The 57,671-nt window shown below is 43.2% G+C and carries 43 protein-coding genes, 1 tRNA gene and 3 pseudogenes; 13 read left to right on the forward strand and 34 right to left on the reverse strand.

From position 1 onward, the window contains the following. From QL898_RS11355 to QL898_RS11365, 3 genes and pseudogenes are all read right to left on the reverse strand, one after another. Positions 1-150 (reverse strand): annotated as a pseudogene (locus QL898_RS11355) (IS3 family transposase); the annotation flags it as partial. 41 nt (positions 151-191) lie between these two features. Continuing rightward, positions 192-452: pseudogene (locus QL898_RS11360) on the reverse strand (transposase); the annotation flags it as partial. A gap of 52 nt (positions 453-504) precedes the next feature. After that, positions 505-1,152: an MBL fold metallo-hydrolase gene (locus QL898_RS11365; RefSeq protein WP_290176883.1), complete on the reverse strand. Its 648-nt coding sequence runs from the start codon at positions 1,150-1,152 to the stop codon at positions 505-507. Positions 1,153-1,299: 147 nt separating this feature from the next. Here QL898_RS11365 and QL898_RS11370 point away from each other — a divergent pair, with 147 nt between their 5' ends. Continuing rightward, positions 1,300-2,193, forward strand: coding sequence for a LysR family transcriptional regulator (locus QL898_RS11370; RefSeq protein ID WP_290176884.1), 894 nt, complete (start codon positions 1,300-1,302; stop codon positions 2,191-2,193). A gap of 253 nt (positions 2,194-2,446) precedes the next feature. Here QL898_RS11370 and QL898_RS11375 read toward each other — a convergent pair whose 3' ends face one another. Next, the gene (locus QL898_RS11375) at positions 2,447-3,595 is read right to left on the reverse strand and encodes a heparan-alpha-glucosaminide N-acetyltransferase domain-containing protein (RefSeq protein WP_290176885.1); all 1,149 of its coding nucleotides are present in this window, start codon (positions 3,593-3,595) and stop codon (positions 2,447-2,449) included. A gap of 179 nt (positions 3,596-3,774) precedes the next feature. After that, positions 3,775-4,041 (reverse strand): hypothetical protein, encoded by a 267-nt coding sequence (locus QL898_RS11380; protein ID WP_290176886.1) that lies wholly within the window; start codon positions 4,039-4,041, stop codon positions 3,775-3,777. 156 nt (positions 4,042-4,197) lie between these two features. Between QL898_RS11380 and QL898_RS11385 the strand changes: the two genes are divergently transcribed. Then, positions 4,198-5,118 (forward strand): LysR family transcriptional regulator, encoded by a 921-nt coding sequence (locus QL898_RS11385; protein ID WP_290176887.1) that lies wholly within the window; start codon positions 4,198-4,200, stop codon positions 5,116-5,118. 82 nt (positions 5,119-5,200) lie between these two features. Here the strand turns inward: QL898_RS11385 and QL898_RS11390 are convergent, their stop codons facing one another. The 6 genes from QL898_RS11390 to pqqA form a co-directional block, all read right to left on the reverse strand. Beyond that, the gene (locus tag QL898_RS11390; RefSeq protein WP_201547116.1) at positions 5,201-6,250 is read right to left on the reverse strand and encodes a dipeptidase; all 1,050 of its coding nucleotides are present in this window, start codon (positions 6,248-6,250) and stop codon (positions 5,201-5,203) included. Between the two features lie 2 nt (positions 6,251-6,252). Then, positions 6,253-7,410: a pyrroloquinoline quinone biosynthesis protein PqqE gene (gene pqqE, locus QL898_RS11395; protein ID WP_201547114.1), complete on the reverse strand. Its 1,158-nt coding sequence runs from the start codon at positions 7,408-7,410 to the stop codon at positions 6,253-6,255. Next, positions 7,407-7,703: a pyrroloquinoline quinone biosynthesis peptide chaperone PqqD gene (gene pqqD / locus QL898_RS11400; RefSeq protein ID WP_290176889.1), complete on the reverse strand. Its 297-nt coding sequence runs from the start codon at positions 7,701-7,703 to the stop codon at positions 7,407-7,409. The genes pqqE and pqqD overlap by 4 nt, the downstream gene beginning before the upstream one ends. Next, positions 7,700-8,458 (reverse strand): pyrroloquinoline-quinone synthase PqqC, encoded by a 759-nt coding sequence (gene pqqC / locus QL898_RS11405; RefSeq protein ID WP_290176890.1) that lies wholly within the window; start codon positions 8,456-8,458, stop codon positions 7,700-7,702. Before pqqC ends, pqqD begins: the two co-directional genes overlap by 4 nt. 42 nt (positions 8,459-8,500) lie before the next feature. Next, positions 8,501-9,412 (reverse strand): pyrroloquinoline quinone biosynthesis protein PqqB, encoded by a 912-nt coding sequence (gene pqqB, locus QL898_RS11410; RefSeq protein ID WP_290176891.1) that lies wholly within the window; start codon positions 9,410-9,412, stop codon positions 8,501-8,503. A 71-nt stretch (positions 9,413-9,483) separates the two neighbouring features. Further along, entirely contained in the window at positions 9,484-9,558 is a 75-nt protein-coding gene (gene pqqA, locus QL898_RS11415) for a pyrroloquinoline quinone precursor peptide PqqA (protein ID WP_082894360.1), read from the reverse strand. A 364-nt stretch (positions 9,559-9,922) separates the two neighbouring features. On the opposite strand from pqqA, the gene QL898_RS11420 reads away from it, so the two are divergent. Then, positions 9,923-10,174 (forward strand): hypothetical protein, encoded by a 252-nt coding sequence (locus QL898_RS11420; protein ID WP_290176893.1) that lies wholly within the window; start codon positions 9,923-9,925, stop codon positions 10,172-10,174. A 255-nt stretch (positions 10,175-10,429) separates the two neighbouring features. Beyond that, on the forward strand, positions 10,430-10,666 hold the full coding sequence (locus tag QL898_RS11425; RefSeq protein ID WP_290176894.1) for a hypothetical protein: 237 nt from the start codon (positions 10,430-10,432) through the stop codon (positions 10,664-10,666). Between the two features lie 164 nt (positions 10,667-10,830). On the opposite strand, the gene QL898_RS11430 is transcribed toward QL898_RS11425, so the two are convergent. Further along, a complete protein-coding gene (locus QL898_RS11430; protein ID WP_290176895.1) occupies positions 10,831-11,727 on the reverse strand; it encodes a 3-hydroxyacyl-CoA dehydrogenase in 897 nt (298 codons plus the stop codon). A gap of 536 nt (positions 11,728-12,263) precedes the next feature. Continuing rightward, positions 12,264-13,169 (reverse strand): LysR family transcriptional regulator, encoded by a 906-nt coding sequence (locus tag QL898_RS11435; protein WP_290176896.1) that lies wholly within the window; start codon positions 13,167-13,169, stop codon positions 12,264-12,266. Between the two features lie 272 nt (positions 13,170-13,441). Between QL898_RS11435 and dld the strand changes: the two genes are divergently transcribed. Both dld and QL898_RS11445 read left to right on the forward strand, forming a co-directional pair. Further along, the gene (gene dld, locus QL898_RS11440) at positions 13,442-15,244 is read left to right on the forward strand and encodes a D-lactate dehydrogenase (protein WP_290176897.1); all 1,803 of its coding nucleotides are present in this window, start codon (positions 13,442-13,444) and stop codon (positions 15,242-15,244) included. Between the two features lie 296 nt (positions 15,245-15,540). Next, positions 15,541-17,223 (forward strand): NAD-dependent malic enzyme, encoded by a 1,683-nt coding sequence (locus QL898_RS11445; protein ID WP_290176898.1) that lies wholly within the window; start codon positions 15,541-15,543, stop codon positions 17,221-17,223. A gap of 309 nt (positions 17,224-17,532) precedes the next feature. On the opposite strand, the gene QL898_RS11450 is transcribed toward QL898_RS11445, so the two are convergent. From QL898_RS11450 to QL898_RS11460, 3 genes are all read right to left on the reverse strand, one after another. Continuing rightward, a tRNA-Arg gene (locus QL898_RS11450) sits at positions 17,533-17,608 on the reverse strand. 73 nt (positions 17,609-17,681) lie between these two features. Then, positions 17,682-18,488 (reverse strand): hypothetical protein, encoded by an 807-nt coding sequence (locus QL898_RS11455; RefSeq protein ID WP_201547099.1) that lies wholly within the window; start codon positions 18,486-18,488, stop codon positions 17,682-17,684. 66 nt (positions 18,489-18,554) lie between these two features. Beyond that, positions 18,555-19,079, reverse strand: a complete 525-nt coding sequence (locus tag QL898_RS11460) for a hypothetical protein (RefSeq protein WP_201547098.1) — start codon at positions 19,077-19,079, stop codon at positions 18,555-18,557. Between the two features lie 439 nt (positions 19,080-19,518). On the opposite strand from QL898_RS11460, the gene QL898_RS11465 reads away from it, so the two are divergent. From QL898_RS11465 to recD, 3 genes are all read left to right on the forward strand, one after another. Beyond that, positions 19,519-24,042, forward strand: a complete 4,524-nt coding sequence (locus QL898_RS11465) for an exodeoxyribonuclease V subunit gamma (RefSeq protein ID WP_290176900.1) — start codon at positions 19,519-19,521, stop codon at positions 24,040-24,042. A 76-nt stretch (positions 24,043-24,118) separates the two neighbouring features. Beyond that, positions 24,119-28,642 carry a UvrD-helicase domain-containing protein gene (locus tag QL898_RS11470; RefSeq protein ID WP_290176902.1) on the forward strand — a complete coding sequence of 1,508 codons (4,524 nt, stop codon included), beginning with the start codon at positions 24,119-24,121 and terminating at the stop codon, positions 28,640-28,642. Positions 28,643-28,716: 74 nt separating this feature from the next. Then, positions 28,717-30,915: an exodeoxyribonuclease V subunit alpha gene (gene recD, locus QL898_RS11475; protein ID WP_290176903.1), complete on the forward strand. Its 2,199-nt coding sequence runs from the start codon at positions 28,717-28,719 to the stop codon at positions 30,913-30,915. A gap of 105 nt (positions 30,916-31,020) precedes the next feature. On the opposite strand, the gene QL898_RS11480 is transcribed toward recD, so the two are convergent. Continuing rightward, on the reverse strand, positions 31,021-31,584 hold the full coding sequence (locus tag QL898_RS11480) for a hypoxanthine-guanine phosphoribosyltransferase (protein WP_290176904.1): 564 nt from the start codon (positions 31,582-31,584) through the stop codon (positions 31,021-31,023). 92 nt (positions 31,585-31,676) lie between these two features. After that, positions 31,677-32,345, reverse strand: coding sequence for a hypothetical protein (locus QL898_RS11485; protein ID WP_290176905.1), 669 nt, complete (start codon positions 32,343-32,345; stop codon positions 31,677-31,679). Positions 32,346-32,647: 302 nt separating this feature from the next. Between QL898_RS11485 and QL898_RS11490 the strand changes: the two genes are divergently transcribed. From QL898_RS11490 to QL898_RS11500, 3 genes are all read left to right on the forward strand, one after another. Beyond that, the gene (locus tag QL898_RS11490; protein ID WP_290176907.1) at positions 32,648-34,330 is read left to right on the forward strand and encodes a carbon starvation protein A; all 1,683 of its coding nucleotides are present in this window, start codon (positions 32,648-32,650) and stop codon (positions 34,328-34,330) included. A gap of 115 nt (positions 34,331-34,445) precedes the next feature. Then, the gene (locus tag QL898_RS11495) at positions 34,446-34,757 is read left to right on the forward strand and encodes a cory-CC-star protein (RefSeq protein WP_201547091.1); all 312 of its coding nucleotides are present in this window, start codon (positions 34,446-34,448) and stop codon (positions 34,755-34,757) included. 73 nt (positions 34,758-34,830) lie between these two features. Then, complete coding sequence (locus tag QL898_RS11500) at positions 34,831-35,859, forward strand: ArsA family ATPase (RefSeq protein ID WP_290176908.1); 1,029 nt, start codon at positions 34,831-34,833, stop codon at positions 35,857-35,859. Positions 35,860-35,884: 25 nt separating this feature from the next. Here QL898_RS11500 and QL898_RS11505 read toward each other — a convergent pair whose 3' ends face one another. The 3 genes from QL898_RS11505 to QL898_RS11515 all read right to left on the reverse strand — a co-directional run bounded on the left by QL898_RS11505 (position 35,885) and on the right by QL898_RS11515 (position 40,382). Further along, positions 35,885-37,555 (reverse strand): DUF3482 domain-containing protein, encoded by a 1,671-nt coding sequence (locus QL898_RS11505; protein WP_290176909.1) that lies wholly within the window; start codon positions 37,553-37,555, stop codon positions 35,885-35,887. Between the two features lie 239 nt (positions 37,556-37,794). Then, positions 37,795-38,766: a sterol desaturase family protein gene (locus QL898_RS11510; protein ID WP_290176910.1), complete on the reverse strand. Its 972-nt coding sequence runs from the start codon at positions 38,764-38,766 to the stop codon at positions 37,795-37,797. A 200-nt stretch (positions 38,767-38,966) separates the two neighbouring features. Next, positions 38,967-40,382 carry a DUF2868 domain-containing protein gene (locus QL898_RS11515; RefSeq protein WP_290176911.1) on the reverse strand — a complete coding sequence of 472 codons (1,416 nt, stop codon included), beginning with the start codon at positions 40,380-40,382 and terminating at the stop codon, positions 38,967-38,969. 221 nt (positions 40,383-40,603) lie between these two features. Here QL898_RS11515 and QL898_RS11520 point away from each other — a divergent pair, with 221 nt between their 5' ends. Then, on the forward strand, positions 40,604-41,395 hold the full coding sequence (locus QL898_RS11520) for an SDR family oxidoreductase (RefSeq protein WP_290176912.1): 792 nt from the start codon (positions 40,604-40,606) through the stop codon (positions 41,393-41,395). Positions 41,396-41,448: 53 nt separating this feature from the next. Here QL898_RS11520 and QL898_RS11525 read toward each other — a convergent pair whose 3' ends face one another. From QL898_RS11525 to QL898_RS11585, 13 genes and pseudogenes are all read right to left on the reverse strand, one after another. Next, complete coding sequence (locus QL898_RS11525) at positions 41,449-43,002, reverse strand: bifunctional 2-methylcitrate dehydratase/aconitate hydratase (RefSeq protein WP_290176913.1); 1,554 nt, start codon at positions 43,000-43,002, stop codon at positions 41,449-41,451. A 144-nt stretch (positions 43,003-43,146) separates the two neighbouring features. Continuing rightward, on the reverse strand, positions 43,147-43,773 hold the full coding sequence (locus tag QL898_RS11530) for a GNAT family N-acetyltransferase (RefSeq protein WP_290176914.1): 627 nt from the start codon (positions 43,771-43,773) through the stop codon (positions 43,147-43,149). A 71-nt stretch (positions 43,774-43,844) separates the two neighbouring features. Then, positions 43,845-45,698, reverse strand: coding sequence for an ABC transporter ATP-binding protein (locus QL898_RS11535; RefSeq protein WP_290176915.1), 1,854 nt, complete (start codon positions 45,696-45,698; stop codon positions 43,845-43,847). Between the two features lie 22 nt (positions 45,699-45,720). Continuing rightward, entirely contained in the window at positions 45,721-46,659 is a 939-nt protein-coding gene (locus tag QL898_RS11540) for a 5'-nucleotidase (protein WP_356639206.1), read from the reverse strand. Between the two features lie 14 nt (positions 46,660-46,673). Then, on the reverse strand, positions 46,674-47,927 hold the full coding sequence (gene prpF / locus QL898_RS11545; RefSeq protein ID WP_290176916.1) for a 2-methylaconitate cis-trans isomerase PrpF: 1,254 nt from the start codon (positions 47,925-47,927) through the stop codon (positions 46,674-46,676). A gap of 80 nt (positions 47,928-48,007) precedes the next feature. Continuing rightward, positions 48,008-48,268: a Txe/YoeB family addiction module toxin gene (locus QL898_RS11550; RefSeq protein ID WP_149491611.1), complete on the reverse strand. Its 261-nt coding sequence runs from the start codon at positions 48,266-48,268 to the stop codon at positions 48,008-48,010. Between the two features lie 113 nt (positions 48,269-48,381). After that, positions 48,382-48,630: pseudogene (locus tag QL898_RS11555) on the reverse strand (type II toxin-antitoxin system prevent-host-death family antitoxin); the annotation flags it as partial. 228 nt (positions 48,631-48,858) lie between these two features. Beyond that, positions 48,859-51,492 carry a Fe/S-dependent 2-methylisocitrate dehydratase AcnD gene (gene acnD / locus QL898_RS11560; RefSeq protein WP_290176933.1) on the reverse strand — a complete coding sequence of 878 codons (2,634 nt, stop codon included), beginning with the start codon at positions 51,490-51,492 and terminating at the stop codon, positions 48,859-48,861. 310 nt (positions 51,493-51,802) lie between these two features. Continuing rightward, entirely contained in the window at positions 51,803-52,930 is a 1,128-nt protein-coding gene (gene prpC, locus QL898_RS11565; protein ID WP_290176918.1) for a 2-methylcitrate synthase, read from the reverse strand. Between the two features lie 108 nt (positions 52,931-53,038). Further along, complete coding sequence (locus QL898_RS11570; protein ID WP_201547079.1) at positions 53,039-53,698, reverse strand: DUF2059 domain-containing protein; 660 nt, start codon at positions 53,696-53,698, stop codon at positions 53,039-53,041. Positions 53,699-53,791: 93 nt separating this feature from the next. Beyond that, positions 53,792-54,685 (reverse strand): methylisocitrate lyase, encoded by an 894-nt coding sequence (gene prpB / locus QL898_RS11575; RefSeq protein WP_201547077.1) that lies wholly within the window; start codon positions 54,683-54,685, stop codon positions 53,792-53,794. A gap of 373 nt (positions 54,686-55,058) precedes the next feature. Then, entirely contained in the window at positions 55,059-56,246 is a 1,188-nt protein-coding gene (locus tag QL898_RS11580) for a divalent metal cation transporter (RefSeq protein ID WP_290176934.1), read from the reverse strand. A gap of 383 nt (positions 56,247-56,629) precedes the next feature. After that, positions 56,630-57,646: a LysR family transcriptional regulator gene (locus QL898_RS11585; RefSeq protein ID WP_201547075.1), complete on the reverse strand. Its 1,017-nt coding sequence runs from the start codon at positions 57,644-57,646 to the stop codon at positions 56,630-56,632. Between the last annotated feature and the right edge of the window lie 25 nt (positions 57,647-57,671).

Below are 57,671 nucleotides of genomic sequence, written 5' to 3' on the forward strand. Positions count from 1 at the left end.
CCAGTTGTAATAGCTTGATGGCTTGACATCTAATACGTGACACATACAGGTGATGCTAAATATCTTCTGATTATCCTTGATAAAGACGTACTTCATCAACTGTGTTTCGCGAAGTACGCCGTGGCCTCATTCGAGCATAGCTCTCATCTTGCGTCCGGGCGAAGCAGTGCTTCGCTTTATCCTTCCTCATTTAGAATATCTCTCTCTTCCTGAGCAACTTTTAGATCACGTTTAAGACGTTTATTCTCTTCTAGTATAGCCATGAGCTCAGGATCATATTCTTTAGTACCGATCAGCTTGCCTTTATCAGCTTTGTTTTGCCAGTTAGATAATGTCTGCATGGCGATGCCAAGCTGCTTTGCAGTCGCTGAAACATTGCCATTATTATCTGCTATCTTTTTAACAGCTTCAGCTTTGAATGCTGCACTATAGGTTCTGATTTTCTTAGTCATGATAAACTCCTCATTGAGTCGTTAGTTTACCAAGTTTGGTTCTACAGTTTTTTCAGCATAGCTCAAATTGCTTCATTTGTTCCAATGATTGCATCCACTCGCTACGAGCTTCTTTAGTTTGGGTATCAGCAGTCCACACGTGCATACCTGATGTTACCGACACACCGCCGAAAACGGTTTTTGACTCTGGTACCCACATATATGCTTGATGGGTTCCCATCTCCTTGATTTCAATTTTGTGACCTTCTAGGGTCAGTGTAGACTGATCAAGTGTTTGCGGTACTGTGATCTTGGTAGGCGCATGTTTACCAAGGATTGGACCCCAATGCTTTAATTTTGCATCTTTAGTCGCCTCAATGTGTTCAATAATAGAAGGGCTAGACATAACCTTTACATTAGGGAAGGCTTTGACTAAAGGCTGAAGACCAAAATAGTAATCTGGATCGCCTGCCGTGATATAAATCATTTTTAGGTCTTTATTACTTTTTTTGATCATATCAACCAATGCTTCACCATCTTTAACACTAAACTGTGCATCGAACAAAATAGCATCTTTCTCGCCACTTGCCAGCACAGAAACCACTGGGAAAATAGCATTTTGATCAGGTTTATATGCTTGTAGTTGTAGATCGGCTGCGTTTGTTTGGGTTGCAAGCAGTAGCACACTGGCCGCCATAGAAGCTGTCATTAATTTTTTCATAATCTACCTGTATTTTCATTTGGATAAATAGACCGCGTTAATGGCGGTATTCGTTGTTAGTAGCTATTCTATTCGATTGTATTTCGTTTAAATACGCTATAATTCGGTATTTACTGTTTCAGTTTTCGCGCAAATAAGGATGTAGAGATGGATAGGCTGACCGCGTTGCAGGTGTTTGTCACGATCGTCGAACAAGGTAGCTTGAGCCGTGCCGCGGACAATTTAGACATGTCTAGAGCTAAGGTGACGCGCTATCTGACAGAGCTTGAGAGCTGGATGGATATGCGCTTATTACATCGCACGACTCGAAGTCTGAGCCTTACTGCACCTGGTGAGCAGACTCTTGAGGTGGCGTACCAGTTGCTTGAATTGACTGACTCGTTGGATCAGATACGTAATCAAAACACTTTGGAGCTAAAAGGTCAGCTGCGAATAACTGCCAGCTTTTCGCTAATTGATAGCCTTTTGATGGATGTGGTTGGTCGCTTTGTTTCTCACTGGCCGCAAACAGCGATTGATATTCTTACCACTGATGACTCGGTCAATTTAGTTGATGCCCGTATTGACTTGGCGATTCGTATCACCAATGACTTGGAGCCAAATGTCGTTGCCAGACGTATCGGTGAGTGCCACTCTATCGTATGCGCGGCACCTGAGTATTTACAACGGCGTGGCAGACCTACAGATGTACAGTCGCTTGTACATCACAACTGTCTATCGTTTGCGTATTTTGGACGGTCTGCATGGGTGTTTGACGGGCCAAATGGTTTAGAATCTGTTCCTATCTCTGGCAATATCAGCGCCAATATCTCTGAAGTCTTGCTCTCTGCCACGTTGTGTGGACATGGGATTAGTTTACAGCCATCTGGCGCAGTCAAATCTTTGATTGCATCTGGACAACTTATTGAGTTATTGCCTGAATGGAAACCCAAAACCTTGGGTGTTTATGTGGTTTATGCTAATCGAAAGCAGGTGACACCACTACAAAGAAAATTTATTGACTTTCTCGCTGAAGAAATAAAGTGTTCGCCTTATTGGTAGCAAGTAATGGATGGATCGATCGGAATGTTTATTTATACTATTTTAAAAACAATACAATAGATCAATAAGAAATTTTATTAAAAAACGTCAGAAAATCTATAGCAGAAACTCAAACGGTCAATAGCAACGTTACAATGATGCTTATTGACCATCTGATAATGTCTAGACTTCTCTATATCCCATATAGGCTGGCCAAGCCTGCTTATAGAATTGTTGTTCTTTTATATAGTCGCTATATCGTTGGGAGCTATCGCTATAAATATTTGAGGATAGTAATGTGTTTGTTGCCATGTTTGAATTTGGCAAAAGCACGCATTAAGGGATACAGTAAAATGCTCAGTGCAATCGCAATGAACCAAAGTGTACTGACGTCATTTACACCAAAATATTCTCCATGCGTCATACCGAACTGTTGAACGGCAAATACATACAGCAGTTTCAATACATAGAGATGTATGATATAAAAAAACATTGGCACCGAACCGATGACGACCAGTGGTTTTATCCATGATTTGGTTTCAATCTTTTGGAGCATCACTAATAAAGCCAGTCCTATACCCACATTCCACAATATAAAGAGTAACGATGGTGGATATTTAGTGAGATTCATAAAGCTCATGAAGGTTTCACTCAGAGTCGGCATCATCAGCCATGCTTGATCACCGTATACATTGGCCAGTCGCAGTACCACAAATAACGCGATACTCACCATGCCGAATGTAAGTAACGTACGATTTCTCTTTCGCACAGACTTAGAGTCACCGAATACAGATGTACCGATACAATAGCCTAGTATGATAACGCCAATCCAAGGCAGTACAGGATAAGAGGTTCTGAAACGAATCACCTCACCAAACTCAATCCAGCCGCGTTCATGAAGTATCAGCCACAGTTGATGCATCATAGGAATGTCGGCAAAGGAGACGGTATCTAATAAATTGTGCCTAAATATAATCACTAAGCTCAGTAGCCACAGCCACTTCTTAGGCAGACCAATAACCGCTGAGAGCGCAATCATACTGAAGCCAATCGCCCATATCACTTGGAGGTAAACTACATCAGGTGGAAATTGTGCTGTCCAAGCAAAATTAATGACAATCAGCTCCAAAAACACCAAAAAAAGCCCGCGTTTGATTAAAAATTCGCGGGTCATTTGAATACTATTGTGTTTGTGTTGGTACAAATAAGCAGACAGTCCCGTCAGTAACACAAAAACAGGTGCACATAAATGGGCAATCATTCGGCTGAAAAACAGGGGTTCATCCGTTCCTGGTATTACCATTGGATCAGGAACTTGATGGTGTAAGTAAAAGGTCTCTCGAACATGATCCACCATCATGATGAGCATCACAAGCCCTCGAAGTGCGTCAATCGCTTGTAACCGTTGAAAAGGTGTCGCCATACAATAGCCTTTGTATAGTTAAAATGAAACATTATAACATATCAATTATTAGCTACTACTGATTTAAGTACGTATTTTCGCAGAGGTGCTCACTCATTTGGATGTTTATGCTTGTCTTAACCTTTTATGCTGTGTCTGACCTAACGATAGCGTACCGCTGTTAAAACGGCGCGAAATTATCAGGCTGACTGTGCGTAGCAGTCAGTCCAACGTTGAGTGGCATCAATACGACTATTAAGCCCAACTCCTCGTGGTACTTGCATATTATCGCCATACAGCCAAAGCACCATATTGGTACGTTTGCCACTAGTGATTGGATGTGCGGCGTGTGGCACCGAGCCTCTATGAATAATCGCCATGCCAGGTTTAAATATGGCGCGTTTGGTTTGCCCTAAGTATCCTGTGTGCTCGTAGGCCGTATTATAGTATCCATCGTGTATCTCCAAATGTGTGAGTAAACCTTATAGGTGCATGCTACTATAATTAATGATTTTGATAATCAGCAGGTTTAGAGAAACAGTTTCAATAATTTTTATATAATGATGAGGCTAGCAGCAGCAAGCGATGGTGGTTGCTAAGTTAGACGTTAATTGAGCGAAGGCATGACGATGAAAAATTTGCAGGATTTACGTATTTTTATTGAGACCGCTCGCTTAGGTAGCCTATCTGCCTGTGCTCGGCACTTAGATCTGTCGCCTGCAGTTGTGAGTGCAGCGGTCAAGCGATTAGAAGCGAAAATTGAGACGGTATTATTTGTTCGCTCTACTCGTAGGCTGCGTCTAACTAGCAAGGGGGAGCAATATTTAAAGCATTGCCGAGATGCGGTGGCTATTTTAGACAACGCTTATGCAGGACTACATGACAATGATGCTGAACTGACGGGTACCATTCGACTGTCGGCATCATCAGATTTGGGACGAAACTTAATTTTGCCGTGGTTGGACGATTTTATAGACATTCACCCAAAAGTGACGGTGCAGCTACATATGTCAGACAGCTATGTGGACTTGTACGGTCAGCAGATTGATTTGGCACTACGTTACGGCGCACCCAAAGATTCATCACTGGTCGCATTACCCATAGTGTTGAATAATCGCCCTATACTGTGTGCGTCAAAGGAGTATTTGAGCAAAGTTGATAAGGATATTGGTATCCCAAAAATGCCGGAAGATTTGTCGCAGCATAATTGCTTACGTTTGGGGCATGATGAAAAATATTTGAGCGAGTGGACTTTTGAGAAAGCGGGCAAGACTAAACGTGTGGCAGTGGATGGCAATCGCAGAAGTAAAGACGGTGACGTTGTACGCCGCTGGGCAGTGGCGGGTAAAGGCATCGCATTAAAGTCTCAGTTAGATATCGCCGGCGATTTAAAGGCAGGGAGACTGGTCGAGGTGGAGTTGGACGGCTGGCAAGTGGCCAACTATCCACTATATTTGATTTGTCCAGAGCGGCGCTTAATCGATCCATTATTTAATGCGGTCAAAGAATACTTGATTGAACGGGTAGAGCAGGTATTAAGGTAAAACGAAAACTAATTATTACCCTGTTTGAACAGACGAGCAAAACAGCAATTCCTAGACAGTAATTACTTGATGGGTATTATAATTATTGCCATACCTTATCAAGCACCGTAAACCAGTTTTTTGACGTTACCTTTTCAATAAGTTGGTTTGAGAAGTGACGTTGTTGCATTCGCTCAATCAGCATAGAGATTTGACTGATATCAGATAACTCATCAGGTAGTAAGCAACCATCGAAATCAGAGCCAAACCCAACATGATCTTCGCCTAGATGGTCGATCAGATAATCGAGATGGTCGACAATCACATCGAGTGATGTTTGCGTATTACGTTGCCCATCTGCACGAAGAAACGCCACATCGAAATTCACCCCAACCAAACCATCGCTTTGTTTAATAGCAGCCAGCTGTTGATCGGTCAAGTTCCGTGCTTGCTGACATAGAGCATGTGCATTGGAGTGTGTCGCCACAATAGGCTGGCAGGCAATCTCTAGCGTATCCCAAAAAGCACGCTCATTCATATGCGACACGTCGATCAGCATATGCTTGTCATGACAGGCCAAAACAAGCGCTTTGCCCTGAGCAGTCAGACCAGATCCAGTATCTGGAGAGTGTGGAAAGGATGCATTCAAGCCATCACCAAAGAGGCTCTTTCTATTCCATAGTGGGCCAATGCTTCTAAGCCCCGCCTCATAAAACACATCCAGCAGGTCAGGCTGTATGGCTAAAAACTCAGCACCTTCCAAATGCAAAACGATAGCTAATTGTTGATTCTGCTGACAGGCTTTGATTTGTTCTAGCGAGGTGCAAATTTGGATTTGACCATCAGATCTTGCCTGTAATTGCTGTGCAAACGCCAACTGAGCGCAGCAAATATCGACGATTTCTTGCGGAGTAAAGTCTGAGTTTGTAGGAGTAAATAGTTTTTCAGGATGGTTGTTTTTCACATAAGCATAGGGCGGCAAGAAGATAGAAAATAATCCGCCCATCCAATTCGCTTCTTTGCAACGTTGTAAATCCAAATGCCCCGGTAACGTACCATAAATGAAATCATGCACTGGATCGGCAGCTGAACTTAGCCATAGACGAGTTAATAGATCATTATGACCGTCAAAAATTATGGGCTGGTTATTCATCATTAATCCGTAACCGTACGCGTGGGAATCAGTTGCTCTTGACTCATACTTAATCGTTTAGAGTTTTTAGGATTGCGAAAGCGCAGTTCTTCAAAAGGTACAGGCGTCTCGCTGTTGATACGCGCCTCCTCAATCAGGTAGTGATAAGGCGACTTGCCACAGACAGGATCGGCATTTTTGGCGTCCCCAGTTAGCATAAAGGCTTGGCAACGGCAGCCACCATAATCGCGCTCTTTATCTGGGCAGCTTTGGCAGATGTCGGGCATCCAGTCGTCACCGCGAAACTGATTGAAGCTTGCAGATTCATACCAAATATCTGACAGTGGAGTATGTCGTACATTAGGAAACTGTATTGGCATTTGTCTGGCAGCATGACAAGGTAGGGCTGTACCGTCTGGTGCGACTGTTAAGAAAATCTTGCCCCAGCCATCCATACAAGGTTTCGGACGTTCTTCGTAATAGTCAGGCACCACGAAAATAAGTTTGCACTTAATACCACGTTCTTCAATCTGCTTGCGGTATTCATTGGTAATGCGTTCAGCTCGGACCACTTGCGCTTTGGTTGGCAATAGACCTTCTATGTTTTCAAACGCCCAACCATAAAACTGACAAATAGCCAGCTCGACCGTGTCGGCTTCTAGCTCTAAGCAGAGATCAATAATCTGGTCAATCTGATCGATGTTTTGCCGATGAATGACAAAGTTAAGTACCATCGGGTAATCGTACTGTTTGACCAGACGTGACATCTCATACTTTTGCTCAAAGGCATGTTTTGAACCTGCCAAGGCATTGTTCACCGTTGGATCGCTGGCTTGGAAGCTGATCTGGATATGCTGAAGACCTGCTTCTTTTAAACGCGCAATCCGAGCTTCGGTCAATCCCATACCTGATGTTATCAAGTTAGTATAAAAGCCTTGATTGTGCGCATAAGCGACCAGCTCTTCTAGGTCTTGGCGAACCAGTGGTTCACCGCCAGAAAAACCAAGCTGCACCGCGCCCATTTTACGCGCCTGATCAAACACATCAAACCACTCTTGCGTCGTTAGCTCATCTTTATACTGAGCATAATCAATAGGGTTTGAGCAATAAGGGCATTGTAAGGGGCAGCGATAGGTCAGCTCAGCAAGCAGCCATAGCGGTAGGCCGACTGGCGTATTCATACTAAATCAATCCAATGTTCACGCTGGGCGACCAGCATATATTCGATGATGTCTTGCTCGATTTCGGGAATATCGCCAAACATAGCTTGCACCTTTTGGATAATATCAGCAATGGACGCTTGACCATCAATATGTTGCCCAATGATGCTGGCACTGTCATTGAGCTTAATCATACCCTCAGGGTAGAGCAAGACATACGCGTTTTGCGCAGGCTCAAACTGAAAACGATAACCGGGACGCCATACCGGTACGATGGATTGATCCAGCTTAGGTAAACTAGCAGGTATACTCATTTGAACAATCCTTTATGCCAGACATTGTCAGTGGTAACGCTTTGATAAGGGGCTTGGTTATGCACATAGGCCAAGCTCAATGAATCCAAAATCGTCCATAAGATATCGAGTTTAAACTGTAGGATCTCAAGCATACGCTCTTGTTGCTCAGCCGTTTTGAATGAGTTGAGTGTGATGGTCAGACCATGCTCAACATCGCGGCGCGCTTGACTCAAACGCGAGCGAAAATAGGTATAGCCTTCTTCCTTAATCCAAGGATAATGCTTGGGCCAAGATTCTAGACGCGATTGGTGAATCTGCGGGGCAAACAGCTCGGTCAGTGAGCTACTAGCGGCTTCTCGCCATGACGTACGCCGTGCAAAGTTCACATAAGCATCGACAGCAAAACGCACACCTGGTAGCACCAGTTCTTCAGAAATCACCTGCTCACGGGTCAAACCAACTGCCTCTGCCAGACCCAACCATGCTTCACGACCGCCGCCGTCAGGATAGACGCCATCTTGATCAATCATGCGCTGAATCCATTCTTGACGCACGCGCTGATCAGGACAGTTCGCCATAATGGCCGCGTCTTTCAATGGGATATTGATTTGGTAATAAAATCGATTAGCGACCCACGCTTGGATCTGCTGCTGTGTCGCCTGTCCTTCATGCATCATGATATGAAAAGGATGGTAAATATGATAATACTGACCCTTAGCCATAATCGCTTGTTCAAACGCTTCTGGACTTAGCGCTGTGTTTTCTTCTTGCATTGTTCTCACCTTACGATTGCTATCTTTGCCTTACCGTTTGTCTTAAAGCTCAATCTGCATACCATCAAATGCTACTTCAACACCATGTTGTTTTAATGTCGCGGCCTGTTCAGACTGTTCATTTAATATTGGGTTGGTATTATTGATATGGATCAGCACCTTACGAGCGTTATCGAGCTGATCTAGATAATACAATGAGCCGTCTTCACCACTAATATGTAAATGCCCCATGTCTTGGCCAGTTTTGGTACCGACGCCGCACTCTTGCATTTCATTGTCTGTCCATAGGGTGCCGTCAATCATCACGCAATCAGAGGCTTTCATGATATGCATAACATCATCGTCAATTTTGCCCAAACCTGGCGCATAAAAGAGTTGTTTTTGTGTTTTTACATCTTTCACAATCAGCGCAATATTATCGCCATCATGTGGATCATTGCGATGCGGCGAATAAGGCGGTGCAGAGCTTCTAATCACTAAAGGCGTCAACTCTAAATTGTCAAATCCTTCAATCTTAAACGTCTTTTCTGGATTAATTTGATTATATTGCAAGCCGCCATTCCAGTGTTTCAACATGTTAAAGAGAGGAAATCCTGTCGTTAGATCTTGATAGACCATGTCAGTACACCAAACAGGCATCGGACAACCTTCACGCAGAGTCAATAGCCCCGTCGTATGGTCAAGCTGACTGTCCATCAAGACCACATTGGTGATGCCCGTATCTCTCAAATGACGTGCTGGCTGTGCTGCCTTGAACTCAAATAATTGTTGGCGGATATCAGGGGACGCGTTGAATAAGATCCAATCCACACCATTTTCTGATATGGCGATTGAGGATTGGGTACGAGTTTTTGCCTGAATCGTGCCTTGACGAACACCGTGGCAATTGTCGCAGTTACAGTTCCACTGCGGGAAACCACCACCAGCAGCTGAGCCTAAAACGTGAATATACATAAATCAATATTTCCAAAAAAATAAAAGCCCTAATCATCTAGGGCTTTTAATGGATTGAGTGCTAATGAGTTTTAGCGTGCTTCGAAATACATAGTAACTTCGAAACCGATACGAATGTCTTGAAAAGCTGGTTTGGTCCACTGCATGGGATTACTCCGGAACGATCTTACTATTTAAGAAGTAAGATTAATAAAGTGAATGAGTGATAAAGAGTAGTATAAGCGGCCCCCCGCTGTCAATTTCTTAGATGTTAGTAAAGCGTTAACGAGCATCGATTAAGCAGGCTTTTATAGCATAAATGAAAGCTGTTTTTTCGTGCTAAAAAGACAGTGTATCGAGCATAAGATTAAAAATATCTTTGAATAGATTGAGTATAAATTCTAACTATAAAAAATCTGCTTGAAGTGAGTCAGGCGTATTCCGAGAACTTATGAGTTATACAGATATATTGCAAAAACCGAATTTATCTATAAAGTAATAGTTTAACTTGATAGATATTGGAGGCTTAAGATGATTGCTGAATTACAAGGCAGTGAGTTAACCAAAGCCATCTTGGGAAATGTCAGCAACTATGTATGGTGTGCTGTCAGCAACGTTAGCGATGATTATGCTATCGCAACCATAGATAATGGTTACTACGAATTATTGGTTCCTATTGCAGCTTTCAATAACGATCAGTTCGTTTGTGATAAAGGTGATCTATGGGAGTATGCTGTCTCAGTAAAGAGAGTGGCGCTTACTCAAGATGATGTGGGGCTATAACTCATTATTAATATAATGACTGTTACGTTCTACATACAGATTAGTTTTACAGCCTATGCATGAAAATCTACCATCTGTCTACAACTTCTTGTTCTAGCTGACAATACATCTGTACTATCTATTTATAAGCTCATCTGTCTAACCACCAATATTTTTTAACGATAGATAAAACAGGTTCGAAGATGCTCAAGTAATTGCTGTTATTAAGCCACTTGTTTAGCTTACTAATCATTGTCATTGAATAGGAGTAACAACATGGATACAGTAATTGTTGGAAGCGAATTGACTCGTTCAATGCTTGAGGATGGTCATCAAAGTATATGGTGTGACGAGAGTGATGAAAATGCTCTAGAAGATCAGGTAGGTAATGACTTCACATCTCGCATTGTGGCTTTTGAAGATGGCCAGTTCTATTGTACGGGCGGTATGCCTTGGAAGTATGCAGTGCCAATTGAGATAGTGGCATTGACGAAATATGACTTTTCTCTTTAGTGAACAACATAACTTAGATAAGTTTGGATAGTTATCGCTGAAAGCAAACCCTAATATTAAGATATTTAGTTAGATAAAATGCGCGACTGACAAGGCCATTCAAGCGATGCAACATAAAGCTTGAATGGCCTTTTATGTTTTGGAGCCAGTTTGAAAGCTATCTATTATTTCAAAAAATCAGGCTGCATAAAGGCTGGGTTTGGATACGTATAAAATCCTTCACCAGTCGCGAATCCTAGTTTGTTTTGATCGATTAATTGCTCTTTTAAATATTGAGCAGCCTTGAATCTCACAGGGTTTTGAGTTTTTTCAGCAGATAGTTTTGTAATGTTGTAGGCAGTGTTGATACCGATAGTGTCCAATATGGCAAAGGGACCTGACGGCGCGCCAGTTACTATCATCCACGTTTTATCTATCGTATGTGGATCGGCAACTTCTTTTGCAACCAACTGCAAAGCTGCATCTATAAAAGGCGCCAACAAACTGTTCATGATATAGCCGGGTTGCTCCTTATCCAGCGGCATTGCCACCATACCGATGGCAGTAGCAAAAGCAACAACCTCATCAAATACTTTAGGATCTGTCCCAGGATGTCCCATGATTTCGGCGACATTATGCATCCAAATTTTATTGGCAAAATGTAGCGCTAAAAACTGAGCAGGTCGTCCCGTTGATTCTGCAAACTGGCTAGGCAGTAAGGTTGAGGTGTTGGTCGCAAAGATGGTTTTCTCTGGCGCTAATTTGGCAAGTTTTTCATAAAATTCGATTTTAATTTCAGGAATTTCGGGTATGGCCTCAATCATTAGGTCAGCATCTTTGACCGCTTCTGCTAAATCTGAGGTGTAGCTGAGATTATCAAAAGCCTTATCCAGTTGCTCTTGAGTTGCTCTCAAATCCTTTCTAAAGGCCTTGCACATCAATTGAAATTTTGACTTTGCTTTTTCTAAAACCTCATCATTGATGTCATAGACACTGACATTAAAACCATGAAATGCGGCCTGAAAAGCAATCTGATAGCCTAGGATGCCGCTTCCCGCGACAGTTACATTTTTATACGTCATTGTATTTATTTCCTAATAGTAGTGGATATAAGTTGCTAGATAAATGTCTAGAACTTATAGACCTATTATTAGATTGTTTTATCTTATTATTCAACCTTCATTTTTATAAAAACATTAAAGAAAACCCAAAAATATCGCTATGCAGGTATCAGATAATTTCACATCACTTGACTTATTATTTTATTAAACAATTCAAAAGTTTAATAATAATATTACTAACTTTACACCTGAGTATTTTATGATAATTGAAGGCTAGTTTCATATCAGAACGACATTTTTAATGACTGTTGATGTCAAAATCCTATCTACGTGAAGAATGACATAAGCAGTGATGTAGGAAGAAAATCGCATTTAACGTATTAAACATGCAAGGCAGGCTATTATCCCTATCATTATTCTTACGTATGAACCCGTTGACACATTCGAAGGTTTACACCTGTATCATGCGCCATTTTTCAACTATGCCATGCGCGTAAGGATTGCATTAGCGGAGAAGCAGCTAGAGTGGACAAGCCTATTGATCTGTCTAAAGGTTATTAGCAGTAGTAAGCCTGTTTTTGATGTAATGATTCTCGCAGATGCGCTACAAGCAGTTTCAATTTTTGGTCCGGTTGCCGTGCCTTGGGGTAAACCGCATACATGCCCATTTTCTTTCGTGTAAAGCGTTGCAAAATCTGAGTGAGCGTGTTTTGCTGCATCTCTTCATAAACAAGCGCTTGTGGTAAAAAGGCAATACCTAGGTCGCTGAGCGTGGCTTGTTTAATCGCATTAAGATGATTGCTATGAAACCGACCCTGTACAGGAAGCAGTTGCTCCGTGCCATCTATATATAGCGGCCATATACCATTCGCCGTATGATCAAACTTATAGACCAAACACTCATGACTCCGTAATTGTTCAGGGGTTTGAGGTGTACCGTGTCGCTCTAAATAGTCTGGTGTTGCACATATGACCCACTGGCTATCTATAAGACGTCTTGCAATGAGTGATGAGTCTTCAAGCTCTGCTGTCCTTATCGCCAGATCAAATCCTTCTTCTATCAAATCAACCAATCGATTGGTAATCTGTAAATCTACTGATATTTCTGGGTGTTGTTTACAGAATTCGGCAATGGATTCACTCAATATTAGATTTGCAGAGACTGCTGGCATGGTTATACGTATGTTACCTTTCATGTCCTCACCGTAGCCTGTCACAGCATTTTCAGCTTCCTGAAAGGCAAATTTAGCGATTTTAGCTTTGTCATAAAGCGTCCTTCCTGCATCGGTTAAGCTTAACTTTCTGGTTGTTCTATAAAGTAGCTGAGCATTTAAGCTCTCTTCTAATCTTGCAATGCGTTTGCTTACCACTGAATTCGTTAATGACAGCTTTTCAGCGACCCGAGAAAATGACCCTTCATCAACCACTTGGACGAATAAAACCATATCGTCAGCTTTGCCCATACTTGTTCCCCAATTGGTGTAATACGTTTTAGATTATAGCAAAAAAAGAAAATAACATTGTCCTTTGATGCAATATATCAATGTATTGACAAGGCGTAGAATATTTTAGGGAATTTTGAATATTTAATCGATACACTGATGAGCAATTACTGTGTAAGACGGTTCAAAAGGGTCTAATCACTATTTTTACCTACCGTCTATTATGTGTTGTTCTGCGGGATTATCGTCATGGCTGCCATTTATATTTTTGGTTTTCAAGGGCCTTTAGCGTCATGAGTGACACACAATCACTAAATAAAGAGCGTCATATGCCGTCATTAAATAGAGCTTCATCAAACCTTTTCTCATCAAATATAGCGCATCAAGACACACTCCATCCTGAGCAAGTGTTAGACAAGCTAACCCATTTACTGGGAGTCAGCAATGTACAGGCTGATCCAGAAAAAAATGAACACTATAGAGTGGGGTGGCGCTCTGGTGGCGGCAGCGCTTTGGCTGTTTTGTTTCCGCAAACGTTGCTGGAGATTTGGCGTAGTCTAGAAATATGTGTGGAAGGCGACTGCATTATCATCATGCAAGCGGCAAAAACAGGGCTGACTGAAGGCTCAACGCCGAGCGGTCATGACTACGATAGGCCAGTGGTGGTGATTAACACCCTTGCAATGAACCAGTTGTATTTGGTGAATGATAACGAGCAAGTGATTAGCTTACCTGGCGCCACGTTGCACCAGTTGCAAAGTCAGCTTAAAGCCGTAAATAGAGCACCTCACTCGGTCATCGGCTCATCGACGTTAGGTGCGTCTATTATTGGCGGTGTCTCTAATAATTCAGGTGGGGCACTGGTTAAAAGAGGCCCTGCCTATACCGAGCTTGCTTTGTTTGCCCAAATAGACAAGCACGGTCAGCTAGTGCTGGTTAATCACCTAGATGTGGAGTTGGGCGATACCCCAGAAGAAATACTTACTAACCTACAAACAGGTAATTTTGATAAAAGAGCATTACCTGACACTGGTAAGATGGCATCTGACAAAGAATATATCGCCAGAGTCAAAGACGTTAATGCAAGTACGCCAAGTCGTTTCAATGCAGATAAGCGAAGACTGTATGAAGCAAGCGGCTGCGCTGGTAAGCTAGCGGTATTTGCAGTGCGTCTTGATACCTATCCAACAGCTGTAAAAGAGAAAACCTTTTATATAGGTACCAACAGTGTGAGTGAGCTTGCACAGCTCAGAGGACAAATGTTATCGAGCTTCGATAATACCCCTGAAGTGGGTGAGTACATGCATCGTGATATATTCGATGTATCCGCTAAATACGGTAAAGACACGTTCTTAAGTATTAAGCATCTTGGTACCAATGCCTTACCTCGACTGTTTTCTATCAAAGGCGCTATGGATGCAAAATTCCATAAATGGTCATGGATGCCAAAGCATTTCACTGACAAAGTCATGCAGTTCATCGCCAATATATTTCCAAAGCATTTACCGAAGCGAATGCTAGAGTATCGCGACCAATATGAGCATCATCTCATCTTAAAAATGAGTGATGATGGCATAGCAGAAGCACAGGATTTTCTAAAGGTATTTTTCGACGCTTCAAATACGGGTAGCTATTTTGAATGTAGTCAAGAAGAGTCAGAAAGCGCCTTTTTACATCGCTTTGCCGCTGCAGGTGCCGCATTACGTTATGAAGTCATACATGAAAAAGACGTCGGCGACATATTGGCATTGGATATTGCTATACCACGTAACGAATTAGAATGGCTCGAAACGCTACCTGAAGACATTGAGCAACACTTAGAGAAGAAACTGTATTACGGGCACTTCTTTTGTTATGTATTTCATCAAGACTATATTTTGAAAAAGGGTAGTGATGCACCTCTTGTTAAAAAGATGATGTTAGCGCTACTGAGCGCACGCGGAGCCAAATATCCTGCTGAGCATAATGTCGGGCATCTATACGAAGCGGAACCTGATTTGCAGAACTTTTATGCAAGCTTGGACCCAACCAATACCTTTAATCCAGGTATTGGTAAAATGTCGAAAACCAAACGCAATTGCTCGTGTTGTTTATAACTGAACTCTAAAACTGGCCATGGGCTGATTCTTTATCAGTAGCTAAGTAGCTGAATATTTCAGTGTTTGTCTATTATAAATGTTCAATACACCCTCAGAAGCACTGCCGATTGGTAGTGCTTTCTTATTATTTCTAGGTAAATGCATCAGTGTCCTCGAGTTCAGAAGCATATTTGTTCAAAATGATTTTGTTATCTATTGTTAAATACCAGTCGATGCTATGTATAATGCAGCACTAGCATAGCTTTCACTTAGTATGGCTTTCACTCATATGCCTTTAATAAGAAGATTACATTATGTCAAACAAGCGTCCTTTATATATTCCTGTTGCTGGACCCGCTCTTTTAGAGACACCTTTACTGAATAAAGGTAGTGCTTTTTCATCAGAAGAACGTAGTAGCTTTAATTTAACGGGGCTATTACCTCATAATATTGAAACGATTGAGGAGCAATCATTACGTGCTTATCATCAACTGAGCTCATTCACTGACGCGATGGATAAGCATATTTACTTGCGTAACATCCAGGATACCAATGAAACCTTATTTTATCATCTGATTGAGCAGCATATCGAGGAAGTCATGCCGCTCATTTATACCCCAACCGTTGGTCAGGCGTGTGAAAAATTCTCGCAAATTTATCGTCGTAAACGGGGTTTGTTTATCTCATATCCTGAGCGTCACAAAATCGACGATATGCTACAAAATGCCACCAAACAAAACGTCAAAGTGATCGTTGTTACTGACGGTGAACGTATATTGGGTCTGGGGGATCAAGGTATTGGCGGTATGGGCATTCCAATCGGTAAGTTGTCTTTATACACGGCTTGTGGTGGTATTAGCCCCGCTTACTGTCTACCTATTTTGCTGGATGTCGGCACCAATAACCAACAGCTACTTGACGATCCTATGTATATGGGCTGGAGAAATCCGCGCATCTCTGGCGATGAATATAATGAATTTGTAGAATTGTTTATTCAAGCCGTTAAGCGCCGTTGGCCAGAAGTGTTATTGCAATTTGAAGATTTTGCTCAGGAAAACGCGACCCCGTTATTGAATAAATATCGTGATCAGCTATGCTGCTTCAATGATGATATTCAAGGGACTGCTGCGGTATCGGTTGGTACTCTAATTGCAGCGTGTCTAAATAAAGGTCAAAAACTTAGCCAACAGAATATCGCATTTTTAGGCGCAGGATCTGCGGGTTGCGGTATTGCTGAGCATATTATTCGCCAAATGCAGCGTGAAGGTTTGACTGAAGAGCAAGCTCGTAGTCAAGTATTCATGGTTGATCGCTATGGCTTATTGACAGATGGCATGACAGAGCTGCAAAAATTCCAAGAACCATTAGTACAAAAAGAATCAGCTATTGCAAGCTGGGACAAAAGTAAGAAACTCGGCTTAGCGCAAGTGGTTAAACAAGCAAAAATCACCGTATTATTTGGTGTTAGCGGACAAAAAGGTCTGTTCACCCAAGAAGTGATCGAATCGCTATGTGCTAATACTGAGCACCCAATTGTACTACCACTTTCAAATCCAACGTCTCGTGTGGAAGCAACGCCGCAAGAAGTCATGAATTGGAGTAAAGGTAAGGCAATTGTTGCAACGGGTAGTCCGTTTCCTCATACCACTTATAACGGTCAGACTTTTGAGGTTTCTCAGTGTAATAACAGCTATATTTTCCCCGGTATTGGTCTGGGTGTTTTAGCAGCCCGTGCGACAGGTATCAGCGATAATATGCTAACGGCGGCAAGCCAAGCCCTTGCAGATATATCCATGGAATACGAAAAAGCACCTGGTGCCATACTACCGCCGATCAGAGTTATCAGAGAGATCAGTGAAAAAATAGCGTATGCAGTGGCACTGCAAGCGGCTCAAGATAAACTAGCACTACCTATCACATCGGAAAATTTACAACGCCGATTAAAAGCGAACTTTTGGTTACCTGAATATCGTAACTATCGCCGTACTTCTTTCTAAGTTAGAGATTAGATAGTTAGCTATTATCAATATTGCAAACACCATAAAAAATCACCTTAACTTGAACAGTTAGGGTGATTTTTTTCTATGCATTAATATAAAACTATAAGGTCTGTATGGTCGCTTATTTTGGTGGTGAGTTAGTCAACGCCTTGATAATTTCAGATATTTTAAAGGTATTCTAAGAGGTGTTAGTCGATACCTCTATCGTTAAGGTATGGAAGGTCAGGGTGTATTATCGACACGCAATAAAAAACCCTTGTAGCATAAGGCTTACAAGGGTTTAATCGGTACTAATCATATCTTAATTGGTGCGCCCACCAAGACTCGAACTCGGATCGATCGCTTAGGAGGCAACTGCTCTATCCTGTTGAGCTATAGGCGCATTATGGAGTGACATTGTAGAAAAAAGCAGTCATAAAAGCAATCAACAAAAGATAAATAAAGAAAATTTATCCTTACTCACCATTGCTAAGCGCGTCAGTGACATCTACAGCGTGATCACCTGATGCACTTTTTGCCTGTGAGGTTGGTTTAAATAAGTCATTTACACTGTTCTTATAACCACTTATATTCTCATAATCATATTTTTTTAGTATATCTTGACCTGTGCTCGATAGTAAAAAATTACGGAAGCTAATAGCAGTTGTATCGTCTGTCAGGATGACACCTTCAAGCGCTTGTTCATCTTTTAGCGCATAGTTAAAGGGATTTAGAGTGTGTATCTTTTTATCTTTATTATGCATACGGGTATCATTATTCTTGTCAAAAGCATCATTTGTACCAACACCCTCAATGCTTTTTTGACTTTGACCATTTCTATCTTGTGCCTGTTGCAATTCTGACTGTAGGAGTGATACCCGTTCTGTAGATAGGCTATCGTCATTGGTAATAATCATATCTGTATCAAACACAAAGTCAGAGAGTTTGTCTTTGGTCGAACCACTACTTGGTACTGTGAGAAGGTCGTTAGAGGAGACATAGCTCGCTAGCACTTGCACGTGCGGATAACGAGATTCAAAGCTCACAATGATATCGTCCAAAGGTACCTGTAACTTCTCCTCTGCTCGAATATATAAAACACTGTCAGCAATCTCTCTTGAATCATCACCTTTCGTACTAGGGTCTGCTTCACTTTCACTTGCCATGATTGGCAATGGGTCTGTGTTTTTTCGATTACTGGTCCACAACCAAATAAAGACCGCGATAAAGATTGTGAGCAGCAGCAAGATTAGCCCAGCCAGCAGTAGTTTGTAGTCTTTCATATATTACTGCTCTTTTATTATTAGTTGATTCATAGCAAATTTTATATACAGGGTGGTATCTAGTTTTTAAAGCTTTTGTTCTAGTACTTCATCGGTCAATTCAGCCAACATGTCTGCAAAGATATCCGTGTCCGCAGAAGGGGTGGATACTTGTTCTTCATTAACTTCACTATTTTCATCAGTATGGTCATTGGTTTGGCGATTTATTAGAGAATCAGATCGGTCATTTAATACTTTGGCAGGCGTAGTAGTTTGATGCGCTGCTAACGGCGATTCACCGGTTAACAATCTGTCTTTTAACCATCTAAACCCATGTGCCTCCCACCATGCTTCGAAACGTGGCAACGTGCTACCACGTACCGCTACAGGGAGATCTAGCGTTCTCAATTTCTGCGCAAGTACAGGGTCGCTGATAGCTTGATGAATGCTCAAATAAAGTGAGCTACTATCATCCGTATAGGGTCGTCTGTTTTGCCATGATCTGTCATCGATTTTCATACGTGGCAGTTGCCACAACTCACCGCGATAATACACGACGTATAAGCGTTGTTTTGGATGGACAAAAATGGCATCAATGGGACGCAATGGCATAATATTAAGTAATCCCGTCAATAGAAAGTATTATTTAGATACAGGTTGTAAAGGCCAATTCAAAAACCACAATGAGATTATTTCATAGTAAATATGAATGATAGTATAAAACGACACTAAATGTCGCAAGATTATTATAATATCGGCATCTACACTAGTAAACGATAACCATCAATGGCACACTGATAGCAAATTTGGCAAGTCAACGTTATCAATGGATATGTAGAATTTGCTACTATGATTGTTTTTGTTTATGGCACTCATGCTAGCAGAAATGCATCATAGTAACGACCATCAAACATGGATTGATGAGTATCGATTTTTGTTTTGTCTGGACGTCTTATAGCGTTTTTGACATTGGATACAGACATCTCATCATAAATGAAGCCTTTTTTATTAATCCTAATATCTCACCTTTATTGCAATCAGATTATTGTCTATGTTCACTATTATTCAGTCGCACCGTACCGAAAACCTCGTTGATCAATTGCTTGTACAATACCAGTCCAAGGATCAGCCGGTTTTTGAACCCTTCATTGTCATTGTACCGTCAATGGTATTGGGTGATTGGTTGGACAAAACTATTGCTAGCCGTGCTGGTATTAGTACTTTGGTGCGTACTAAATTTTGGGGTCAGTATCAATGGACGCTGATGCAAGATGTATTGACCCGCCATAATGCATACTTACTGGCACAAAACCCTGAAGCGACAACTCTAAACGTGCCGGAAGTGGCGGTGTTATCACCGACAGTAATGCAGTGGCGATTGTTTGGATATTTGACTTATTATCAAGAGACAATCGTTGCAGATGAAAAGCATCCAGTTCATCCATTGTTAGCGTCTTTAATTGATGACCCACAGGCAAGCACTCAACAAGACAGTTTACAACAGGATAAGGCACAACAAGATGCCCGTATTTGGCAGCTGGCAAGCGATTTGGCTAGGGTGTTTAACCGCTATTTGACTCACCGTGAGGATTGGTTGGCGCTATGGTCGCAAAACAAGCCGTTGAGCGTAAGTGAGTTGATAGCAGATAAAGACGCCTTATCCCTTCGCTTTGATAAGTATGCGCGCGGCACGCCTGAGTGGTTGGTCGAGCATTATGTTGAGTTAGAAGTCGCCCAACGTTTTTTATGGTCGCATTTGTTTGCTGATGTTCATCTACACCGTGTGGCACTGGAGCGTACGTTTTGGTCGGCTTTAAAAGGTAATAAGGCGAACGAACGTGCTCAGTTGCCAACCATACTGCGTATTTTTACCATCCAGCAACTGCCACAGACCGAGCTCGACTTTCTACAGCGCTTGTCACAATACATGAATATCACGCTATTACATTACAATCCATCAAAGCTGTTTTGGGCAGATATCGTCGATAAATCATGGTTACAACGCCAGCAGATTATCAACCCTGAGAGTGTGTTCTTGCGTGATTATGGTCACAGTTTGCTGTCACGTCTCGGTAAGCAGTCGCGCGATGCGTTTGCGATGCTTGCCAACTTATCAGGTAATGAGCAATACGACGATGCGCTAGTCGAATGGCAAGATAACTTTGATAATGGTGTAGATGATGCGCTCGGTCATTACGAGTATGAAAGCATAGAGGATGCTGATAAAGCGGTCAGTACTCAAGATACGCAAGGTAACCTGAGCTTATTAAAACGTTTGCAAAATGATGTATTGATGCTTGATGAGCAATCTACTCAGCAGGCGATAGCCGCTACAGTCTCACAAGCGGTAAGTAAGCAACTAGAGTCAAGCTTTGATGAAGAAAAGCCAGAAATGGCTTGGTATGAAGATGAAGCGTTAGAGAATAAGCGCTTTGAGAAAGACCGTTTTTGGGCAATCTCTTCTCAAGATAATAGCCTAAGCATTCATTCGTGTCATAGTTTGCAGCGTCAGCTTGAAGTATTACGTATTATGATTGGTCGTTGGCTAAATGAACCTATCAAACTAGGTGAAAAGAAACGCCATATCTCCGACATTGTTGTGCTGCTACCTGATGTTGAACGTCATCATGCATTGATTGGGTCTATCTTCGTCAATGGTAAGGGTCAAGACGGCTTGACTTTGCCTGCTAAAGTGACTGGTGTTGTTGACGCCGATATTCGCCAGTTATGGGAAGCGATTATCGGTTTTTACAAACTATTGGGTAGCCATAGTGCCCGTTTTGAAGCAGCTGAAGTCTTAGACTGGTTGATGTTACCGCCCTTGTTTGAAAGCTTTGGACTGACTCATGAGCAGATGAGCCGTGGCTGTGATTTGTTGGTAGAGGCGGGCTTTATTCGCGGTTTTGACGAGCTGCATCTTAAACAAACGTTGGACAGTAATGACTATGACTATCGCTTTAGCTTTGCACAGGCGTTAGACAGATTGACCTTAGGTTTGGTCATGCCAGAGGCTGGGTTGAGCGACTGCTTATATGATCTAAATGACGATGAATGGCCAAGTACAGCTTTACCAGAAATGACCTTGCCGTTACCACAAGTGAGCCTAAATGATGCGTTGATTGTTGAAGCGCTTTGCCGCATTTATACTGGTTTGGTTGCACGACGTGAGGATCATACACAAAAAATGAAAGCGGAAGATTGGCTCGATCAGATTGAGACACAAGTTATCCATCGCTACTTTGGTGATGTGGATCAAACGCGTACCATGCGCGCCATCTACAACGCGATGAATGGCTTTAAATCAAGTCTGCGAGCCAATCGTCACTATAGGCAGTACGCTAGTGGTGATGTCGACAACAGAGAAGTGGAGCAAAGGCTGGCAGGTGTGGAGCAATTGCCGCTTAAGCTGAGCTTTATGCTAGACAGTATCGAAAACGAACTTGAAAGTCAGCAGGTCAGTGCCGAGCCAACTGGGGTGATTACTTTTGGTCGATTCGGTGCACTAAGAAACGTGCCATTTGAGCTGGTGGTTATGCTCAATATGGATCTCTCTGAGTTCCCAGGGCGTGATCGTGACAACCGCTATGATTTGATGAAAGCGACCAATGCCCGCCGTGGTGATAGAGTTAGTGAAGATGATGACAACGGTGCATTTTTAGATGCGCTACTGTGTGCGCGCAGTTCTTGCTGGATGTTCTATAACGGTCAAAGCTTGACGGATACTCATGAGCATCTGCCTGCCAATCCAGTGAGCGAGCTATTGCAATTCCTACAAGGCGAGGTGCAATGGCAGGTGAACTCGCTTGAAACATTACCTGAGAATATTGATCCCACCACCGAAAGCCTCAAGCGCTATTTGCCTAAGTTGATTAAGCAGTGGCTAGTGACTGAGCATCCTGCACTTCCTTTCCATGAGAGTCTGTTTGAGACAGAAATTGAAGGCACTGATGTTTCCGAGCAAGCATCTCCTGATATTGGTGACAATGCTAATGCCAACGTTAATGCCAATATTAATATCAATGCTCAGGATACCAGGCCTGTCGATATGATTGATGAGCTGGATACTTTATTAAATACAGCCATGCGCAAAACCAAACTGGCTCAGAAAAAGCAGTTTCCGCCTGCACCGCTTTGGCAAGCGGTGTTTGACACATTAAAAGGCCGAATATCTAGTGAGCATAAAGAGTTGGTAGGCTTACCCACGAAGGCGCAGTATGAGTCAATCGCTCAGGTGTTGGGTCAAGGCTTGGGTCAGCTAGGTCAAGTAGACAATCAAACCTTGTCTGCATTGGCTGAATTGTTGGGGTTCGACACAGTTGTTGATGCTCCTAGCGATGTCAGTGGCATGACAGAGGTGCTCATCCAAGTGTTGTCCGATAGCATATTTAACATAGGAGAGATAGATATTGAAGGGGCATTGGCTTACCAAGTGCGCCATCCTGCCAAAGCATTCTTACGGTCTCAAAAGGTGCATGTGGTACAAGGTGAAGAAGCATTGTCGCAGCAAGAGCCGCTATTCTTAGACAGTTTAACTACCTATCAAATCAAAGATCATTTGATTAAACAATTGGTTACTGATGAGAATAAGAAGAATGATAGTGATGCAGCGGATAAAACTACCACTCCAATTCTGATGTATCAAAAAATTATGCCCGCTGGTGTTGCTCGCCAAACCACGCTACCCAATCAACAGAAGAAACTGCAACAGCAATGTCTAGAGTTCAAAGAGCAGTTAACGGCTAATGGCTTTGATGAAAGCAGTATTATCAACGAGAGTAAGGCAGATAGTAGCAGTGTATTACAGCTACTGACGCCAACTGCCGAGCATCCCGTTCAAATAGAGCTAAAAAATATACTTAGTAGCACTGACAACGAGTCAAAGCACCAGACGAATATAGACGGTATGAAAACACTGCTTAAGCTGTTGCCAAAAATCATTAAGATCAAAGGCTCAGTACCAATATTGGCACCCATATCAGTTACTCAGGCGAGCGTGCCTTATGCTCAGCAATCACCCAAGCAGTGGTTAAATATACTGCCCAATTCTGCCAGTCCTAGGCATTTACTCAAGTTTTGGTTGTCACATTTATATTGGCAAGTGGCTAGACGTACCACTACCGAGCAAGTAGCCTCAAATGATGGCGTAAGTATTTGGCGTTTTAATAAGCCTAGCTCACAAGTCAAAAAGTATGACAAAGTCATCGCCTTTAAACTAAGCCCGATTGTATATGAAGATGCAGTCATTGAGCTGATAAAATGGGCAGTTTTTGGCAAGTTAACGGGTCAAGTACCCATTACTTTATTACCAGAATATGCACTTAACTACCTTGATAAGTATCTAAAGCCTGAAGAAAGTGACGGTAGTAGCTACTGGCCAAAACGGGCCGACTTCTCCGACTGGTTAAGACCTAACTATAACTCAGACACGGTATACGATACTTGCTCGCAGCATGCTATTTGGCAGTACGTGCTACGTGACCAAGATGCGTTTAAGGCGTTATCATCAGCGTTGACTACATTAGCCCAGCCACTGTATGAGCCGATGTTTAACGCGTTAACTAACTTAGATAGTTAGCCCATTATCTATAGCAGCCTCTAATTAGTTTTTGCTATCTTGTTCTAATAAATAATAATTAAAAGTATGCGCCCATATGACAGACCTTAGCGATCCAACTAATATCATTGACTTGTCTACACAACCGAATTTATTTGATGAATATTCAGATGAGCTGCCTTTATCTGCTGTGCCTGAACGTAAAAATGATGTCATACCGGCAGTTGATGTTGATCTGACGGGTAAACACCTGATTGAAGCCTCAGCGGGCACGGGCAAAACTTGGACGCTGACCGGTATTGTACTGCGCCTACTGATCGAAGCGCGACGCGCGCCAGAGCAAATCATCGCTACGACTTTTACACGGGCCGCCGCTGCCGAAATGCGTCAGCGTATTCATGATCGTTTGGTGGATTTCTATCAGTTATTACAATGGGTCAATAGCCTAAGTGCTGATACTAGCAATAAAGAGAGTCTCTATCCCAACATACTACAGGTTATGCCTGAGGGTAATAAAGACGCACAAGCAGGCAATGATTCAAGTACTGATACAAACGTTGAAATAGATATTAACGAGTTAAATCAAGACCTTGCTACTGATAAGCAAGTGGCGGCTGAGAAACGTCAACAAGCAAAAAAAGACCGTGAAGATTGGTTGGTTAATCAGGCCAAATATGTGCGTTTAGAGGGCATCATGCAAGATCCTATTAACTTGCATCTTATCGGTTATTTGCTGGATCACGTGTACAGTTACCCAATGGCGGAAGCTATCAGGCGTACGGCACTGGTACTAACCACATTGGATAAGCTATTTGTAGGCACGCTCGATAGCTTGGCGCAAAAATGGTTGACGGAGTACAGCAGCGAGACTGGTCACCAGCAGGGTATGGGGATTATTGAAGACAGCAGTATTGAACAAGTTACCGATAGCATTGTTCATGATGAGCTACGTCAGTTTCAGAGCCGCTTATACTATGAGCAGCCCAAACTCTATGCGCTAATGGATCAGCAAGGTAAGCTGACTGCAGTGGGCGATCATAAGAAATATGTGACTCGCTCGCTTAATTTTATCTCTGCGCCGATTGATGAGATAAGGATTGAGAAAAGCTTTGACTTTGATGCATACGAAAAGCTAATTAATGAGTTTTCTCAGTTAGATTTAGTAGATATCCAGCCTTATTTGAATCCTGAATATAGAAAGTCTCAAGGGTTTCGTGGTGGTTCTAATTTAACCAAACAGTTTAATGCCATTATTGATGTACATCAAAAGATATCGCAGTATCAGATGACATTTAATAGCTATTTGAATGAGAGCGAGAATAAGATTCTGACATCGTTGCAGGATTCTAGATATCCCGATGAAGATGGCAAAATCAAGAACTTTAATAAGAATAAAGAGAAAGAGCATCAGACGCTTTTTGAGTTAGAAACCATTAGTAAGTTAATGTCTATTTTAGACATGCTTGATAGTTTAAATCAGCATATTTTGTTGGTATTGGCCAATCTTAACCGTCATATTGTGCTGGCTGTGCGCAATAGGCTGCCAGTCATTTTAGAAGAGCGCGGCGAGACGACCTTTAGTTTGCAGATGGTACGTTTAAACCAAGCATTAACTGGTCGTCAAGGAGATAAGCTGGCGCGTTATATTCGTCATCACTATCCTGTGGCGTTGATTGATGAGTCGCAAGATATCAATGGCGAGCAAGCCATTATGATTGAAAGCATTTATTTGCCAAAAAATAAGCGTAAACAGTCGGACAGTGACAAGCAATTAACCACTAAGAAAGCCAATCATGAATTTCTGCTATTGGTTGGTGATCCCAAACAGGCTATTTATGGGTTTCGTGGTGGCGATGTGGCCAACTATAACTACATGAAGTCCCAGTTTGATAAAAGCGCCCTTTGGACACTTGACATCAATCGCCGCTCAAATGCCGGTGTGATTAATGCATTAAACTGTTGGTTTGGTATGGCGAGTGCAACAATTACTGAGAACAAACTGTCGCAATTGGGTGCTGGTATTCATTACCAACATATCAAAGCGGCAAAACCAGAATATGAGCTGTCTTGGTTTAATGCGTCCGATAGACTGGATGATGTACTGGTGACAGAAGTGCTTTCTGCTCAGCCAGTGAGCTTATTACACTTACCTTATGACAAGGACAAAGAGTTTGATTACGACGAGCATGAAATCACAGCTCGCCATATAGCCACTTTGCTTAGTAGTGGTCAGACACTTAAAGGTAAGCCGATACAGCCCAGTGATATTGGGGTGCTGGCACGTGCCAAAAAAGATCTGAAAAGGGTCGAAGATGAGCTGGTAAAACTTAATGTACCGACCTTGACTACCAGTGATGTCAGCATCTTTGAGACTATTATGGCAGAAGATGTGGCGGCGCTACTAAGTGCCGTGCTATACCCGTATCGTCATGACATGATTAATCGGGTGTTGACCAGTCACCTATATGGACTGAGTATTAAAAACATCAAAGCCATGATGACGGACCATGAGTCAGGCGTTACTGAGGGCAGCAGTACGCCAAGCGCCCATTCAAACCATTCTAATTCGAAAGTCTTCTTAACTAACGAAGCTACTGATACTAAAAAGAGCTATCAAGACTTTATTACCTATCTAAAAGAAGGTGCACAGCGTTGGCAGCACTTTGGCATATTATCGGCGCTACATTATTTATTAGATAAAAGCCCTATGCAGCCGCAAGGCGTTTGGCAGGCCCTAGCTGCTCATCCAGAAGGTGATCGTCATATTATGGATTTGCGTCATGTGATGGACATTTTGGCGCAGTATGGTCTAGGTATGGGTGAGTATGAGTTGCTGGCGTGGTTCAGGCAGCAGATAGATGCAGCGCCTAATAGTGATTGGGCTAAGCAATATCCGCTACCGACAGAGTCTGGTGTGCAATTGATGACTATTCATAAGTCAAAGGGGCTTGAGTTCCCTATTGTCTATGTATTGGGAATGGGTGATGCCAGTAGGAAGTCTGGTAATAAAGAAGACTATGGGCTGTATCTATATAACGCGCAACAAGCGCCTTCAGCATTAGTGCAGCAGTCGATAGACAGTCAATCAATGGGAAATCAGCGCCGTTTCTCACCATTGCAAGGCTCTGCTACGGATGAGGGTTACTACACCGATATCGAGACACAAGAAGGTTTTGATGAGATAAGGCGGCTTGGCTATGTGGCATTTACTCGAGCCAGTGAGCAGCTTTATGTTGTGCTGCGAGATCCGAGTAACAAGACAGGATTTGAGCTAAAGCCAGTGTTCTATTGGTTTGAATCGCCAGAAGCAAAGTTTGAGCTGCCGGATAGGCTCAAAGGTACCATAGGCATGCTTAGAGGTCATAAGGTTAATGAGTTCTATGACAATAATTACGCAAGCAATGGTGCTAGCTCAGCAGGTATAAATGACAATGTTCAGATGGCTGCTACCAAGTCAAATGCTCATAAGCCTACGACAGAGGCTATTGAATACGCGCCCTTTGCCGAGATTATGAAAACCAATTATTTTTATGGTTGGGCTAAGACCAGTTTTACCGCTTTGGCACGTCAGCTAGATGAATCTACACAAGCAATGGCGATAGTGGATGAGCGTATTGATGATGCGATAGACATTGATATGACAGAGTCTTCTGTTTCAGACCTCTCTTCACTGAATAGTAAAGAGTCTCTCGAACAAGACAGTGAGCTAAGCCTCAAGTCAGAAGATGATATCCGCTTTACCTTTGTAAAAGGTGCTAATGCCGGTACGTTTTTGCATGAGATATTTGAACAAATCGATTTCACCAATAAAGCCCAGTGGCATCAGGTTATTGATAGAGCGATTAATAGCTATCAGTTGCCGCTGATATATAGCAGTGCTGAGCAGCAGAGCCGCAGATCACAAGGTAAGAAACAAAGAGATAGTGATGGGTTTGATCTTGAGTCAATAGATACAAGCAAGCATGAGGCATTAGTTAATTGGATTGAAGATGTGCTGCATGCGCCACTGTTAGCTTCTAATCAACCCTTGATTGCTCTTGATAAAGGTAAGCGATTTGCCGAGTTAGAGTTCAACATGGGATTGTCAGAGAATTTTAAAGCACAGGATATTAGTAAGCTTTTCCAACAGTGTTTACCTGATGAAACAGATAAACACGTCACTCTAGTCCCACAAAACAAAGCACATCTGTATCGTTATTTGCGTGGTGAGATTGACTTGGTGTACGAGCATGCTGGCAAGTATTATGTGGTCGATTATAAGAGTAACTTTCTAGGAAATAGCCTAAGCGATTACGATGAAGATACCCTCAAGAAAGCAATGTCTAAAGCGGGGTACTGGCTACAAGCAGCAATCTATCAGGTAGCATTGCATCGGTTCCTTGCTATGAGAATCAGTGATTATACGGGTAATGAAGATAAGTACTTAGGCGCTGTAGAGTACGTGTTTTTACGCGGTGTGTATGACCCGAATGCTCAAGCAGCTACTATGCCTACATCGCAAGATAGGGCTCAGTCTAACCACGATAGCTTGAGCGATAAAAGTTGTTATGGACTGGTTACTTGGGATATTCCCATCGCCTTTATTAAAGGTTTAGATGCATTGTTTGGCCTGCCGGACTAATAAACCTTGTATAGCAACTAGGTAGATAACAATTGTTATAGCAGTTAATCAGATTAAAAAGAGATAAATATACGATGAGTAATAATAACAATAAGAGCAAATCAGCCATTAGTTTACAAGAGAGCTGGGCAAGTAATCTCAGTGATTATATTTTGCTGCGCCGTCAGCAAACACAGGTAGCATATGACGCGGCAGATGCAAAGACAAACGATGAAAATAGAAGAGTCGATAAGTCAAAAGATAGCGATTTATTTACGGCTTTATTCGTTATTTTAGCGGCTCATTTGGAAGAAGGGCATACTGTATTAACCATTAATGCAGCCGATCATGAAGCTCCCATGCAAGGTCAGATTAATGGGGAAGTGGTCACGTTATATGCATGGCAGCAGCAATTATTGGAGATACTGGCAACACCAATTTTTGCGCTGATTGATACTCAGATAAACACGCAACTAGACGATGACACTACAACGGAGACATCGCTATTTGTATTACTAGATACTTTGTTTGGTCAGCGAGATTATTTGTGGGCGCAGCTAGCACTGAGTAACCATGAAAAAGAGACGTTGATCAAACGTTTTGATGCGATAACTACGTTATATCATCGCTTGAAAAATAGCGACTTAAATACTTTCGTTCATTCAATCCATGAGCATGCTTTATTTGCTAATGTTAATGCGAACACTAATTGTAACAACAATCAAAATAGCCTAAGCAAAGATAATCAACCAATTATTTATAACATAAATAAAAATAAGGAGACCCAAGGTTCGAAAATCACATTTTGGCTACACCGCACATGGCAAGCAGAATTTAACTTAGCGCAGCATATCAATCATATTTTGAATCAGCAGATAGTGCCTTTAGACATTGCTATGCCTGAGAACTTAAATGACCAACAGATAGCCGCTATCAATGTGGCTAACAATAATGCATTTAGTATCATTACTGGTGGCCCAGGTACAGGTAAAACCTATACCGTTGCTCAGTTAGTTATCGCGTTACAACAGGCGACAGAGAGTAGGGGAGATGAGTCTGAACATATTAGGTTTAGTACAGACAGTGCTAGTCTAGCATTAGCAGCACCAACGGGTAAGGCGGCCCAGCGTATGCAGGAGTCTCTACAGGCGGCTTTAGACGACGCAAATGTAGAACTACAGTTGCAAGAGGCAAAAACCATCCATCGTCTACTAGGTATCGGTCGAACGGGTAGACCGCGTTATGATGCAAACAATCCACTGGGTGAAGATATTATCATCGTTGATGAAGCATCTATGCTCGGAGTTGAGTTGGCTAACTATCTTGTGAGCGCGGTAAAGCCAGGTGCAAGGCTGATATTATTAGGTGATGCGAACCAGTTAGCAGCCGTCGATGCAGGAGCAGTCTTGGCTGATCTATGCCGTATTCCACTATTGCAACCCATACATGCAGAGCTAACAGAGAGTCGCCGATTTAGCGCCGAGTCAGGTATCGGTAAACTGGCCACTCAAATCAATAAAGCAGAGACAAGTCTTCAAGCTATTTGGCAATTATTAAGGCAAGACGCTGCTTTGAGTTTTCAATATGTTAATACGTTACAAGCAGAGTCCATATCAAATAATGAGATAAAAAATAGCCTAAGCAAAGAAAAAATTATTTCAAAGGTATCCAATAATTACCAGTCATACGTAGATAAAATTAGAAATTTACTAGGGAATCCAGTAGAAAAATCCGTGCCAGAATCAGTTAAAAATACTACCACTTCGTTAATGGAAGTATTTAATCAATTTAGAATCTTAACTGCTGGCCATAATGGTGAGTGGGGCGACCACTATATCAATAACTATCTTACTCAATGGCATCTTGCTGAGTTAAAGTTACCATTGGGTCAAAACACATGGTTCCATGGACGTCCTGTTATGGTGCTACAAAATAACTACGAGCTTGGGCTATTTAATGGGGATATTGGTTTCTGCTTACAAACACCAGATGAAAGAAGCCAATTAGAGGTATTCTTTGAAAATAAGACACAAGGGATAGCTGTTAATTTGCTAAATGAAGAGGTGATAGCCACAGCGTATGCAATGACTATTCATAAGTCACAAGGATCTGAATTTGATCATGTTGCTATTACTTTTGATAACAGCCATGCAAGGTTGCTGAGCAAAGAGCTTATCTATACGGCAGTGACTCGTGCTAAGAAGCAGGTAACGATATATAGTACCAAGCACGCTTTAGAAAAAGCAGTTCAAACACCGACTGAGCGCCATACTGGTTTGGCATTACAGTTTTAACAATTCATTCAAGTTGTTGTCGGCGCAATAAGTCAGCGCAATAAAAAAGCATCCAATTTGGATGCTTTTTTAGGATTTAACTATTTTAATCAATTAAGTCTAGAATTAAACTTTGTCTTCTTTGATTGCATAGATACCTGGCAGGTGACGCAAGTAACCATGGAAATCCATACCACAGCCATAGACATAACGATCTGCGACATTAATACCGACGAAATCAACATCAAAATCGGCAACTTTGCGGTCATGCTGCTTGTTTAGTAGCACACAAGACTCGAGAGATAATGGTTTTTCTTTATTTAGCTCTTCGACAACAGCCTTTAGAGTGATGCCTTCATCAAAAATATCATCAATCAACAGCACGTGCTCGCCTTCGATACTCACATCAGGCTTGAATTTCCAATCAAGATCGTTAGTACCTTCATTGTCACGATAGCGTGTCGCATGGATATAATGCATGCGATGATAGAAGGTAAGATGCGTCAATAGTTGACCAGCTGGAATTAATCCACCGTTCATAACAACCATCACAATTGGGTTCAGACCAGCGTAGTGTAGGTTAAGCTGAGCAGCCAAACGCTCATAAGCAGCCGCTACTTCTATACTGCTGATCAGGCACTCTGAGTTACGTAATGTTTTTTCGATTTCTTGATTGCTGATTTGGGTCATCGGGCGCACCTTTGGTGAAAAATGCCAAGTATTTTAACAAGTTTTGGTAAATTTTCCCAATGTTATATGACCATTTGGTCAAAATTTAGCAATTACTCTGGTTTTTCAATGATAAATGGACGGTAATAATTCGCCAAACGATTGAGTGAGTCATTTGGTAGATCAGGTAGTAGCTTATTAAGCGCCATATTCATCCCTTTATCAATCGCAGACTTGGCGACTGGCACTGATTTGCGTTTGATCATACCTAGTTTTAACGTTTCAGCGTAGCGGCTGACGAAGTGGGTCAGTGTTTCTTCGTTCATGGTTTCGAGCGCTGTTTTAAACTTGGCTCTATCTACGTGCTCTGGTGTGATAGCAGCAAAGCCTTCGACGATAGTTCTAGCATCTGTTTCTGACAGTTTAAAGCCAATACGTTTTACGCCTTCATTATCAATAAAAGTTGCCTGGTCTTTTAGAAAGTGAAAGCTTGGAAGCACTTCTTCGTTACTTTCTTTACCAAGTAAGATATTAAGCAGGGTATCGGTTGAGCGCTCTATCATGGTGACGATTTTACGCATCGCGGCTTGGCGTTCAGGGTTAGGAATAATCTCTACCAAACCAACTAATAAATTGTCCGTTAGATCACGAGCTGTCTGATGAGTGAGCGCGTCTCGGTAAGGGTAATAATCTACTTGCTCATTTGAAGCAACGACTTGTTCGGCCTCGCTGATTAATACTTTTAATTTATCTGAAGGTACGAATCCAAAATAATGTGCCATTGTGCTTCCTTTATTTGTTGTTTTTCATGTCTTACTTGCGTTACATTTGTCGTGAAATCGGTTACCATTTAACCAGAATTTGAAACAAAGATTCACCACGCCATATGCTATTTAGTGACGCACCATAATTGTACAATGTGAAAATTTGTTGGCTAATATTCATCTCACATGATTTTTACAATTTATTCGGTGACAGGTTATATGAATGACTCGCTGCACACTAATTTAGCATATTTTTTATATTTTGATTTAAAAAGCTTGAACTTATAAGACTACCTACTACTTGTCTAGGGAGAGATAAGATGAATAGTGCTATTGTACTGATATTCGGCGTTGCTGCTATGCTTTGTGGCTACGTGTTTTACTCAAAATTCATTGCTACCAAAATTTTAGCATTGGATAACAGTCGTCCCACGCCAGCGCATACGATGAAAGATGGGGTCGATTATGTTCCTACCAATAAATATGTACTATGGGGACATCACTTTACCTCGGTGGCAGGCGCTGCACCGATTATTGGTCCCGCAATTGCGGTTATTTGGGGCTGGGTACCTGCCATCATTTGGGTGGTGCTCGGTACGATTTTTATGGCGGGTGTACATGATATGTCGGCCATTTGGGCAAGTATGCGCAATAGGGGGCAGTCAATTGGCTCTATTGCGGGTACGGTCATGGGCACACGTGTCCGCAGTTTGATGATGGTTGTGATTTTTTTATTACTATTGATGGTCAATGCGGTGTTTGGTGTTGCTATCGCTAATATGATGATCAAAACACCATCTGCTGTATTGCCTGTTTGGGGCGCCTTGGTGGTTGCCTTTATCATCGGTCAGTGTATTTATCGCTACAAGATGAATTTGGTTTGGGTATCTATTATCGGGGTAAGCGCTTTATATGGGCTGATCTATCTTGGCCCTATGTTCCCGATTGTGTTACCTGAGACCGTAATGGGCTTACCTGATAACGCTGTATGGATTCTTATTTTATTCGCCTATGCGGCGATTGCGTCGTTGTTGCCCGTATGGATGCTGCTTCAACCTCGCGATTATATTAATGGTTTGCAGCTATTCGTTGGTTTGATTTTACTATACGCAGCCATCTTTATCGGCACGCCAAATATTGTCGCACCAGCAATAAACACAGCACTGCCAGTTGGCACGCCATCACTGATGCCGCTGTTGTTTGTGACGATTGCTTGTGGGGCGATATCAGGATTCCACGGATTGGTCGCGACAGGGACGACGTCTAAGCAGATTGATAAAGAAGAAGACGCGCGTTTCGTTGGTTATTTTGGTGCGCTAGGCGAAGGTATGCTGGCACTCGGCGCAATTCTAGCGGCAACCGCAGGTTTTGCTACCCTTGGTGATTGGCAAGCGGTCTATCAAAAATTTGGCGACGGTTCTATCGGCGCCTTTATTGATGGTGGTGCGACCATATTAAACGCAGGTGTTGGCATCGATATGGTACTATCACAGACGATGCTTACGGTCATGGCGGCATTATTTGCAGGTACGACCATGGATACTGGCGTACGCTTACAACGTTATATTTTCCAAGAGTTTGGCGAGTTTTATAATTTACCAATACTGAATAAAAGCGTCGTGGCAACATTACTTGCTGTCGGCAGCTGCTTGCTATTAGCATTCGGTGCCGGTGGTATTGATGGTGCTGGTGGTATGATTATCTGGCCACTATTTGGTACGACTAACCAGTTAATGGCGGCATTAACACTAATGATCGTAACGGTTATCTTGTTACGTAAAGGCAAACCAGTTTGGTACACTTTAGCGCCATTGACATTCCTGCTGGTTATGACCGTTTTCGCACTACTCATTCAGCTCAAAACCTTCTTCACTGATGGCAATTGGCTGCTTATCATTATGGATGTCATTATCTTGATAGCAACTATCTTAGTGACGTTTGAGAGTCTGTCTGTGTTGCGTAAAGAGTGGTCGATACATAAAGGCAAAAGCGATAACATTTAGACGCTAAACCATACTAAATATTTATCAACTCAAAAACGCTGGCAGCAATTGCTGGCGTTTTTTGTATCATATAGGCATGATAGATCATAAGAATTAAGTAAAATACGAGCACATTATGGAAAATGAAAACACATCAAATAATATAGTAAACGTTCAACCATTAGAGGACACTCAACCATGGTGGCAACGGTTTAAGAATGGATTAAATGAATTTTATCATGCGCCTTATCGTCAGACGATGGCACGCGCGGCACGTGATGAAGAAGATTTTTTTATGTTGCTCATGTTTGCTGAGAGCTTGGGTATTGATAATCCCGCCAGCTTTTATACATTAGAGTTGCAACCTCTATTTTTAGAGAACTTTCATGAGTGGCATACACGTATGGGAATGGATAGATGTCCATTTGACCACGTTGGGTGCTGCTAACCGTAGTGGATTGACTATATAAAAAAGTAGCTAAGCATTTATTAGATAATGAGACAAAATACGAGATAACAGTATGGCATTACACCCTTTACATGGATTGGTAGAGCAGTTAGAGACACAACCGATTATATTTATCGGCGGCAAAGGTGGTGTAGGGAAGACCACCACGGCAGCAGCTCTAGCCAGCTACTATGCAAGCCAGCAGCAAAAAACCTTAATTGTCTCAACCGATCCGGCACATAGTTTGGGTGATGTATTGAATATACGACTCAATAATGAGAAAACGGTGATATCACCTTATCTAGATGCGATTGAGTTAAATCCTGACGTAATTGTCGATGAACATTTTGCTCAAGTCGAACGTACGATTAAAGCTTATGCCAACCCAGATATGATGCCAAAAATTCGTGAGCATCTGAGGCTATCTAAGTCGGCACCTGGCGCTCAAGAAGCCGCGATGCTCGAATCTATGTGCCACCATTTAGTCGAAGCGGCAGATGCCGGGTATGAACACATCATCTTTGATACCGCACCGACAGGTCATACTTTGCGATTATTGGTATTACCAGAAATGATGGGGGCGTGGACGGATGGGCTGCTTGCACAGCAGCGACGGCAGGCCAAACTACGTTCGGTGGCGACGCATTTGGACAGTCACAATCAGAAACAGAGCACGCAACAGAGCACGCAAAAGAACGACGTGGCCAATCCATTTGCAGCAAAAAAATCAGATCGCTGGGAGCAAGCCGTATCCGTATTAGAAAAGCGCAAGCAACTGTTCCGTCAAGCAGGGTTGCTACTACATGACCGTACACAAACAGCGATTGTGTTGGTGATGACCGCTGATGTTTTACCATTGGCTGAGACCAAGCGCGCTATCGAGCAATTGGAAGAGAGTAAGCTCATGCCAGCAGCAATCATCATTAATCAATTGATATCAACCACACAGTCGGATGAGTTTTGGCGACGCCGTGCTGAGCGTCAGCAACATCTGCTGCAGGATATCGAGCAAAGCTTTACCAAGTACCCGCTGTATCCGATCTATCTGCAACAGACAGATGTACGCGGCACAGACGCATTGAGTGCGTTGTTGAGTGTATAAAGCGCATAGATAGTTCGCTAATAATTTATGACTCACGCTTATACGACTGTAACTTACCTGACAGCGACCATGCCATGTCTGTGCGTAATAACTGTGCTTGTTCGGACTTGCCGCTGCTAAGCGACGACCATTGCGGTTTACCACGCGCTTTTTTGAGCTCACTTGGTAATTTATGTGCTGGCCATACAGTAATTGGATTGTTGTCTTCATCTGCATGATCACTGTCGTCAGTTAACGACGTTCCAAGACTACTGCCCTTATACAATAACTGAGTGGCATCTGTAGCAGCATGACCACGATGACGTAATGCCGTAAGTAAGTCTAATGCTCGCGTGGCTAATAGCGTCAACGTAGCAGGATCGATATATAAGCGTTTTACCCCAGTAATCCTATCGGCAATACTGCTGGTATTCGATAGCAACCCTCCTGCGATCCCACCTATTGCGGCACCCAATCCCAGTGTAGTACCTAGGGCTGCTGCATCGATACCTAATCCTAGAAGCGCACCTGCTGCTGCACCAGAAGTGGTACGAATGCCGTAGCTTTTGAGAAGTTCAGGGTCGAAAGGGTCTTGTTGATAGGCTTGTAGTTCAAGCGGTGTTGCTGCAACCGCATTGTCATAAAACTTATAAAGGTTAAGTAAGTTGTGCTGCATCGCACGCTCACTTTGCCTGACCGCTTCTTGCATTTGCTGTAGTACAGGAAGTGGGTCGTCATCTTCATTGATCTCGCGCACAAAGGCAGCAACATTCAATAAAAAATCAGCGATGATGATATTAGCCTCATCATACAGCTGAGCCCAGTCTTCCGTTCGACGTTGCATCAACTGCTCAAGCATCTCAGAGTGGGTGAGCATAGTGGCTAGGTTTTTCCATAGGCGCATCTCATCTTCAAACTCAAACGCGACCGAATCGAAACGCGTTGAAATATGCAGATTGCGTCTTGCCAGCATCGTTTGCCAGTCGTCGATATTGGCATTCTGGCTGTCTGTAAAATTAAAAACAGGCATCACAGGAATCGCAGCCCAAGATAAAATCGCTAGCTCATCTTTATATTTACCCAATACAGGCTCACGAGCATCTACCACGTAAATGGCCATATCACTTGTCAGCAGCTGACGAATGACTTTGGCTTCTTGGCTATAATCATAGGGCAAGTCATAACTGTCTGCACCTTGAGCGACATCCGCCGCCAAAAACTGTTGCAGACGTTCAATACCATCACGGCGACTGGCAGTATTATCCTCTAGCCAGTCCATAAGCCCTGAAGCATCTTCCAGACCAGGTGTGTCGTATAATGCCACTAGCACCTCACCAGTGCGACTGTCTGTCAGCTGTGCTTGCTCGACGTGACGTGTGGTTGCAGCTTCGTTTTTGACTTCGCCAAAATATACGTCTCGCAATAACGTGCGCAATATAGAGGTTTTGCCCGTATTGGTATGACCGACGACCGCCAATTTAAGCGGTTCACCACTGGCAATCGTTTTCTTTTTCATCTTTGACGCTGGTGCTGTCGTTGCTGATGCTTCGGTTGATACAGGTTGATTGTCCTGAATAGCTATTGACTGAGCTACTGTAGGTTTTAAAGTATTGTCTGAAGGAGTACTTGAGACATCAGGGGTCGGCTCATAAGCTTTGTCCGCAAAAAGACTTTCAGGCTTATTATTCTCATGATTATTGTTATTTTCATTATTCATAGTAACTTCTTATATTTATTGATGGCAAAAACACACAGTAGCCATTTATTGTAAAACAAATCTGATTGGGTATCGGTTATGAATGCGTATTGTCATATCACAAATCGTAGTCCACGCATTTATAATCAGGCTCTAGTCGGTTCAATATATTTTGGATACAAGGAAGACGAGTGAAAGCACTACAAATAGTAGGCTAAGCGAGACTGACACCGTATCCAATGTATAGAGAATTGACTATATTAGACAGCACTTGGTGGACGCAGCAGCACCTTTAGCTTTCTCTTGAACCCTTTGGCACGAAAGAACCGCTGCCACATACGGTAAAAGACACCAAATATCAGGCTAACAATATTGTCGTGGCTGGTTTCACCAACGGCACCATATTTGACGGGGTTATTGACCGTATCTTCTTCTACATAAGTGCCGAACCAGCGATCAAAAATAATGAGAACGCCGCCGTAATTTTGGTCAATATATTCGTTATTGGTGCCATGATGGGCACGGTGATTGGATGGGGTATCAAAGACATACTCAACCCATTTTGGAAATTTTCCTACGGTTTCGGTATGAATAAAGAATTGATAAATCAAATCTAAAGCATAAAAGAAAAATACCCAGACTGGATGAACCCCTAGCATCATCAGCGGAACAAAAAACAACCACCAACCCGTTACAGAGTACAGCAGGCTTTGACGCATGGCGGTGGACAGATTCATATGGTCATCTGAATGATGCACGACATGCGCTGACCAAAACCAATTCATACGGTGTGACGCGCGATGGAACCAATAATAGCTGAACTCAACCGCGACGAATATAGGGATGGCGGTAAGCCATGTCACCTCAATAGTAAATAAGCGATATTGATATAACCATAAGCAGATAGGTATGACGATAAGCGCTTGGACAATCAATTCAAACCCTAAATAAGAGCCGCCTAAGCTAAAATTGGTTATCGCACGGAGCCAACTAAAGCTTTTACTATTGCCGCGCTTGGACTGATAGAGCCATTCTGCCAAAAATAACAAGAAAAATGGACCGCCAGCCAGCGGAAGCAGCCACTCTTGCCAATACGCGGGCATAATGCTCGCCAGCATTGGCTGCCATGACTCTGGCGCAGCCGTTAAGATACTTTGGTTTAACGCCTCTCGGTAACCATCCAATAGTTGACCATACTGATCTAGGGTCATAAGGGAATTGTCTGCTGCCATCTTGGGCTCCTAGCCACTATAAAACATCCTTGTTATCTTAATATGACGTCACAGCTATTAAACTGTTATATCAATAAGTCTTTAAGATTGCCTGAGGTTATAGACCTATAATATTTATTTATTGTATATCATACCAGTCATAATGATAAGTTCATATATGAACAACAGATTGAAAGTAATAGATTAAAAATTAGAATGTATTAAGTATCTATATCAACTAAGCCAATTTTTCGTGCAGAAAGCGCCGTTTGCCACTGTTGATAGCGAACCGCTTGTTTGTCTAATGGCTCATCATCGGTACGAGCGTCAGTCAATTCCGCAGAAACGCTGTTATCTCCCAGCAGTTGTACGATAAGCCCATCTTTTGCGTGAGCAGCGATTTGATCGAGTTTGCGTAGCGTACCGCGGTCGGGCAGTGCATTGCTATGAATGCCAAGTAAAACTTGCACCGGATGCGCATCTAGATAGTTTTTAAGCCGTGTCATATCATCACGATCATCAACGATACCAAAATTCTCAACTTCGCTTGAGTGTTCAAGACTATGTTTGTCAAAATCATGATGGCTGCTATCTAACCCTGACTGCCACCAGTTGTCCTGATCTGCAGGGTATTCAAGCAGCGCAACTAACTTCTTGCCCGCACTGACCGTCGCTTTTGGGGCGATAGGGGCTAGCGCTTCTATAAAGTCATCAGCATCCACCACGTGCCGCTGCCAGAAGTTTAGGATTTTTTGATAATAGGGCTGTTTGATATCCAAACGCATTTTTTTGCGGCGGAACATCAATGCACAGAACGCCCATGCTATCGCTCGAGGTACAATGCCGTACATTAGCAAGCTACCAACTAGTAACCCTGCCCATTGCCTTGCAACAGACAGCGGCATGGCTTCTGTCACAAGCCTGCTCTGTGCGATCGCTGTACTGTCTGGCACACCAAATCCCACCATACTAGGTAGCCAGCCTAATACTTGAGTCAAGCTCACAAGCGCTTGATCAGAGAGTAAGGTTGACTCCCAGCTAAAGCTATACTGACGTACAACCAGCAAAAATATAATCGCAAGCAGCATACCGGTCAAGGTAGCCAGCCACAACTGATGGCTAAATCTACCCAAATACCAACGCATACCGCTGTGCTGCAACTGGCGTTCATACAGATCGACGGCCGCTTTGGTCACATCGTCCTTACCACGTATGAGATAACTTGGACTGACAAAGCTCGCAAACCAACTGGGCGATTGTTGATCTCGATTGATAAGGGTCATGACAAGCCAGCCACCAAGCATAATGGTATGAAAACCAAGCAAACAGACCAACACATAAAAGAAATTCACAACATTAGACTGCAATAGCGTGAACAGTCCCAAAAACCCTGAGATACACCACACCACGCTCATAACGATCATGATGCCCTTTATACGACCATCAATCTTGCCCAGTACACGTGCAAGCGCCCCGTTACTATCTATACGTGATGCTCGTCGATGCAGCTTTTGGATAGGCGTGCCATCCTCGCCCTGAAGCTTCTCCGTGATTAATAACGGATCAGTGGCAAAGACGTGCTGATCGGTCTCTAAGGCTCGTACCAGCTCGGTCAGTTGGTCTTGGGGTGATAGCATAATGCGATAATATCCGTATGAAAGCGTCAATATAAGAAATAGCAACCCGAAAACAGGCGTTTTAATCGTTATAGATTATTGTAGCGTATATAGAATGAGGATGACTTGTATTATTTCTATCATAGTAAACCCTTATAAAATCAGCCAAAATAAATATATAAAACCAAATCGTGTCAAAGAGCGTATTAAAGAGACATATCAAAGAAAAAGGAAGGTGCCATATGAATAGCGAAATGAATAATAAAACCTATCTTATCATCGGCGGAACAGGTGGTATTGGTCAGGCCATGGTGCAGCAGCTAATACAGAAAACGACTGTGAGTCAGATGGACAGTCAATCTCATCAAAGCCATCGCACACAAGTATTTGCTACTTATCATCGAAATGGGCCAAACATTGAAGCAGAAAACCTGCACTGGCTACCAATGAATGTCAGTGATGAGGATAGTATTAAAAAAGCTGCCGATACCATCAAACAGACAGTCGGTCATGTGGATTGGGTAATCAACTGTGTAGGATTACTACATACAGAGACCGCGCAGCCAGAAAAGGCCTTGCGACAAATGGATACCGAGTTCTTTTTGCAAAATATGCAAATCAATGCGCTAGCAGGGTTGCTCATCGCCAAGCACATTAAGCCATTATTCGCCAAAGCTGAACGCAGCGCTGAGAATCCAGCGATTTTTGCGACCATATCAGCCCGTGTTGGCAGTATTACTGACAATCAGCTCGGCGGTTGGTATAGCTATAGAATGAGTAAGGCGGCGCTCAATATGGGCATGAAAAATCTAAGTATCGAATGGGGTAGGTCACTAAAAGACGTCTGCGTGGTTGTCATGCAACCAGGCACTGTAGACACCCAACTCTCCGCACCGTTCCAAGGCAATGTCGCTGAAGGACATCTGTTCTCACCAGCGTATAGCGCGGAGTGCTTATTAGATGTGCTATCAGGTATGACAGCCGCTCAATCAGGCAGCTTTGTCGATTGGGCGGGAGAGTCCATACCTTGGTAGTAGGTATATTAACTAAATAAGACCATAAAAGATGCGCCGTTAATCAGCCATAGTTAATAAGCCATAAATAAATCCATAAACTCATTCACCGGTGTTTGTTCTAGTCTTTTTTGATCGTCACACAACTCAATAATCTGCTGACAACGGCTGTCGACAAAGCGAGTTGCCAGACTGGCACGGAACTTTGCTTCCAGTACAGGGATGCCCTCAGCTCGGCGGCGTTTGTGGCCGATAGGATATTCAACAGCCACTTTTTCTGTACTGGTGCCATCTGTAAAAAATACTTGAATGGCATTGGCAATAGAGCGCTTGCTTGGGTCATGATAGTCTTTTGAATACTGCGCGTTTTCTTCTACAACCATCTTGCTACGTAGCTCATCGATTGACAAATGCTGCTCATGATAGTCATCCTTGTAGTTCTCTGCCATCAGATCACCTGTCAACAACGGCACAGCGACCATATACTGCAAGCAGTGGTCACGATCGGCTGGATTGGCAAGCGCGCCTTCTTTTGAAATGATTCGAATCGCTGAGTCATGGGTGGTCAGGACGATTTTGTCGATATCGTCAATTCTGTCTTTTACGTGTGGGTGCAAAATGACTGCGGCTTCACAAGCGGTCTGAGCATGAAACTCAGCAGGAAAGCTTATTTTAAATAAGATGTTTTCCATCACATAACTACCAAAATCTCGCTGAAATTTAAAACGACGTTCGCCTTCAGGCTTTGTCGCTAGATCCTTATTGGTATGGCTGAATAGCACATCATAGAATCCCCACTGCGGTGCGGTGAGTGCGCCTGGGATACCCATCTCGCCGCGCGCGGTGATATCTACTAGGCGTACTGCGCGACTGGTTGCATCACCGGCTGCCCATGATTTTCGACTACCAGCATTGGGGGCATGTCGATAGGTGCGTAGTGCCTGACCATCAACGAGGGCTTGTGAGATTGCTGCCATAATACGCTCACGAGGTAGCTGGTAGAGCTTGGCAACGACGGCAGTTGAAGCCAGTTTGACCAAAAACACATGATCCAGGCCCACACGGTTGAATGAGTTTTCAAGTGCGAGTACGCCTTGAATCTCATGCGCCATGATCATCGCCTCAAGCACAGTTTTCATTGTAAGCGGCGCTTGTCCTTGGCTGATGTTTTTCTGACTGATATAGTCCGCGACCGCCAAGATGCCGCCTAAATTATCAGAAGGATGGCCCCATTCAGCAGCGAGCCACGTGTCATTGTAGTCAAGCCAGCGTACGATACAGCCGATGTCAAAAGCAGCTTTGATTGGGTCTAGCCGATAAGACGTACCAGGAACGCGCGCGCCATGCGGTGTTATTTGGTCAGGGCAATTAGGACCTAAGTGCTTGGTGCACTCAGGAAATCTCAGCGCCAACAGACCACAGCCAATGGTGTCCATCAAGCAATGACGTGCGGTGCTCCATGCCTCAGCAGCGTTCGGTGATTCGTCATCTATTGAATAATTAAGCACATAATCGGCAATTTTTTGGATTTCAACGTCGTATTCCGGACGGACATTGCTCTCAACCGTCGCATGTTTTGTATTTGAATTGGCTATACTTGAATGGTTATCTGAGTGGTCATTTGACATGGTTGTGTCCTCTTCCTTGAGTGTGCCGCTTTGTTAACCAATGATTCTGGTTATCCTTTTAAAGCCATCGTCATTCAAAAGTAGCACACTCAATATGGAACAACCAATTTGAATTGTGTTAAAAATTAAGACATCACCAGCCGTTTAAATCATGAGATACAGTAACCCTAAAATAAACAGCGCCGCTATAATAAACAGCAGAAAACTCAAAACCTTGGTTGTGGTTGATGCGGTGTCCGTGCTCTCTTTTTTGACTTTGTTTTTCTTAGCGACATATAGCACCATTTTTACATGCTCGATATTGTCCTCGAGATAATGCTCGCCTTCGGGTACAAAGCCCAAAGACTCATAAAAACTTAGCAAGTAAACCTGTGCCGAGATAATAATCGGGCGTTTTTTGCCATATTTTTTACGGCAGTGAGCAATGGCTTGGGTCATCATTTGCCGTGCTAGACCATCACCTCTATGCTCTGATAGCACAAGCACTCTACCAATGGCAGGCATTGCAGTGTGGTTGGTCTTAATGGCAGGATCGGCTACTGATAAGTTGGATTTTAACTTGTTGAACTCAGGTGGGATAATACGGCAATAGCCCACCAATGCTGCATTTTGATGAGCGATTAGGTGCAAGCAATCGAAATCCACTTCATCCATATCTTGATAGGCACAGTTTTGTTCGACGACAAACACTTGCGAGCGCGCCTTTAAAATATGATAAAGATCAACTGAGGTCAGCTCGTCAAAGGTTTTTAAAGAAAATTCACAAGTCATAGTGGGCTAGCTTCTGGCAATAGGCAGTAAAAGATTGGCATTATAACGATTTAGGCAGGCATTAACCATTCCTAACCGTTTAGGGTCTGGCTGATTTTGTCTAAGTTTAGGCTATCAGACATGGCGCTAAAGATCTCAAAATATTTGCCGCGTTGGGCATAAAGTACCTCATGTGTACCTGTCTCAACCACTTCGCCATTTTCTATGACCACTAGATCATCGGCATCGATGATTTGCGCGATATTGTGTGAGACCATAATCACGGTACGGTCTTTTTTGATCAGATCTAGGCTTTTTTTGACCTGCTGACTGGCGATGGCGTCTAGACTGGCTGTCGGCTCGTCCAAAAATACAATGGGCGGGTCTTTTAAAAACATCCTTGCCAGTGCGATACGCTGCTGTTGACCACCTGATAGGGATTTGGCAGTACTCTCGTAGCCATCTGGTAGAGACATGACTTGCTCGTGTATAGAGGCTTTTTTTGCCGCCACGATGATGTCATCTTCGCTGGCATTCATATCACCATAGCGGATATTTTCACTAATCGTACCCGAAAAAATATGATTGCTCTGTAGTACCAATCCAATGCGTTGACGCAACTCGTGGGTATCACAGTCAGCCAAATCATGTCCATCTAGGCAGATCGTGCCAGCATCTGGCGTATAGAATTTAACCAATAGATTGATGATGGTGCTTTTGCCAGCACCAGAGAGACCAACCAAAGCCGTAATACGATTGGGCCTGATGGTAAAGCTCACATCTTTTAAAGCTTGTGTGCCATTAGGATAGGTAAAATCAACGTTTTTAAGCTCGATATGGCCTTTTAGGTTTTCGCTACTGATACCATCGATGTTTTCGACTTGTTTGTCGTCTTCTAAAATATCAAAAAAACCTTCGGCATAGGTCAGCGCATTATTGATTTGATCATAGATGCGATGCAATTGACGGATAGGAGCGGCGACATTTTGAAATAGCATGACATGAAACAAAATCATGCCAATGGTCATCTCGCCTTGTAGCACAAAATAAGCGGTGAGGAGAATGATAACCACCACACCAATCTGCTCGATAAAGGTTTTGATGGCATCATAAATAAAGCCAATACTGCGAATACGCAGCTGGTTGTCAGTCATCTCTTTTTGAATGGCTAAGTGCTTCTCAGCTTCGATGGACTCACGGACGAAGGATTTCACCACGCTGATCGAATTAATCAAAGAGATCACCAAACCGCTTTTGGCTTCTCGAAACCCGCGCATCTGCCGACGAAAACCTTGTAGACGCCGTGCTTGCTTTTGGCTAATAACAAAGTAAATGGGTATGATAATAAGACCGACCATGCCAACCCAAAAATTGGTCGAAAACATGATAATAAGCGCCACAATTGCGTTGGCAAATAGCGGTAGCATGTCGATAAAGAAGTTTTGCACCAGGCTGGTTAAACTGCTGACCCCATAATCAATACGAGTTTGCAATTTACCACTGTCATTTTCACTACTGGTATAAAACGCCATCCGATAGGTAAGGATGCGCTCAATGATTTTTTGAGACAAATCGCGCGACAAGTTGATACGAATCTTTTCACCAAAAAAACGCTGACCAAAAGAGATGAATATCGACAGGATCTCTTTGGTCAGGAGGACCGCACTAATAATCCCTAACATACGCAGACCTGCTTGCCATGGCTCGGCAAGCGTGGCAATTTCGGTCAAGGTATCGACGGTATAACGTAGTACAAACGCATTTACCTGTGCGGTAAAAGAGCCTAGGGCGGTCAGTGCTAAGGTGGCGATAATAAGCAAGCGATAAGGTTTAGCAAATACCGCCAGTTTTTTTAGAATATCCCACAGCAGTGCCCGCCGTTCTTTCTTTTCGACTGGAGGCTTTTTTTCTAACTGTACGCGGCGGGGTTGGGGAGATGTTGGCATGTATTTTTATAATTATTAGTAATTAGCTTTCATTATGTACTACTTTATTAGCGACTCCAAAAGGTATGTGAACCGAAGGTAAAATACTAGCAGATTTCAAGTGTAACTTTTGATCATCAAAGAAAATATGTGGTTTTAATATCTCAAGCACCTTAGACTTTTCAACTCCTCCCATAAAAAATGCCTCATTAGCAAGAATATCCCATTCTCTCATAGTATTAATTGCACGCTTATGTGAAGGTGCGTTTCTTGCTGTGACGATGGAAACTCTCAAAACTGGTTCATAATTAGGATTTTTAAGCTTGTAAGTAGTCTCAAGCTTTTGAATATAAGAAATGCGATCAAGAAAGTTTTTTAAAGGTCCTGGATTATGAGCTATATCTACTTTAGAAGACTCGTGAGAGTGGAAATCACCTAATTCATTAGATTTCTTATAAACTGTTTCTGCTTCATCGTCTATCAGCACCCCGTCAAAGTCGAAAGCAACCCTTAATTGCATGTCCTCAATATCATCAGAAATATTACCATGCAAGATTTGACCTGCTGGAAATCCTGCATCTACTGCTTGCTTAACATCTCCTTCATTGGCAGATAAAAATAACTCAATATCAAATGCTGGGATATATTTATAAGCTGATTGGCCTTGCAAAAAAACAGCCCGTGTAATTGACAGCTCATAGTGCTCAATAGAATTCATGACTCTCAACCCTGTGTCAGGATCGTTACGAGACAATAAAATTACTTCAACCAAAGGTTCATCTGAAATTTCATTCAACTTTAATAATCTTCTGATGAATGGATAAGCAACGCCTGTGATAAGAGGAATATCTTGGTTTTCACGTTGATAATCCCTATATGCCTGCTCACCTTGTTCCCTAAATACCTTGTCTGACTCATCTAAATCAAACAAAGCACTTGAAGACAATCCAATTACTAACCTTCCTGTAAGGTCGTATGCCATTATAATTTCCTTAATTAAAAACTATCCGCTGGCACAAAAACTTCACCAACCATGATACGCCTTGCTGAGCGGCTCATCGACACTTTTTTGGCTTGCCAGCGCCCATCGACCAGTTCGGTTTTTCCGCCGACGAGCAATGTGCCTGATGGGTGGCCAAAACGCACCTCTGTCAGCTCGCCAGCGCCTGCTGCTTGATTGACGAGCGTGCCTTGTGTGGTTGCCGCAGCGGCGATAGCAACTGCTGCTGTACCCATCATAGCGTGATGCAATTGACCCATACTCATGGCACGTACGACTAAGTCAATCTCGCCTGCATCGACCGATTTACCACTAGAGGCCGTATAGCTCTGTGCTGCACCTACCCAAGCGACTTTAGGAATGTGTTGACTGGTCTGTGCCTCGCTCACGTCTTTAAATAACCCCATCGCGACACCGCCTGTGGCACGGATTTTTTCAAGCTTGATAAGTAACTCGCTGTTGCTATTGATGTCACCTTGCAACTCAGTACCCGTAAAGCCCAAATCTTCTGCCTTCATAAAGATGGTTGGGATACCTGCGCTAATAAAGGTCGCCTTGACACTATCGGTATTTAAACCGCAGCCAGCAACATCAAATTCATCGACTAAGTTACCAGTAGGGAACATGTCGCTAGTAGCATCTACAGGGTCGATAAACTCAATTTTGACTTCAGCTGCTGGGAAGGTCACACCATCTAATTCAAAGTTTCCTGTTTCTTGAACCTGTACTTTGTCATTTGCGTCTTTATAGATGGGAACATGGGCAATAATGGTTTTACCGATATTTTCTTGCCAAATACGCACTTCACAAATACCGCTATCTGCATATTCATCGATGCTGTTATTGATTTTGTCAGCATCGACCAAACCCATATTAATGGCACAGGCACCGACGGCCGCGGTTAAGTTGCCACAGTTACCCGCCCAGTCAATCATAGGTTTGGCGATATTGACTTGTCCGAACAGATAATTCACATCGTGATCTGGTCTGTCAGAGGCCGATAAAATAACCGTTTTTGACGTACTAGAGCTGCCATTGCCCAAGCCATCGATTTGCTTGCCGTAAGGATCTGGGCTGCCGATGACCCGTAGCAGAAATTTATCACGTGATTCGCCAGCGACTTGGCAGCGCTCAGGTAAATCAGATAATTTAAAGAAAGTGCCTTTTGAGGTACCACCGCGCATATAGGTAGCAGGAACGGATAGTTGCGGGGCGAAAGAAGCTTTTGATTTAGTATTTGTTTGGGCCACTGTATTAAGTCCTTTTTATATTGTTATAAGATTGGGTATGCTGCCATCAGCAAGTAAACATACATGATTAAGAGCGCTCGTTAATAATGATAGCGACAAGAGATAATCGTAAGATAATTATCATCGACGGCATATACCAAACGATTGGCGTCGTCGATACGTCTTGACCAAAATCCGGATAGGTTTTCTTTTAGAGGTTCAGGTTTGCCAATGCCTTCAAACGGATTACGCTTACATTCAGTGATGAGCTTATTGACGCGTTTGAGTGTTTTTTTGTCTTGCGTTTGCCAGTATAGGTAGTCTTTCCACGCAGCATCTGTCCATGCTAGTTGTTCACTCATTATCAGACCCTTTGGATTGATTAAAGCCTTTGAGTTCAAGCACTTTCAATATCGCCATCCGTATGCTCATTATTATCGCTGCTACCATTTCTTTTATCACTATCTTCTGCTGTATCTATTAGCTCACGTGTAACCGTCTTGCCAGCCTTATATTGAGCAATAGAGTCCGCTAAGTGCGCCGCATTGGCAGGAGATTTTAATAGATAAACGGTTTCCATCAGGCTATTGTAATAATCAAGCGACATCACAACCGCATCATCGGCGTCACGGCGGGTCACGATAGTGGCGTTGGCATCATCATTTACCGTGTCTAGAACGGACTTTAGGTGCTTTCTGGCTTCTGAAAAACTAACGACTCTCATGGCTTACTCCCTTCATGATATTCTGCATAACTTGTACAATATATCGTACATATTACGCTATTGGTGAAGTAAACTCAATATTTAGCTACTATCTAGTATTTAGGAGTAAGTAACAAAACTCAGTGTATAGAACGCAAAAGCAAATAAAAGCCGACGTCATATAAGGTTATACAACATCGGCAACTTTTATACTTTGCTGCTTATCACACTAAAAACTACAGGATAGCCTTAGACAATATCAAGCGTACCTTCGATAAACTCTTTAGCAAAGCGTTGTAGCATACCGCCAGCATTGTACATTTTGACTTCATCGGCCGTATCTAGGCGGCAGATAATAGGCGTCTCAGTGGTACTGCCATCGGCACGATGGATCACTAGAGTCATCAACCCGCCAGCCGAGACTTTGCCTGTGACATCAAAGGTTTCTGTACCATCGATATTTAGCGTATGGCGAGTCGTGCCTTCCTCGAACTGTAAAGGCAGCGCGCCCATGCCAACTAAGTTTTGACGATGAATACGCTCAAAGTCCTCAGCGACGACGGCTTCTACGCCAGCGAGACGCACACCTTTGGCAGCCCAGTCACGGCTTGAGCCTTGACCATAGCCATCACCTGCGATGATGATAAGCGGCTGCTCACGGTTCATGTAGGTTTCAATGGCTTCCCACATGCGCATGACTTGGCCTTCTGGTTCGACGCGTGCCAGTGAACCTTGGACAACCTCACCACTTTCATCACGTACCATCTCGTTTAATAGCTTAGGATTGGCAAAGGTGGCACGTTGTGCGGTTAAATGGTCGCCGCGATGGGTCGCGTACGAGTTATAGTCCTCAGCAGGCAAGCCCATGGTGTCTAAGTACTCGCCAGCTGCCGATGAGCCAAGAATGGCGTTTGATGGTGACATATGGTCGGTTGTAATATTATCACCTAGGACAGCAAGTGGACGTAGGCCTGTCAGTTTGTTTTTCTTAGCCATTTTGCCTTCCCAATACGGCGGACGGCGGATATAAGTGGTCATTTCGCGCCAGTCGTATAGTGGGCTTAATGCCTTGCCCGTGTCTTTTTTGGCTTCATCAAACATAGGAATATATACAGAATTGAACTGCTCAGGCTTCACGGCAGAAGCAACAATGGCATCAACCTCTTCATCATCAAACCAGATGTCTTTTAGATAGACGTCATTGCCATCCGTATCTTTGCCCAATGCGTCTTTTTCAATATCAAAACGAATGTTACCTGCGATAGCATACGCAATGACCAGTGGTGGCGATGCCAAAAATGCTTGCTTGGCGTATGGATGAATACGACCATCAAAGTTACGGTTACCCGACAGCACTGCCGTGGTAAATAAATCATTGTCGATGATTTCTTTTTCGATATCAGGGTCAAGCGCACCGCTCATACCATTACAGGTGGTACAAGCAAAGCCAACCACATCAAAGCCGATTTCTTGCAATTCTGGCATCAGACCTGCTTCTTCTAGGTACATTTTGACCGTTTTTGAGCCAGGTGCTAAGGATGACTTCACCCAAGGTTTACGTAATAATCCTTTGGCATTGGCGTTACGAGCAACTAAGCCTGCGGCAACCATGTTGCGTGGGTTTGAAGTGTTGGTACAGCTGGTGATCGCAGCGATAATTACTGCGCCATCTGGCATTAGACCATCTTTTGGCTCTGGTAGCTTTTGATCGGGCGCGTGGGCGATACCTTTGGCAACCAAATCATCAGTTGATACGCGGGCATGTGGACGCGACGGGCCTGCCATATTACGACCTACTGATGACAAATCAAACTCAAGGACACGTGCGTACTCGGCTTTTTCCATGCCATCAGCCCATAGACCTGTCTGCTTGGCATACTGTTCAACCAATTTGATTTGTTCTTCAGAACGACCAGTCAGTCGCAGATAGTCAGTGGTTTGCTCATCGATATAGAACATCGCGGCAGTGGCACCATATTCAGGTGTCATATTAGAGATTGAGGCACGGTCACCAACGGTCAGCTGACGGGCACCTTCACCAAAGAACTCAATATAAGTAGAGACCACACCTGCATCACGTAAGAATTCAGTCATCGCCAGTACCAAGTCCGTACCGGTAATGCCTTTTTGTAATTTACCCGTTAACTTAACACCAACGTAATCAGGCAGACGCATATATGATGGGTTGCCTAGCATGACGCTTTCAGCTTCTAGACCGCCGACACCGATTGAGATCACACCTAGGGCGTCGACCATCGGCGTGTGACTATCAGTACCAACTAGCGTATCGGCAAACGCGACTTCTTCACCTGCTTTATTGTGCACAACTTGTACGACAGGTGACATTTTCTCTAGGTTGATCTGATGCATGATGCCGTTACCAGGCGGCACGACGTTTACATTGTCAAAAGCATACTGACACCAGTTAATAAAGTGAAAACGGTCATCGTTGCGGCGCTCTTCAATCGCACGGTTTTTCTCAAATGCATCTTCTTCAAAGCCTGCATGCTCAACAGCCAAAGAATGGTCAACAATAAGCTGAGTTGGCACAATAGGGTTTACTTTAGACGGATCACCACCTTGCTCAGCGATGGCGTCACGCAAGCCTGCCAAATCAACAAAGGCCGTCTGACCCAAGATATCATGACAGACTACGCGGGCAGGGTACCAAGGAAAGTCTAAATCTTGCTTACCCTCGATATGCTGTTTTAGGGCATCGGTTAACTCTTCTGGTGGGCAACGGCGTACTAAATTTTCACACAATACTTTTGAGCAGAACGGTAGCTTGTCATAAGCACCTTCTTCGATACGCTCGACCGCTTCACGGGTGTCAAAGTAGTAAAGGTCAGTATCGGGAAGTGGTTTTTTGAATTCATCGTTCATGGGTTGTACTAGGGCGTTGTCCATAAGTCACCTTTGGCTGTTGGCTAATTTTAATAAATAGTTAAACGTCAATATTGGGTAGAAATTCATTGCTTTAGCAAAATCATCAGTTGTTGTAGACTTTGCTAAAAAAACGAAATTAGGAAGACAGGGGTCGTACTTAAAAGGGTTGTACATAACATAAGATATGACAATTGAGTCTAATCAGATAACAATACTCAATCGTCATATCGTTATCAGCCAGCACTATTGCTCGCTGATAACGTTACTCAATAAGCTGCCTAATAATAAGCATTTAACACTAACTGTCTTAACGCGCGCTCATATCTGGCACTGGGCGTAGATCTTCACCCGTATACTCTGCACTTGGGCGAATGATACGGTTATTAGCACGTTGCTCAAATACGTGAGCGGCCCAACCAGTCAAGCGTGAGCAGACAAAGATAGGTGTGAATAGCTTGGTTGGAATCCCCATAAAGTGATAGGCTGATGCATGGAAGAAATCAGCATTACAAAACAGTTTTTTCTCGCGCCACATGACTTCTTCACAGCGTACTGATACAGGATATAGTACTTCATCACCAACGTCCGCAGCCAGCTTCTCAGCCCAACCCTTAATCACGACGTTACGTGGATCTGACTCGCTATAGATCGCATGACCAAAGCCCATGATTTTATCTTTACGAGCCAGCATGCCCATCATTTCTTCTTCGGCTTCATCAGGTGAGCTAAAACCTTCAATCATATCCATAGCCGCTTCATTCGCGCCGCCATGCAATGGACCACGTAATGAGCCGATGGCACCAGTAATGCAAGAGTGGATATCAGATAGAGTTGAAGCACAGACACGAGCAGTAAAGGTCGACGCATTGAACTCATGCTCTGCATACAAGATAAGCGAGACGTTCATGACTTTTTCATGTAGCTCGTTTGGCTTCTCGCCTTTGAGCAAATGCAAGAAATGACCGCCAATAGTGGCGTCGTCTGTATCAGTCTCGATACGCACATTATCATGGCTAAAACGATACCAATAGTTGATGATCGACGGGAACGCTGCCAGCATACGGTCAGTTTGATCATTTTGCTGAGCAAAGTCAGTCTCAGTTTCAAGGTTACCGAGCATCGAGCAACCAGTACGTAGCACATCCATTGGATGCGCGTCGCTTGGAATGCGCTCAAGCACATCTTTTAATGCTTGTGGTAGGCCGCGTAGTTTTTTTAGCTTGGCTTGATAGGCATCAAGCTCGCTTTGCGTAGGCAAGTTACCATATAGCAGCAGGTACGCCACTTCTTCAAAAATACACTTGTCGGCTAGTTCTGATACGTCATAGCCGCGATAGGTCAGACCAGAGCCTGATTTGCCGACGGTAGATAGAGCGGTTTTACCAGCGACTTGTCCGCGTAGACCTGCACCTGAAAGTTCTTTTTGTGCTGCCATGTTTACATTCCTTTTGTGGGTAGCTTTTTTGGGTGAAAACAGTATATCTAACGATGTTTCTGATGAGAAATTTATTGGTTAATGACTGACTATAGCGCCAGTTGAGCGTTATGCAGGCTGTTCAGGCTGTGGACCGTCTAAGTCGACATTACAACGCTTAAACTCAGCTTCAATAGGGCCGTTCAAGACCTCCATCGCGCTACCTTCGCCTTCTGCATTATTGATTTCCATATACTTGACACCCAGTGGCGACTCCATAAATGTCTGGATTTCAGTCATTTCTTCTGGGGTAGGGTCAGCCATCGGGGTTGCGACTTCTTCGCCATTCATGACACGCAATTGCTCATTGCCAAAAGCAAGCAGCTTTTTGCCAACGTCTGACGTATAAAAGCTATCTAGCTCTTTTAGCTCTGCGTCGGTGAATTGAGACTTATAAAAGCTATCAACTTCGGCTTTGCCCAAATCTTTATCGCGCGACTCAAGGCAGCTGACCTGCTCTTCGCTGAGTGCACCACTATTGATAATTGGTGCAAGCAGTAAGCTATTAACGGTATCTAACGTAATGGTCGTCATAACCAAGTCGTCTTGAGAGACAGCATTTGATGGCGCAGCTTGAGTCACAGCAGTATCGTTTGTTTCACTGGTAGTCGTGTCAACGTTATCGACAGTTTCTGGCGTTTTATCACAGCCAGTGATGAGTAGTAGCCCCGCAAGTGTACTACTGAGTAGTGTCGCTTTAAGCGCTGTATGGGAAGTGAACAATGACATAAATAACCTAAAGGCAAATGAATACGAATTTTAAGAAGATAAAACACCCAGAGGTAATTTATCTTCTCAGCGTTGCTAACAACCAATCATTGGTTACTTGTTACCAGCAAATAGCTTGTCTAGTGTCTGCTCAAACTCATGATAGTTTAAGAAATCATAGAGCTCCATACGAGTCTGCATGGTATCGACGACTTTTTCTTGCGTGCCGTCATTGAGTAGATGCTGATAAACGTTCAGTGCCGCTTTGTTCATAGCGCGGAAGGCTGATAGCGGATATAGCACCATCTCGACACCCACACTATAGAGCTGATCGGTGGTATATAGATCGGTCTGACCAAACTCTGTCATGTTTGCCAGTACAGGAATGTCCAATACATCAGTGAACTTACGATACATCTCGATATCAGTTAGCGCTTCTGCAAAGATCATGTCTGCGCCAGCTTCTTGGAATGCGACGGCACGCTCCACAGCAGCGTCCAGCCCTTCTACTGATAGGGCATCTGTACGAGCCATCACTACAAAGTCAGGATCCGTTTTTGCGTCTAATGCCGCCTTTAGACGATCTACCATTTCTGAGATGCTGACGATTTCTTTATTTGGGCGATGACCACAACGTTTTTGTGCCACTTGGTCTTCGATATGTACTGCCGCGACGCCTGCTTTTTCCATCTTTCTGATGGTTTGGGCAATATTGAATGCGCCGCCAAAACCCGTATCAATATCGACTAGTAGTGGCGTATCGACTGCGTCAGTGATACGGCGAGCATCTTCTAATACGTTATCAAGGCTGGTCATACCAAGATCAGGTAAACCAAATGAGGCATTGGCCACGCCAGCACCAGAGAGATATAACGCTTGATGACCGACTTGGGTGGCCATCATCGCTGTATAAGCGTTGATAGCGCCTGCAATTTGTAATGGTTGATTGTTATCATTTTTTTGAGTGAGTACACTGCGAAAGCGTGCGCCTGCTGAAGAAGTGGTCATGCTAGTATCCTTGCAGATAGAGGAAGTATTATCGTTGTTGTGACTGATTATACCCAATTATTAAACTCTAAAAAGCTCGCTAACGGAATTATTGATTATAATAAATAAAGATATATATTAAATTTTTTAATATTATTCATAATATAAATAGCATTATGCATTTATTGGTAATTTCTCACAATAAGTATTCATATTGCTTAAAATCACAGCTTTTAGAATCTCCCATTTTTTACATTTAGTTACAATTACTAAGGCTGCCTTGCCTTATTGATATAATTACACTCATCAAAAAGCCCCAACAGCTAGGCTATTAGGGCTTATGTTCCGCTTAAATAAGATTGTTAAGTGCTGAGTTTTAAATTAAGCAAAAAGCTTAAGCAAATAAACCTGCCATATTGGCCAAGAACAATAACGCGAAACCTGCTAAGAATATCAAGCCTGCGATAGATAGAGCATTCATACCTGCTGACAGTTTCTTATGCTTTTTAACCAATGAGTAGTTTAACCAACCAAAAATAGGCGCAGAGACGAACGCTGATATCATGGCAAACTTAAGCATTGAGCCTAGCTGTCCGGTAAAGAACGTGATAATCACTAGCCCGCCACCGATAGCATAGGTGGTCCAAAAAGCGACTTGCTTTTTGTTGATTTCACTTTCACCTTTTAGTAGGCGCCAACATTCAGCATTAGCGCGTCCATAGCCATCAGCACAGGTGATGGTCGTGCCAAACATACACATAAAGGCGACGAAAGCGACCAGCAGTCTCGACCACTCACCAATGGTTGCGGTATACATATTGATCAACTGGTTGATATAAGCACCGCCGACCAACTCAATCTCTTGTCCTGATCCGTACTGGACAAACACACCTAACGATAAGAAGAGCAATGCCAATATCGCTGAGACTGCATAGCCAACGTTAAAATCTAACAAGCCTTGGCTATGCGTGGTGTGATCTGCTTTGACTTTGGCAGAGGTCCACATAGAGGTAATCGCTGCAAACTCTAGCGGTGCTGGCATCCAGCCCATGAGTGCTACGATGAAGCCCAACGTGGCCAGGTTCCAAGGAGAGACCGCCACAAAATCTACTGCCATAACGGTTGGCTTGCCAGCAGCAATGATAACTGCAGCAACGGTAGCTGCGGTAAGCGCAATCATAATCCACTTAGTCACACCATCGAGCAACTTATAATGCCCTGCAATCAAAAAGAACCAAGAGACCGCGACGATAATGAGAGATAACGCCATTGTCGACAGACCAAGTGAGGCTGGCAGCATAAAGCCCAAAATTACGGCAGCAATAAGTGAAACCGCACCCGTACTGATAACCGCTGACAAGATAGAAAGAATAAAATATACCCAGAGGTATACCTTTGAGCGTTTGGCATAGCCTGCAATCAAACTCTCGCCAGTATCGTAGACGTAGTCAGTTGCAAAGCGAAAAAACGGATACTTAAACACGTTGGCCAATACAATCATAATAGCCAATTGCCAGCCATAGATAGCACCCGCCTGTGTTGATGAAATCAAATGCGAACCACCAATGGCAGCAGTTGCCATCAAAATGCCTGGGCCAAAGATGCGCCAGCTAAAGCCCTTCTGTTGCGAGGCAACGCTATCGTCAGGGGCACTTGGGTTGTTGAGTTGTTGTGTGGACATGAATACCTCGAAATGGTTAAAGCAGCAAATTATCACCTACCTGTGTCAGCTTGCCAATGATCATAAAAGAACGTCCTACAAACCATCTAAATATAAAACGATTTACATCGCATCGACTTTATCACACCAACACTGTCTAGGAGAATGATTATTCTAGTTATTATTACTATTTGTTTGCATTGCTATTCTTGTTAGTTAGCATACTTATAAAATAATATCAATATTTAAAATGAATTATTTTTGGCGGTTCTTTATAACACAATATTCATCGGATATCTGCCCATTTAGGCCTGTGACACAAAATTTTGCTGCCGATAAGTAATGCCGCGCTGTTCGTAGACGTGATAAATGGCCGTAAGCAAGTCAGGTATTTTTGGATGTACGAAGTCTTTGAGGGTGTGTAAATAAATAGGGGAGGTGACATTTTCATGAACCAAACGTTGGTAGCTGATCTGTTCCGTACGTACGGTTTGCAAGCTGGCAGGCACCAATGTAATGCCTTCTCCTGCCGCGACCAGCCCCAATGCGACCTGCAAATCGCTGACTGTCGTGGTCATAAAAGGTGAGATGCCATACTGGGCAAAAAGATGTAGTAAAGGCTCAGTAATAGGCTCGCTAGATGATGCGTCATGCTTAGCAGCACGGTTGACTCTACTTGTAGACAGCTTGTGGGTCGCTGTTTCTGTCGTCACCGTGGACGAGACTGGCAAATGTGTTTGATGGTATAAAATTAAGCGATTATTCGCTAGGTCTATCAAGCGCTGCTTACGTACATTGGCAAGCGGATGTGACTTTGGTAATGCTACCACATAGCGTTCATGACGTAGCAGAATCTGCTGAATCCATGGATCTTGATGCGCAAATCGGCCAAAGCCTATATCAATCTCACCAGACTTGAGGGCATCCATTTGTTGATATGAGCTGATGTCTTTTAAATTAACGTCGATATCAGGGCTGAACTGTTTAAGCGTGGCAATGATTTCAGGCAACAGGCCATATAGCACTGAGGGCACAAAACCTATATTTAAAACGCTGCTAGGTGCTGATAGACGCTGAGTCATACTGGTTACAGTATCAATCTCGGTCAGGATAGTGCTTATTTTATCGTAGAAAAAACTGCCCGCTTCAGTCAGATGTAGGGGCCTGTGGTAGCGATCAATAAGCACCACGCCCATATCAGTCTCTAACTGTTTTAGCAATCGACTCAGGCTCGGCTGTGACAATCCTGTCTTGGTGGCGGCAGCGCTAAAGCTGCGCAAATCTGCAACCGCGATAAACGCATTAAGCTGTTTTAAATCCATACTATTGAGCCTGTCATAGTCTATG

This window comes from Psychrobacter sp. APC 3279 (genome assembly GCF_030407795.1).
Taxonomy (GTDB): Bacteria; Pseudomonadota; Gammaproteobacteria; order Pseudomonadales; family Moraxellaceae; genus Psychrobacter.

Bases quoted from the DNA above. Each gene is read 5' to 3' on its own strand.
- QL898_RS11365 (WP_290176883.1), bottom strand. From the start codon at position 1,152: ATGAAAAAATTAATGACAGCTTCTATGGCGGCCAGTGTGCTACTGCTT.
- QL898_RS11370 (WP_290176884.1), top strand. From the start codon at position 1,300: ATGGATAGGCTGACCGCGTTGCAGGTGTTTGTCACGATCGTCGAACAA.
- QL898_RS11375 (WP_290176885.1), bottom strand. From the start codon at position 3,595: ATGGCGACACCTTTTCAACGGTTACAAGCGATTGACGCACTTCGAGGG.
- QL898_RS11385 (WP_290176887.1), top strand. From the start codon at position 4,198: ATGACGATGAAAAATTTGCAGGATTTACGTATTTTTATTGAGACCGCT.
- QL898_RS11390 (WP_201547116.1), bottom strand. From the start codon at position 6,250: ATGAATAACCAGCCCATAATTTTTGACGGTCATAATGATCTATTAACT.
- pqqE (WP_201547114.1), bottom strand. From the start codon at position 7,410: ATGAATACGCCAGTCGGCCTACCGCTATGGCTGCTTGCTGAGCTGACC.
- pqqD (WP_290176889.1), bottom strand. From the start codon at position 7,703: ATGAGTATACCTGCTAGTTTACCTAAGCTGGATCAATCCATCGTACCG.
- pqqC (WP_290176890.1), bottom strand. From the start codon at position 8,458: ATGCAAGAAGAAAACACAGCGCTAAGTCCAGAAGCGTTTGAACAAGCG.
- pqqB (WP_290176891.1), bottom strand. From the start codon at position 9,412: ATGTATATTCACGTTTTAGGCTCAGCTGCTGGTGGTGGTTTCCCGCAG.
- QL898_RS11420 (WP_290176893.1), top strand. From the start codon at position 9,923: ATGATTGCTGAATTACAAGGCAGTGAGTTAACCAAAGCCATCTTGGGA.
- QL898_RS11425 (WP_290176894.1), top strand. From the start codon at position 10,430: ATGGATACAGTAATTGTTGGAAGCGAATTGACTCGTTCAATGCTTGAG.
- QL898_RS11430 (WP_290176895.1), bottom strand. From the start codon at position 11,727: ATGACGTATAAAAATGTAACTGTCGCGGGAAGCGGCATCCTAGGCTAT.
- QL898_RS11435 (WP_290176896.1), bottom strand. From the start codon at position 13,169: ATGGGCAAAGCTGACGATATGGTTTTATTCGTCCAAGTGGTTGATGAA.
- dld (WP_290176897.1), top strand. From the start codon at position 13,442: ATGAGTGACACACAATCACTAAATAAAGAGCGTCATATGCCGTCATTA.
- QL898_RS11445 (WP_290176898.1), top strand. From the start codon at position 15,541: ATGTCAAACAAGCGTCCTTTATATATTCCTGTTGCTGGACCCGCTCTT.
- QL898_RS11455 (WP_201547099.1), bottom strand. From the start codon at position 18,488: ATGAAAGACTACAAACTACTGCTGGCTGGGCTAATCTTGCTGCTGCTC.
- QL898_RS11460 (WP_201547098.1), bottom strand. From the start codon at position 19,079: ATGCCATTGCGTCCCATTGATGCCATTTTTGTCCATCCAAAACAACGC.
- QL898_RS11465 (WP_290176900.1), top strand. From the start codon at position 19,519: ATGTTCACTATTATTCAGTCGCACCGTACCGAAAACCTCGTTGATCAA.
- QL898_RS11470 (WP_290176902.1), top strand. From the start codon at position 24,119: ATGACAGACCTTAGCGATCCAACTAATATCATTGACTTGTCTACACAA.
- recD (WP_290176903.1), top strand. From the start codon at position 28,717: ATGAGTAATAATAACAATAAGAGCAAATCAGCCATTAGTTTACAAGAG.
- QL898_RS11480 (WP_290176904.1), bottom strand. From the start codon at position 31,584: ATGACCCAAATCAGCAATCAAGAAATCGAAAAAACATTACGTAACTCA.
- QL898_RS11485 (WP_290176905.1), bottom strand. From the start codon at position 32,345: ATGGCACATTATTTTGGATTCGTACCTTCAGATAAATTAAAAGTATTA.
- QL898_RS11490 (WP_290176907.1), top strand. From the start codon at position 32,648: ATGAATAGTGCTATTGTACTGATATTCGGCGTTGCTGCTATGCTTTGT.
- QL898_RS11495 (WP_201547091.1), top strand. From the start codon at position 34,446: ATGGAAAATGAAAACACATCAAATAATATAGTAAACGTTCAACCATTA.
- QL898_RS11500 (WP_290176908.1), top strand. From the start codon at position 34,831: ATGGCATTACACCCTTTACATGGATTGGTAGAGCAGTTAGAGACACAA.
- QL898_RS11505 (WP_290176909.1), bottom strand. From the start codon at position 37,555: ATGAATAATGAAAATAACAATAATCATGAGAATAATAAGCCTGAAAGT.
- QL898_RS11510 (WP_290176910.1), bottom strand. From the start codon at position 38,766: ATGGCAGCAGACAATTCCCTTATGACCCTAGATCAGTATGGTCAACTA.
- QL898_RS11515 (WP_290176911.1), bottom strand. From the start codon at position 40,382: ATGCTATCACCCCAAGACCAACTGACCGAGCTGGTACGAGCCTTAGAG.
- QL898_RS11520 (WP_290176912.1), top strand. From the start codon at position 40,604: ATGAATAGCGAAATGAATAATAAAACCTATCTTATCATCGGCGGAACA.
- QL898_RS11525 (WP_290176913.1), bottom strand. From the start codon at position 43,002: ATGTCAAATGACCACTCAGATAACCATTCAAGTATAGCCAATTCAAAT.
- QL898_RS11530 (WP_290176914.1), bottom strand. From the start codon at position 43,773: ATGACTTGTGAATTTTCTTTAAAAACCTTTGACGAGCTGACCTCAGTT.
- QL898_RS11535 (WP_290176915.1), bottom strand. From the start codon at position 45,698: ATGCCAACATCTCCCCAACCCCGCCGCGTACAGTTAGAAAAAAAGCCT.
- QL898_RS11540 (WP_356639206.1), bottom strand. From the start codon at position 46,659: ATGGCATACGACCTTACAGGAAGGTTAGTAATTGGATTGTCTTCAAGT.
- QL898_RS11550 (WP_149491611.1), bottom strand. From the start codon at position 48,268: ATGAGTGAACAACTAGCATGGACAGATGCTGCGTGGAAAGACTACCTA.
- acnD (WP_290176933.1), bottom strand. From the start codon at position 51,492: ATGAACGATGAATTCAAAAAACCACTTCCCGATACTGACCTTTACTAC.
- prpC (WP_290176918.1), bottom strand. From the start codon at position 52,930: ATGGCAGCACAAAAAGAACTTTCAGGTGCAGGTCTACGCGGACAAGTC.
- QL898_RS11570 (WP_201547079.1), bottom strand. From the start codon at position 53,698: ATGTCATTGTTCACTTCCCATACAGCGCTTAAAGCGACACTACTCAGT.
- prpB (WP_201547077.1), bottom strand. From the start codon at position 54,685: ATGACCACTTCTTCAGCAGGCGCACGCTTTCGCAGTGTACTCACTCAA.
- QL898_RS11580 (WP_290176934.1), bottom strand. From the start codon at position 56,246: ATGGCAACTGCTGCCATTGGTGGTTCGCATTTGATTTCATCAACACAG.
- QL898_RS11585 (WP_201547075.1), bottom strand. From the start codon at position 57,646: ATGGATTTAAAACAGCTTAATGCGTTTATCGCGGTTGCAGATTTGCGC.